Origin of the sequence: Myroides fluvii (assembly GCF_009792295.1) — a bacterium.
In the GTDB taxonomy this organism is placed as follows: Bacteria; Bacteroidota; Bacteroidia; order Flavobacteriales; family Flavobacteriaceae; genus Flavobacterium; species Flavobacterium fluvii_A.
This window is the reverse complement of record NZ_CP039934.1, coordinates 170,947-228,617: the sequence shown is the minus strand read 5'-3', so window position 1 is coordinate 228,617 and position 57,671 is coordinate 170,947. Positions and strand designations below refer to the sequence as shown.

Annotated in this window: 54 protein-coding genes, 1 tRNA gene and 2 pseudogenes (2 of these 57 only partly in view); 39 read left to right on the top strand and 18 right to left on the bottom strand. The window is 37.1% G+C overall.

Features of this window, described 5'->3' with window-relative positions:
• Positions 1–1,104: the 3' portion of an OmpA family protein gene (locus tag FBR08_RS01200; RefSeq protein WP_158960871.1), read on the top strand. It extends 816 nt beyond the left edge of the window; the window shows 1,104 of its 1,920 coding nt (coding positions 817–1,920); its start codon lies off the left edge, out of view; it ends in the stop codon at positions 1,102–1,104.
• 22 nt (positions 1,105–1,126) lie between these two features.
• Here FBR08_RS01200 and FBR08_RS01195 read toward each other — a convergent pair whose 3' ends face one another.
• The 3 genes from FBR08_RS01195 to FBR08_RS01185 all read right to left on the bottom strand — a co-directional run bounded on the left by FBR08_RS01195 (position 1,127) and on the right by FBR08_RS01185 (position 3,889).
• Positions 1,127–2,464, bottom strand: coding sequence for a serine hydrolase domain-containing protein (locus tag FBR08_RS01195; protein WP_158960868.1), 1,338 nt, complete (start codon positions 2,462–2,464; stop codon positions 1,127–1,129).
• 140 nt (positions 2,465–2,604) lie between these two features.
• Positions 2,605–3,219, bottom strand: a complete 615-nt coding sequence (locus FBR08_RS01190; RefSeq protein ID WP_158960866.1) for an outer membrane beta-barrel protein — start codon at positions 3,217–3,219, stop codon at positions 2,605–2,607.
• A 22-nt stretch (positions 3,220–3,241) separates the two neighbouring features.
• Positions 3,242–3,889, bottom strand: a complete 648-nt coding sequence (locus tag FBR08_RS01185; RefSeq protein WP_158960864.1) for a hypothetical protein — start codon at positions 3,887–3,889, stop codon at positions 3,242–3,244.
• A 914-nt stretch (positions 3,890–4,803) separates the two neighbouring features.
• Here FBR08_RS01185 and FBR08_RS01180 point away from each other — a divergent pair.
• Both FBR08_RS01180 and FBR08_RS01175 read left to right on the top strand, forming a co-directional pair.
• A complete protein-coding gene (locus FBR08_RS01180) occupies positions 4,804–6,867 on the top strand; it encodes a DUF7507 domain-containing protein (RefSeq protein ID WP_158960862.1) in 2,064 nt (687 codons plus the stop codon).
• A gap of 448 nt (positions 6,868–7,315) precedes the next feature.
• Positions 7,316–8,623 (top strand): hypothetical protein, encoded by a 1,308-nt coding sequence (locus FBR08_RS01175; RefSeq protein ID WP_158960860.1) that lies wholly within the window; start codon positions 7,316–7,318, stop codon positions 8,621–8,623.
• Positions 8,624–8,763: 140 nt separating this feature from the next.
• Here FBR08_RS01175 and FBR08_RS16835 read toward each other — a convergent pair.
• The 5 genes and pseudogenes from FBR08_RS16835 to FBR08_RS01150 all read right to left on the bottom strand — a co-directional run.
• Positions 8,764–9,033: pseudogene (locus FBR08_RS16835) on the bottom strand (Arm DNA-binding domain-containing protein); the annotation flags it as partial.
• A gap of 76 nt (positions 9,034–9,109) precedes the next feature.
• Positions 9,110–9,934, bottom strand: coding sequence for a DUF5694 domain-containing protein (locus tag FBR08_RS01165; protein WP_158960858.1), 825 nt, complete (start codon positions 9,932–9,934; stop codon positions 9,110–9,112).
• A 285-nt stretch (positions 9,935–10,219) separates the two neighbouring features.
• Positions 10,220–10,293: transfer RNA gene (locus FBR08_RS01160), tRNA-Ala, on the bottom strand.
• A gap of 14 nt (positions 10,294–10,307) precedes the next feature.
• Entirely contained in the window at positions 10,308–10,850 is a 543-nt protein-coding gene (locus tag FBR08_RS01155; protein ID WP_158960856.1) for an NADPH-dependent FMN reductase, read from the bottom strand.
• An 84-nt stretch (positions 10,851–10,934) separates the two neighbouring features.
• On the bottom strand, positions 10,935–11,732 hold the full coding sequence (locus tag FBR08_RS01150; protein WP_158960854.1) for an META domain-containing protein: 798 nt from the start codon (positions 11,730–11,732) through the stop codon (positions 10,935–10,937).
• 216 nt (positions 11,733–11,948) lie between these two features.
• Here FBR08_RS01150 and pyrR point away from each other — a divergent pair, with 216 nt between their 5' ends.
• The 7 genes from pyrR to FBR08_RS01115 all read left to right on the top strand — a co-directional run bounded on the left by pyrR (position 11,949) and on the right by FBR08_RS01115 (position 16,341).
• Entirely contained in the window at positions 11,949–12,497 is a 549-nt protein-coding gene (gene pyrR, locus FBR08_RS01145) for a bifunctional pyr operon transcriptional regulator/uracil phosphoribosyltransferase PyrR (RefSeq protein ID WP_158960852.1), read from the top strand.
• Positions 12,498–12,519: 22 nt separating this feature from the next.
• Entirely contained in the window at positions 12,520–13,446 is a 927-nt protein-coding gene (locus FBR08_RS01140) for an aspartate carbamoyltransferase catalytic subunit (protein WP_060873179.1), read from the top strand.
• A 31-nt stretch (positions 13,447–13,477) separates the two neighbouring features.
• Positions 13,478–13,819 (top strand): ribonuclease Z, encoded by a 342-nt coding sequence (locus FBR08_RS01135; protein WP_158960849.1) that lies wholly within the window; start codon positions 13,478–13,480, stop codon positions 13,817–13,819.
• Between the two features lie 94 nt (positions 13,820–13,913).
• On the top strand, positions 13,914–14,828 hold the full coding sequence (locus FBR08_RS01130) for a ribonuclease Z (protein WP_158960847.1): 915 nt from the start codon (positions 13,914–13,916) through the stop codon (positions 14,826–14,828).
• Positions 14,829–14,837: 9 nt separating this feature from the next.
• The gene (gene pdxH, locus FBR08_RS01125) at positions 14,838–15,485 is read left to right on the top strand and encodes a pyridoxamine 5'-phosphate oxidase (protein ID WP_158960844.1); all 648 of its coding nucleotides are present in this window, start codon (positions 14,838–14,840) and stop codon (positions 15,483–15,485) included.
• A gap of 2 nt (positions 15,486–15,487) precedes the next feature.
• Positions 15,488–15,769 (top strand): hypothetical protein, encoded by a 282-nt coding sequence (locus tag FBR08_RS01120; RefSeq protein WP_233266186.1) that lies wholly within the window; start codon positions 15,488–15,490, stop codon positions 15,767–15,769.
• 11 nt (positions 15,770–15,780) lie between these two features.
• Complete coding sequence (locus FBR08_RS01115) at positions 15,781–16,341, top strand: DNA mismatch repair protein MutS (RefSeq protein WP_158960842.1); 561 nt, start codon at positions 15,781–15,783, stop codon at positions 16,339–16,341.
• Positions 16,342–16,393: 52 nt separating this feature from the next.
• Here the strand turns inward: FBR08_RS01115 and FBR08_RS01110 are convergent, their stop codons facing one another.
• The gene (locus FBR08_RS01110) at positions 16,394–17,407 is read right to left on the bottom strand and encodes a hypothetical protein (RefSeq protein WP_158960839.1); all 1,014 of its coding nucleotides are present in this window, start codon (positions 17,405–17,407) and stop codon (positions 16,394–16,396) included.
• A gap of 132 nt (positions 17,408–17,539) precedes the next feature.
• Here FBR08_RS01110 and FBR08_RS01105 point away from each other — a divergent pair, with 132 nt between their 5' ends.
• The gene (locus FBR08_RS01105; protein ID WP_158960837.1) at positions 17,540–19,294 is read left to right on the top strand and encodes an MFS transporter; all 1,755 of its coding nucleotides are present in this window, start codon (positions 17,540–17,542) and stop codon (positions 19,292–19,294) included.
• The gene (locus tag FBR08_RS01100) at positions 19,281–19,457 is read left to right on the top strand and encodes a hypothetical protein (RefSeq protein WP_158960834.1); all 177 of its coding nucleotides are present in this window, start codon (positions 19,281–19,283) and stop codon (positions 19,455–19,457) included. The genes FBR08_RS01105 and FBR08_RS01100 overlap by 14 nt, the downstream gene beginning before the upstream one ends.
• Positions 19,458–19,561: 104 nt before the next feature.
• On the opposite strand, the gene FBR08_RS01095 is transcribed toward FBR08_RS01100, so the two are convergent.
• The 7 genes and pseudogenes from FBR08_RS01095 to FBR08_RS01070 all read right to left on the bottom strand — a co-directional run bounded on the left by FBR08_RS01095 (position 19,562) and on the right by FBR08_RS01070 (position 23,274).
• Positions 19,562–20,041: a GNAT family N-acetyltransferase gene (locus FBR08_RS01095; RefSeq protein WP_158960832.1), complete on the bottom strand. Its 480-nt coding sequence runs from the start codon at positions 20,039–20,041 to the stop codon at positions 19,562–19,564.
• A 36-nt stretch (positions 20,042–20,077) separates the two neighbouring features.
• On the bottom strand, positions 20,078–20,797 hold the full coding sequence (locus tag FBR08_RS01090) for an SDR family NAD(P)-dependent oxidoreductase (RefSeq protein WP_158960829.1): 720 nt from the start codon (positions 20,795–20,797) through the stop codon (positions 20,078–20,080).
• A 109-nt stretch (positions 20,798–20,906) separates the two neighbouring features.
• Positions 20,907–21,464 carry a DinB family protein gene (locus tag FBR08_RS01085; protein WP_158960827.1) on the bottom strand — a complete coding sequence of 186 codons (558 nt, stop codon included), beginning with the start codon at positions 21,462–21,464 and terminating at the stop codon, positions 20,907–20,909.
• Positions 21,465–21,517: 53 nt separating this feature from the next.
• Positions 21,518–21,613 (bottom strand): annotated as a pseudogene (locus FBR08_RS16830) (Crp/Fnr family transcriptional regulator); the annotation flags it as partial.
• A 186-nt stretch (positions 21,614–21,799) separates the two neighbouring features.
• Positions 21,800–21,946 carry a hypothetical protein gene (locus FBR08_RS16705; protein ID WP_199268618.1) on the bottom strand — a complete coding sequence of 49 codons (147 nt, stop codon included), beginning with the start codon at positions 21,944–21,946 and terminating at the stop codon, positions 21,800–21,802.
• Positions 21,936–22,517, bottom strand: coding sequence for a zeta toxin family protein (locus tag FBR08_RS01075; protein ID WP_158960825.1), 582 nt, complete (start codon positions 22,515–22,517; stop codon positions 21,936–21,938). The genes FBR08_RS16705 and FBR08_RS01075 overlap by 11 nt, the downstream gene beginning before the upstream one ends.
• Before the next feature lie 220 nt (positions 22,518–22,737).
• Positions 22,738–23,274: a Crp/Fnr family transcriptional regulator gene (locus tag FBR08_RS01070; protein WP_158960822.1), complete on the bottom strand. Its 537-nt coding sequence runs from the start codon at positions 23,272–23,274 to the stop codon at positions 22,738–22,740.
• A 203-nt stretch (positions 23,275–23,477) separates the two neighbouring features.
• On the opposite strand from FBR08_RS01070, the gene FBR08_RS01065 reads away from it, so the two are divergent.
• The 7 genes from FBR08_RS01065 to FBR08_RS01035 all read left to right on the top strand — a co-directional run bounded on the left by FBR08_RS01065 (position 23,478) and on the right by FBR08_RS01035 (position 30,762).
• On the top strand, positions 23,478–24,602 hold the full coding sequence (locus tag FBR08_RS01065; protein WP_158960820.1) for a cysteine desulfurase family protein: 1,125 nt from the start codon (positions 23,478–23,480) through the stop codon (positions 24,600–24,602).
• 149 nt (positions 24,603–24,751) lie between these two features.
• Entirely contained in the window at positions 24,752–25,924 is a 1,173-nt protein-coding gene (locus FBR08_RS01060; RefSeq protein WP_158960816.1) for an AIR synthase related protein, read from the top strand.
• Position 25,925: 1 nt separating this feature from the next.
• Positions 25,926–26,342, top strand: coding sequence for a Holliday junction resolvase RuvX (ruvX, locus tag FBR08_RS01055; RefSeq protein WP_158960813.1), 417 nt, complete (start codon positions 25,926–25,928; stop codon positions 26,340–26,342).
• A gap of 87 nt (positions 26,343–26,429) precedes the next feature.
• Positions 26,430–27,926, top strand: coding sequence for a malate:quinone oxidoreductase (locus FBR08_RS01050; protein WP_158960810.1), 1,497 nt, complete (start codon positions 26,430–26,432; stop codon positions 27,924–27,926).
• A gap of 258 nt (positions 27,927–28,184) precedes the next feature.
• Complete coding sequence (locus tag FBR08_RS01045) at positions 28,185–29,663, top strand: catalase (RefSeq protein ID WP_158960807.1); 1,479 nt, start codon at positions 28,185–28,187, stop codon at positions 29,661–29,663.
• 87 nt (positions 29,664–29,750) lie between these two features.
• Positions 29,751–30,155, top strand: a complete 405-nt coding sequence (locus tag FBR08_RS01040) for a hypothetical protein (RefSeq protein ID WP_158960804.1) — start codon at positions 29,751–29,753, stop codon at positions 30,153–30,155.
• The gene (locus FBR08_RS01035) at positions 30,145–30,762 is read left to right on the top strand and encodes a hypothetical protein (RefSeq protein ID WP_158960801.1); all 618 of its coding nucleotides are present in this window, start codon (positions 30,145–30,147) and stop codon (positions 30,760–30,762) included. Before FBR08_RS01040 ends, FBR08_RS01035 begins: the two co-directional genes overlap by 11 nt.
• A 31-nt stretch (positions 30,763–30,793) precedes the next feature.
• On the opposite strand, the gene FBR08_RS01030 is transcribed toward FBR08_RS01035, so the two are convergent.
• The gene (locus FBR08_RS01030) at positions 30,794–31,366 is read right to left on the bottom strand and encodes a Crp/Fnr family transcriptional regulator (protein ID WP_158960797.1); all 573 of its coding nucleotides are present in this window, start codon (positions 31,364–31,366) and stop codon (positions 30,794–30,796) included.
• A 561-nt stretch (positions 31,367–31,927) separates the two neighbouring features.
• Here FBR08_RS01030 and bioB point away from each other — a divergent pair.
• From bioB to FBR08_RS00935, 19 genes are all read left to right on the top strand, one after another.
• On the top strand, positions 31,928–32,911 hold the full coding sequence (gene bioB / locus FBR08_RS01025; RefSeq protein ID WP_158960795.1) for a biotin synthase BioB: 984 nt from the start codon (positions 31,928–31,930) through the stop codon (positions 32,909–32,911).
• A gap of 625 nt (positions 32,912–33,536) precedes the next feature.
• Positions 33,537–33,983, top strand: a complete 447-nt coding sequence (locus FBR08_RS01020) for a hypothetical protein (RefSeq protein ID WP_158960792.1) — start codon at positions 33,537–33,539, stop codon at positions 33,981–33,983.
• 64 nt (positions 33,984–34,047) lie between these two features.
• Entirely contained in the window at positions 34,048–34,695 is a 648-nt protein-coding gene (locus FBR08_RS01015) for an RDD family protein (protein WP_158960789.1), read from the top strand.
• Positions 34,696–34,869: 174 nt separating this feature from the next.
• Positions 34,870–36,000 (top strand): sensor histidine kinase, encoded by a 1,131-nt coding sequence (locus FBR08_RS01010; RefSeq protein WP_158960786.1) that lies wholly within the window; start codon positions 34,870–34,872, stop codon positions 35,998–36,000.
• 11 nt (positions 36,001–36,011) lie between these two features.
• Entirely contained in the window at positions 36,012–36,767 is a 756-nt protein-coding gene (locus FBR08_RS01005) for a LytR/AlgR family response regulator transcription factor (protein WP_158960783.1), read from the top strand.
• A 144-nt stretch (positions 36,768–36,911) separates the two neighbouring features.
• A complete protein-coding gene (locus FBR08_RS01000; protein ID WP_158960779.1) occupies positions 36,912–38,108 on the top strand; it encodes an efflux RND transporter periplasmic adaptor subunit in 1,197 nt (398 codons plus the stop codon).
• 63 nt (positions 38,109–38,171) lie between these two features.
• Positions 38,172–41,327, top strand: coding sequence for an efflux RND transporter permease subunit (locus FBR08_RS00995; RefSeq protein WP_158960776.1), 3,156 nt, complete (start codon positions 38,172–38,174; stop codon positions 41,325–41,327).
• A 13-nt stretch (positions 41,328–41,340) separates the two neighbouring features.
• Positions 41,341–42,732, top strand: coding sequence for an efflux transporter outer membrane subunit (locus FBR08_RS00990; protein WP_158960773.1), 1,392 nt, complete (start codon positions 41,341–41,343; stop codon positions 42,730–42,732).
• 170 nt (positions 42,733–42,902) lie between these two features.
• Entirely contained in the window at positions 42,903–44,036 is a 1,134-nt protein-coding gene (locus FBR08_RS00985) for an efflux RND transporter periplasmic adaptor subunit (RefSeq protein WP_158960770.1), read from the top strand.
• A 96-nt stretch (positions 44,037–44,132) separates the two neighbouring features.
• Positions 44,133–44,546: an HYC_CC_PP family protein gene (locus FBR08_RS00980; RefSeq protein ID WP_158960768.1), complete on the top strand. Its 414-nt coding sequence runs from the start codon at positions 44,133–44,135 to the stop codon at positions 44,544–44,546.
• Positions 44,547–44,626: 80 nt separating this feature from the next.
• Positions 44,627–46,015, top strand: coding sequence for a TolC family protein (locus tag FBR08_RS00975; protein ID WP_158960765.1), 1,389 nt, complete (start codon positions 44,627–44,629; stop codon positions 46,013–46,015).
• A gap of 6 nt (positions 46,016–46,021) precedes the next feature.
• Positions 46,022–49,180, top strand: a complete 3,159-nt coding sequence (locus tag FBR08_RS00970; protein ID WP_158960762.1) for an efflux RND transporter permease subunit — start codon at positions 46,022–46,024, stop codon at positions 49,178–49,180.
• A gap of 5 nt (positions 49,181–49,185) precedes the next feature.
• Entirely contained in the window at positions 49,186–50,277 is a 1,092-nt protein-coding gene (locus FBR08_RS00965; RefSeq protein WP_158960758.1) for an efflux RND transporter periplasmic adaptor subunit, read from the top strand.
• Between the two features lie 4 nt (positions 50,278–50,281).
• Entirely contained in the window at positions 50,282–50,740 is a 459-nt protein-coding gene (locus tag FBR08_RS00960) for a hypothetical protein (RefSeq protein WP_158960755.1), read from the top strand.
• Positions 50,741–50,793: 53 nt separating this feature from the next.
• Positions 50,794–51,369, top strand: a complete 576-nt coding sequence (locus tag FBR08_RS00955; RefSeq protein WP_158960752.1) for a helix-turn-helix domain-containing protein — start codon at positions 50,794–50,796, stop codon at positions 51,367–51,369.
• Between the two features lie 180 nt (positions 51,370–51,549).
• Positions 51,550–52,053 (top strand): DUF2938 domain-containing protein, encoded by a 504-nt coding sequence (locus FBR08_RS00950; RefSeq protein WP_158960748.1) that lies wholly within the window; start codon positions 51,550–51,552, stop codon positions 52,051–52,053.
• A 73-nt stretch (positions 52,054–52,126) separates the two neighbouring features.
• A complete protein-coding gene (locus FBR08_RS00945) occupies positions 52,127–53,086 on the top strand; it encodes a helix-turn-helix domain-containing protein (RefSeq protein WP_158960745.1) in 960 nt (319 codons plus the stop codon).
• A 293-nt stretch (positions 53,087–53,379) separates the two neighbouring features.
• A complete protein-coding gene (locus tag FBR08_RS00940; RefSeq protein ID WP_158960742.1) occupies positions 53,380–54,162 on the top strand; it encodes an N-acetyltransferase in 783 nt (260 codons plus the stop codon).
• 108 nt (positions 54,163–54,270) lie between these two features.
• On the top strand, positions 54,271–55,953 hold the full coding sequence (locus FBR08_RS00935; RefSeq protein ID WP_158960739.1) for an alpha/beta hydrolase-fold protein: 1,683 nt from the start codon (positions 54,271–54,273) through the stop codon (positions 55,951–55,953).
• A gap of 24 nt (positions 55,954–55,977) precedes the next feature.
• Here the strand turns inward: FBR08_RS00935 and FBR08_RS00930 are convergent, their stop codons facing one another.
• On the bottom strand, positions 55,978–56,454 hold the full coding sequence (locus FBR08_RS00930; protein ID WP_158960736.1) for an OsmC family protein: 477 nt from the start codon (positions 56,452–56,454) through the stop codon (positions 55,978–55,980).
• 171 nt (positions 56,455–56,625) lie between these two features.
• Between FBR08_RS00930 and FBR08_RS00925 the strand changes: the two genes are divergently transcribed.
• On the top strand, positions 56,626–57,671 hold the start of the coding sequence (locus FBR08_RS00925) for a YfhO family protein (RefSeq protein WP_158960734.1). 1,423 nt of this gene lie beyond the right edge of the window; 1,046 of the gene's 2,469 nt are visible here — the first part of the coding sequence; its start codon is at positions 56,626–56,628; the stop codon falls past the right edge of the window.

Here is a 57,671-nt window from a genome sequence, read left to right as displayed (position 1 = left end):
GAGCGCAAGGGGAAGAAATGGAGGAAAATTAAGGTATTGCCCTTTGTGCAAGAGGGATATACTTATGTGAATCCCTTTGTTACAGCGCAGGGAGATTACCTCTATTTTGCGTCCAATCAACCCGGTAGTCATGGAGGGTTGGACCTTTGGAGAGTGCCTATTTTAGAAGAGGGCAAAGCCTTTGGCGAAGTAGAAAATCTCGGAGACCGCATCAACACGGGATATGACGAAGACTATCCTTTTATCAGTGCGGATAAGATGCTTTATTTTACGTCGGATCGCTGGGGAGGATACGGCGGATTGGATATTTATTCCCTCAATTTAAACGATCCCCAAGCACAACCTCAGAACTTAGGCGAGGGAATTAATACGCCAAAAGATGATTTTAACCTGGTGTACAACAGTGAGCGTGAATATGGATTCCTTTCAACAAATCGCATTGAAAGACAGGATATTTATCGAGTTAAACCCCTTTGTGCAACTCCGGTGCGCGGGGTGGTTCACGATGGAGAAACAAGAGAAACGCTTGCTGGAGTTCAGCTTGTGTTTGTCGATTTGTCTCGTCAGGTGCTAGCAGAAGTAAAAACGGATAGGAGGGGAGAATTTACGGTGGAACTTCCTTGTGATAAGGCATATGTTGTAAAAATAGAAAAAGAAGGTTACTTCTATAAAGAAGAAGAGGGACGAAGCCAAAAACAAATCGGAGATCCTCAAACAATTATGTTGAAAAAGCAAGTGCAACCACAGATTCAAGACAATAAAATCGTTTTAAACGATATCCCTTTTGCATTTGATCAAGCGACGATTACGACGGTAGGTCAACGCGAATTGGATCGCTTGGTGCAGTTTATGCGGGAGCATCATACGATGAGAATCTCAATTGTAGCACATACCGATCAAGTAGGGAAAGAAAGGTACAATAAAAAGCTGTCAAAGGCTAGAGCCGATGCAACGGCACAGTATTTAGTAGACCAAGGTATTCAACCTGAACGCATAGAAAGCAAAGGCGTGGGAAGTAGTGAGCCCAAAGTAGCATGTAAACCTTGTTCGGAGGTGGAACACCAGCAAAATAGGCGTTCGGAGTTTATCATACTCCAGCGGTAGAATAGCAAAGGAATAGCTTCAACTATTCCCTTTCTATTTTATTCAATACAAAGTTCGCTTTTAATTGTTGAACAACCACTTGTTTATTGGCGGGATTAAAACTATAGGTAACTGTTCCTTCTGGTGATCGAAAGGTATTTTCGCCAATAGCATCTAAGAGTGCATAGCGGTTGCATCCCGAAGGTTTTAGGAACAGCTTGTTTTTTTCAATGACAAATTCAATGGTGAGGTCTAATTGCCCTTGGCGATACGTTCCTACAAAAGGTTGTAGTTGTTCCGCTGTAACCGGAATTGTTTCATACGACGGAAGGACATATTTTTTGTTATAGAGTATTGCCAGTAAGGCATCAAACAGTTGGTAATGCGAAAAAGCAGCTCCGTTGATGGCATAAACAAGGGTTAATTTTTCAGCTTCATTGTAGTAAAGCAAAGAGAAAGTACCGAATGTACCTCCTGTATGTCCAACAAAATTCTTTTTCTTGTAGAGGTAGTACATCATGCCTCTTCCGTATTTTTCCTTGTAAGGAACGGGTTTCATACTAGCTAAGCTCGTTTTCAAAATCAATTTATGAGCAAATAACGCTTGATTGAATCGCGCCAAATCGTCAAGAGAAGAAATGAGGTCATTCACGCCATTGGTGTTTTCAATCTGCATTTCATCCATCACCTCCCATTGATCAAACAATTGGTAGGATTGCACTGCATAAGGTAAAACATCACTAGCCGTATAGGTATGTTGAAGTTTTATTTTTTGAATGATGTGTTTTTTTACCGCTTCGTCATAGCTGAGGTTGCGCTTTTGTTCAACAATACGCGCAAGTAAATAATAACCCGTATTGGAAAAGAAAAAGTTTTTCTTTTTTGCACCATAATGTGGGGTTCCTTGTTGGGTGATGTTGTCGAGTAGGTCCTCTTGAGATTGATGCTCTTTCAGCCAATAAAAATCGTCTTCTTTACAAGTATAATCATCCAAACCACTGGTATGACTCAATAAATCGCTGATTTTTAGTGTAAATAAATTCGAAATAGCAAGTTCGGGAAAGTAAGATGCAATGCGATCGTCTAGTTTGAGTTTTCCTTCCTCTACTAATTGATAAATTAAAACAGCGGTAAACATTTTGGTGATCGATCCAATGCGATAGAGGTGCGGATTTTGATTCTTTTCTCCCACCAATTCATGTCCAAAATCACGTGCGTATACTGTTTTGTTATTTTTGTAAATCGCCACAGAACCAATTCCCCTTTGATGCAGGGTAATGCGTTGTATGTATTCATCTGCTTTGGCTGTATCAAATTTTTGTGCCCATGCTATGGAAGCAACAAACAAAAGAAGCAACGAAAAATACCCGTTTTTTTTCATAGGTGTGGAGACTTGTGAATAAACTCAAATATATAGATTTAATTGTAGACAACCTCGCTGCCATGACCAAGAATCAAATCAAAATAAAAAAAGCAGCCTCTTCATTTGAGACTGCTAGGGTATACAGCACGGGGTGTATTTTATCTAAAAGTATAGGCCAGACTCAAGAGAAGCCAGTTGCTCTTCCATTTGTCTGTAGCATTTTCCATGTCGTTGATATTGGTTAAACCAAGGTTATATCGGAGATTAAGATCTAAATTATCCGTTAGTTTGTATCCACCACCAGCAAATACACTAAAATCAAAATGTTTAATTCCCTTGGGAAAAAGGGTCATCCCCGTTTCTACCTCATTGTATGGGTTTTTACCTACCATCGTACTGCCTATGGTCGTACCAAGAAAAGTTTTAAATTTATCTCTAAAGGTATAGTGTACACTAATAGGTTCAATAAGCATGGTGTGTAAAACGACATTGGTGTCGTATTCTTTTATTTTTGCTCCAACATTAGCATAGCCCATTCCATATCGAATGCCCCAATGGTCATTGAATTCATAGGAATTGTATAGACCGATATAAAGTCCTGCTTTTTCACTGGCATCCATTCCGTTGATATTGGAAGCAATTCCGCCAACTTCAATGCCAAAATCACAAGCATAGCACCACCAACCATTGCCATAACCGTAACCGTATTGTGCTTGAGCAGAATAAAAAGATAGAAAAAAGAAAAGTAGTGTAAGGTGTAATTTAAATTTCATGTTTTAGTTTAGTTGTTATAATTTAATTGCCTGTTAAGCAATTTTCGTAGGTTTTAATAAGCACCTCAAGGCGATTGGATTTTTTTTCACTTTTTTGAGCTTCTGCAAAAAGTTCCATGATATTTTCACACTCTGGGAATAAAAGATCTTTAGCACCACCTAGTTTAGATTCGAAAGACTCATCAAAGTATGGATCCGTATTGACTAGGATATCTGAGTTTGCCTTACTTAAGTAAAAGCCCTGTGATATGGGATTGAAAATAATGAGGATGTATTCTTCGTTTTTCTTCTTTTTGACGTCGTACATCAGTCCTGCAGCAGAAACTATAATATTTTCGCGCACATCCGTTAACATAGACCATACATCAACATTTTGTCTTTTTCGGATTTCGCCATTTTTTTTGAAATGAGATACTTTTCCGCGTTTAAACGTTATTTTTTTTGTACCATCGTTGAGGTAAATATCCAGGTAGGATAAGGTACTAGCATCAATACTTTCGCTTTTGCCATTGATTTTCACTTTCAGCTTTTTTGCATCGACCTTGATTGGCATTTGGATTTCAAGATTAACCGCTCTATTGTCATTTTTATAATAAATAGTGCCTTTGTATGATTTTGCCGAAATCAACAAAGGGAAGAGCAGAAGTAAGGTGAGTAAGATGTTCTTCATTGTTCTTGTTTTTTAGCAAATATAGTTTTTTTAACATAAATAAATAATATAATTACTAATGTTGTTTATTTATCGGTATTATTGGTTTGTTGTTGTTAATTTATTTTTGTTTGAAATTATTATCTGTGTTTTTTGTATTTAAAACCGCTTTTCGTTGTGTTAATTTTAGTTAAGCAAACGGCTTTATTTAACCTTTATTTCTGAATTATAGGAAGAGAATGTCTTTTTCAACCTTAGTTAGTATGTTATTTTCTTGTTCGCAAGACGATCATTTGCGTACAGCTTCAATACAAAAAGAGTGGAATGCAATTGATTGCACAGTCATAATAGGTTGCATTCAGGATGAAATAAGAGGAAATATTCACCTAAAGCAGAGGGGGTGAAATTTGAAAATAAGTTTACTGTATAAAAAGGCGTTTAACGTCTGGTTTTTGTAATTAAAAAACATCTATTCCGTTTTTTTTTGTTTATAAATCAATTTTTAGTTTTTATTGCCCCTGTATTTATCTTTTACTTCGGGGACTCAAAATAGAACAAACGAGGGGGTATGAACCTGATTTAGAGTGTAAAAAAAATATTGAACAGAAAAGTGTGCTAAATTTTATTTCCAAATAAACTGCGTTTCTATTTTTTTACCTACTCCTTATTTTTATTGACTTGTTCTATTAAATTCTACATTTAAAATTTGTTCTTACTCGTTTGGAAGTGTAAAAAAAAAGACTTTCAACGGAAGTATTTGTTCTTGTATTTTAGGGTATGTACTTTGTTTTTTACTGGTTGATTATTACGAAAGTTTAAAAAAACTTTTAAAATTGGTGTAAATTATTATATTGGCACCCAATTTTCAATGATATTGTTTATTTGTTTAAATGTTTCAATTTCATTTTATGATAAATTAAACCAAATTTTAACTAATGAAAACAAAGATTTTATTTTTTGTAGGTGTATTCTATTTTAGTGGTTTGCCCAGTGTCGAGGCTAAGAGTAAAACACCTATTCTCGTGCATGCTGCACCAGTTTCAAAAACACAAAAAACAGAAAACAAAAAAGAGGTAAAAGTATTTTCAAATTTACAGGAGGAAGAGGAATGTTTTAATGATATAGAGGGAAAAGGATTTGGGTGGCTTTATGCAGAAGGTCGTGCACCTAGTAATCCCATTGTTGAGAACTTTCAGCAACCGGGTACAGATCGTGGTTTTGTATTAGATATTTATAAGTTAGATAATTCCTTTAATATGATTATTAATGGGGTTCGCCTACATACTGAGGAATTGGAATTTCAAATTTCGGGAACTACAGGACAAAATGTGCGCTTTAAAGCAGATGGAGCAAGATGGGAATTGAATGGTATTGTTGATATTTGGAAAATAAATAATACAGAAACGATTGATTTAATTACCAGAGAAAATAACCCTACTCCTGCTGTACGGGTATCCATTGACAAGAATGGGAATGTTAAACTTTCTGGAAAGCGTTCAACCACAGATGCTCTTGAAGAATTAGAAGTTTTTAATAGAGCGACAAATGCGGTAGTTCCCTTGACTATCGTTCCGTGGAATACAGGGGCTGACAATGTAATTCAAGTGACACAATCCGTTTCTGGACCCACGCAAATACAAGGATTTGGCTATGGGTTATCGGTTAGAGAATGTGAAAATATAGATTTATCTCTTGTTAAGGAGGTAAAGAAACAAGAAGAAGGAGAAGCTGTTTTTTTGTTGACGGTAAAAAATAATAGTGATAAATTCGATGATGATCAGGTAAAGGTGGAGGACTTGCTTCCTTCCGGATATGAATTTATTGCTTATACCGCTTCACAAGGAACCTATGATGAAGTTACGGGTATTTGGGAAGTAGGTACATTAACTACACAACAAACGGCGACAATAGAAATACGGGTAAAGATTAAATCGAAAGGGGAGTATATGAATGAAGCTTCAGTTTCGGGGTCTTATCCTGATCGAAATTTAGAAAATAATAATTCCAAGGCTATCGTTGCTTTAGGTAAATTGACATTTACTAAAAAATTCGTAGACAAGGATTATATTTTGGTTGGCGATTTAATCGAGTATACAATTGTAGTCAAAAATGTGGGGCAAACAATTGTAGAAGATATTGTCTTAGTCGATGAAAATGCAAATCAAGGGTCATTAATTCCTGCGGAAATAAAGAGGTTAAGCCCCGGAGAAGAAGTTGCTGTAAAGGCTTTGCACACCATTACGTTGGAGGATTTTAGAGCAAAAAAAGTAATAAATCAAGCCGCTTTAGTGGGACAGACAAGTAGCGGTACGCTTACTTTGGTATCAGATGATCCGACAACGGCAATGCGCAATGATCCAACGATTACACCTATAAAATATCAAGCTGATTTACACGCTGTTAAGGATGATTCCGCTTCCTATTATAAACCAGGTCAAACAACAACGTACCAAATTGTTGTGGAGAATAAAGGACCAGGGTCAGCTATAGATGTAAAAGTAGAAGATCCTATGCCAATGATAGACAAAAAAAAATGGACCAGTTCACTTGGAACTTCAGGAATCGGAGATTTAAATGAAGTGATTCCCTTTTTACAGGTTGGGGATAAAGTAACGTATACGGTGGAAATAGAAATTCCAGCATCGCATCGCGGAAAATTCATTAATACAGTTTATGTTGCTGCTGAAGATAATGAAGACCCCGTACTCCCATGTGAAACCTGTACGGATATCAATTATCAAGAAATGTTTATTCCGCGGGGTATTTCTCCAAATTTAGATGGAAAGAATGATGTGTTTGATTTAAGTGATTACGATATTGCTCAGGTGAAAATATTTAATAGACTAGGAATAGAAGTGTACAGTGCGAGTCCATATAAAAATGAATGGTATGGACAACATGCTTCCAGTAGTACTTTGCTTCCATCGGGTACGTATTTTTATATTATACACAATATTTTAGGAGATAAACATACAGGATGGATTCAACTGTTGTATTAAGTCCTGGATACAATTTCGCTGAGCCTTAGGTTGTGATTGTAAGGAGTAAAAACAAGTAAAAACAATAGATCATAAAACCAATTAAAAACGCAATCGCTTATGTTTAAGTTGATTGCGTTTTTTGTTGAATAAGGTGAAGCTAGTCATTATGGCTGTATGTCTTGGAAAGAATGAAGATTAAATTTTGAATTTAAGTCAAAAATAGCGTTCGTTATTTTAGTGTAAAATGTATTATTTTATATTTAAGCAACACTTGGGTTCTTGTCAAAGAAGAGAAAATAAAGGAGCATTTTTTTGGGGTAATCCATCAAAAAGGCGATGAGTAAGTTAATATAGCGACCACATAGGACAATACGCTATGTTTATCGCATTGTACGCCCTAGTCTGGGGTGTTTGTTAAAACGTACTCCTATAGAGTAAAAGACTTATCTTTGCTAAAAAATTGAAAATGAAAACGATACCGCTATTTTTGTTTGTTTATTTAAGTTTTACGGTTTCTTATTCCCAAACCACTGACTATTGTTTAGACCTAAAGAAACAATTACACCTAAATAGCAGCAGTGAGGGTGAATTTCTAAATCTAGTGAATAAAAATAAAAAGTATTGTCTGAATCAATGGAGTAAAGAGCTCCTCGATTCTATTATAGCTGTTCGATCCTATAATTTTGAACCACTTGTCATTATTCCCTATTATAGAGAAAAAACCGAATATGAGCGATTTATAGAAGGGTATACTTTTAAATCAGATGAACTGTATTCTTTTATAGACGAAAGAAAAGAACAATTAAAGGAATTGGGGTATTCAACTATTTCGTTTAATTATGATTATTATTATGCAGGAAAAGATGGCATTTACACCTTGTTTGATTCGGAATTGAAGCCGTTAATTACCGATTTGCAAGGGGTGAATTGGCTTTATTCGAAACTGTATTTTGATGTAGAAGAGATATCGCATTACGCCGTGATACGGAAAGAGGGAAAGACTGCTATTTTTGACCTAAAGGCCAGTAAAATAGTGGGAAATATATTTGCAGATAGGAACTATATGCCCATTATTGCCAATAAGAAAATTGTTTTCTTTCACTTAGACAAACAACTCGTAGATTTGGAAGGCAATTTGTTTATTGAGAATCAGAACAGTTCTAGAACAGTTCGCAATGTTGACGTATTTCCAGAAGTTCAACTTATTTTATATGAAGAAGTGCGAAATAAAATGTATTTGATAAACTTTAAAAAAGAAGTCGTTTCAAAAACTTATGACGGTATCTATCCGTATTTTTCTAACGGGCATGGTTTTGAGGCAATTAAGGATGGTAAAAAATACGTATTGAATCGCTTTGGAAAGGAAATCAAGCAGCTAGAAGTAGATGAAGAGTTAAAAGTTTATTTAGGAAAGTATTTTATCTATAAAAAAGGGGGATTGCAAGGGATTGTCGATGAAGATTTGAAACTAGTTGTTCCCTTGGTATATACAGCTATTAAATACGAAGAAATCACTGAGACTTTTTGGTGTAAAACAGAAAAAGGTAAAATTGTTGTTTTGGATTTTGATCTCAATCAAATGATGACCTTCCAAAAGGATAGCGCCGCGATTGTGTATGACAATAAGAGACGCGAAATCTATTACATCAATAAACAAGGAAAGCAATATGGTGTGGTTGATCTTTTAGGGCGCGCCAAAACACCAACATTTGATACGCTGGAAGAATTAAGGGCGAATACTGATTTTTTAGATGTAGTAGAGATGTTTAAGTAGTAAGGACCACGAACTAAGGGAGAAATTAATCCCACTCCTTTTCCCATTTTGCTGTTGGGATAGTGAAAAGCTTCTAATAGAAATTTATCTTTATTCTGTGTTTCTCCCAAATATTGCTTGTAGATAGCTTCAACATTAAATTTGCTCTGTTGCAATTGTAGAAATAAAAAAGCCTGATTCATTTTGTTCTGAATCAGGCTTAGCTGTGTATTGATAAAATTATTCTCCTCATTGGGAGGATGTGCTTTTTGCTTGGTATTTTGCCAGTGTTCTGGTTTAAGGAATAAACCTGTAGCAAATTGTTTCCTTTGTTCTTTATAGGTTAGCCTACAGGTAATCGAAGCTAAGCCTTGTTTATTCATTCTACTCCTAGAAATAATGAACAGTATATTTAGTTTATGTAGTTCCATAGTTTGTTGGGTTTAGGGTATAAAAAAACTACCTGATAGGGTAGTTTTAAATAAGTAAAAAATAAAGTTTAAAAAATCACTTGACAAGTGTTTTTAATTCAACGTTTTCTATGTTTTTATCATTTGAAATAAATTCAGAAAATCCTGCAGCATGTTGAGCACCTACAAGAACTAAAATACGTTCATCCGTTTTCTCCAGTTGCTTTTGTATCAAGGAATACATATAGAGATTGCGTTTATAGCGTTCAGATACAAAATAAGCTCCTGAAAAATCATCAATTGATCCTACTTTATTAAATAAGGAGATGTAACCTGTGTTTAATTGTTGCTCTAATTCTTTGGAATTAAAAAAGAAGAGCAAATCTTTAATAGAAGTAGTTGTTTGGAATGTATTTATTATTTTTTGACCATATTCACCAAAATCTTGTTGTATCTCTTGCATGAGATCTATTTGATTGTATTGCTGAATTGCATTCATTATTGTATCATTAGGCTCAGGAATAAGATAGTCAAAAGCATATAGTTTTTTGTGATTTAATTTGTTTGCAATTCTAAAACCTAATTGTTGAATTTCACTTTCTGTATACATTGTTTCGTTTTTTCCATATTTCTGTCTAACAAGTTCCAAAGAGTTGTCTTTTAAATATAGATTAAACAGTTCATTTAATTCTTTTTGTTTGGTATATTCCCATTCAACAAAAATCTTGGTAGGTTTATAAGCCGCAATTTGATCTGCTATTTCATCTAACTCCGTTTGTTTTTTATTTAGGTCAAATTCAACGCCAAATTGAGATGTAACTAAGTGAAAATGGAAGGTGCCGACGAGAAGTATTTTATTTTTTTGTTGTGAAAATGCTAGAATAGGAGAAATGCACAAAAGGAAGAGTAGAATTTTTTTCATTTTTTTAATTTAGTTTGATGTTGCCATATAAAAACTGTCCTATATAAGTGTACGTATTGTGTTTTTTGTTACAGTGGATTGGAAATTAAGTGAGGCAAGTGTAATTCTTTCTGATGGTTTATAATGATTTGCTATGCAACCTCTACTTAAAACATGCAACCTATTTTGCAACCTTTTAAACAAAAAAGAATAAGAGTGTAAATTACGCTAATAAAGGTAAGGGTTAGTATATCAGGGTATTATAAACAAAAAAAGCCACCTTACAGGTAGCTTTTTCTTAAAACGTGGAGAAGATGGGGCTCGAACCCACGACCTCTTGACTGCCAGTCAAGCACTCTAGCCAACTGAGCTACATCCCCGACCTTGTGCTTTTTTATCGATTATTGCTATCGATTAAAAGTTGTGCTAACATACTCATTTTTTTCTGATATACGTCAGATAATTCATTATTTATGTACAAATCCATATTGCTAATGGGAATGCTGTAAGGCAAAGACCAGGCTCTTAGTGCTTTAGCTACATTATCCAATCCCTGAATTCCCTGCATCGCTTGATTTCCTGCAGACCAACAAGTAAAGCCAATTACTTTGTTGGTTAAATACGCTGGGGTGTCGCGAGCGGTCAATTCTAACCAGTCCAAAGCATTTTTCATTACACCCGTCATCCCACCGTGATACAAAGGAGTTAACCAAACCATGACATCCGCAGAACGGAAGGCATCAATAAATCGGGTAACATCTTGAGGAGGGGTTTCCATGTGTTTTGCTTGGAATATAGGGATCTGATAATCAGATAAGTGTACTTGTTCTACCTCTAGGTTAGCCTTTATGAATTCGTCCGCATAGAATTGTGCAATACGTCGTGACGTTCTAAAAGATTCTTCATCCAAAGAACCATTAAAAATTAAAGCTTTCATAAAACTATTTCGTGTTTTTTTACGGCTCACAATTTACGATAAATATTCGTCACCTTGTATTGTAACAAGTGAAAATGCTCCAACTTATTCTGAAGTCATTTGCTTAGGAATGAAGCCAAACATGAAAAACAGCTTGTTGTCTTGATACAAATTAAGGGTTTGTTCTGCTACGTCAAAGGAAAAAGTTTCCCCTTCAAGCAGTTGAATAAAATCCTTCTCAACCACTTTTCGATTGGTAGAGGCACAGGTTTTCTTTGTCACTTCTAAATCGAAAAACTGTATTTTATTAAAGGTATTGCTAATGGCAACCTTACCCGTAAAATAACTACAACCCGTATAGCCAATAACTGTATTGTTTTGGAAGTCAAAAGTCAAATAAGGATGGTAAACTCGATTGCTGTTTCCCTGAAGTTGAATGAGTTTCCACGCGTGTTTCTCGATGTAATTGAGCAGAGGATTTTGCGGTTGCATGGAAAATGTAAACGTTTGCTTGTTTTCATTTACAATAGTCAAGGTTGCATCATCTGTGTTGACGCGAAGCTTTTGATTGCTCAAAGCCAGTAAAAAAGCCTGCTCAAAATCGTTGACGTTTTTGGTGCAGCGATTGTCATTGGTGATGATGGCATCCGTTGTAATTTGTGTATAGTGTTTTCTTTCTTTGATTTCTTTGATCGGTAAGGTGTAATTATTACATCCTCCAAATCCCTTAATCTCGTATTTTACCGTATTAATTTGCAACGTAGTTTGTCGTTGAATCGGGAGTGTATTTGTTGCTCGAGTTAAAATCCACGTGGTATTAAGCACAGAATCCTGAGGAATCTGAGCTTGTACAGACGGAATAAGAAGCAGTAAAAACAGGAGAGTAAGGTATATTTTATTCATAACAAGAATTCGATTTTAGGCTTTTAAAGATAGTGAATTAACTGTTGCGACGAAAGATAAAGTTTTACTTAATAGCCAGCGAACATTTTACCTGACACATAAAAGAAGGCTATACTTTTACAGCACCTGGATTTTATCTTTTAATTTATTGAGGATAAATTGGGTGAGAAGCATAATTAATTGTAATTTTACTCCCCAAACACAACTCTTTTTTATATGAATCCAAAAGTATTACTTACTTCAAAAGAGATTGATATTATTCTTCATCGTTTGGCCTGTCAGTTGGTGGAAAATCACTTGGATTTTTCCGATACGCTACTGATTGGTATTCAACCCCGTGGTAAATATTTAGCCAAGCGAATCAAAGCCATTTTGGAAACTGAATACAAGATTACAGATGTTCCGTTGGGATATTTGGATATCACGTTTTTCCGCGATGATTTTAGGAGAAATCAAAAGCCACTTGAAGCAAATCGAACTGAAATTGACTTTCTTGTTGAAGATAAGAAAGTAGTTTTTATTGATGATGTTTTATATACAGGACGTAGCATTCGAGCTGCTTTAACTGCCATTCAATCGTTTGGACGACCTGCGGAAATTGAATTATTGGTGTTAATAGACCGAAGATTTAGCCGTCATTTGCCTATTCAACCTGATTATAGAGGAAGACAAGTAGATGCCTTTGACCAAGAAGCTGTACGCGTGCATTGGTCTGAAGATGGCGCAAGCGATTGCATCTATTTGGAAGAATTTGACAATAATTAAAACGGAAAATCCAATTGAAGTAATGAAAGAATTAAGTGTAAATCACCTATTAGGAATAAAATATATAAACAAAGCGGATATTGATTTGATTTTTGAAACAGCAGATCATTTTAAAGAAGTAATCAATAGACCCATTAAAAAAGTACCTTCACTGCGCGATATTACCATTGCCAATATCTTTTTTGAAAATAGTACGCGAACAAAACTGTCTTTTGAATTAGCTCAAAAGCGTTTATCAGCGGATGTGATCAGTTTTTCTTCTGCTCAATCTTCCGTTAAAAAAGGAGAAACCTTAATCGATACCGTAAATAATATCTTAGCAATGAAAGTGGACATGGTAGTTATGCGTCATAGCAATCCAGGAGCCGCTTATTTTTTGTCTAAAAATGTAAAGGCGAGTATTGTAAATGCAGGTGATGGTGCACATGAACACCCTACACAAGCACTTTTGGATAGTTATTCTATTCGCGAAAGATTAGGGGATGTTGCAGGTAAAAAAGTGGTGATTGTCGGAGATATCTTGCACTCACGTGTTGCTTTATCCAATATTTTTGCCCTGCAAATGCAAGGGGCTGAAGTGCGCGTTTGCGGACCTAAAACGTTAATTCCCAAATATATTGAAAGCTTGGGAGTGAAGGTAGAGTCCAATTTGAGAAAAGCACTAGAGTGGTGTGATGTAGCCAATATGCTACGCGTGCAAAATGAGCGTTTGGACTTCAGTTACTTCCCCAATACCAGAGAGTACGCCCAACAGTTTGGTTTGACTAAAGAAATTCTAGATTCTCTAGATAAGGAGATTGTGGTTATGCACCCAGGACCAATTAATAGAGGAGTGGAAATTACTTCGGATGTGGCTGATTCACAGCAATCTGTTATTTTGGATCAAGTAGAAAATGGAGTAGCGATTCGCATGGCAGTTATTTATCTTTTGGCATCCAAGATTAAATAATCTATTTTAGTGGAATCAAAAAAAGCGCAAGATGAAAGTTATAGAAAAAGGACACACTAAAGTTATCCAAATTGGAACGGAAACGATAGTAGAGGTATTGCATAAAATAGAAGAACAGTATCAAAGTTTATTTAAAACGTTTAACCTAGTAATCGACGTATCAAGTTCACAAGAAGAGGTGACGGAAGAAATCCTAGAATCCATTGAGGCCTTGGCAGTTGAACATATGGAAGAAGCAAACAAATCTTTTGTTATCGTCACAACAGCAGTGAACTTTAACGATTTTGATGGAGATCTGATTGTTGTACCAACCAAACAAGAAGCTTTCGATTTAATTGAAATGGACGAAATTCAACGCGATTTAGAATTATAAAAATAGAAAAGGCTTAAGGTAATTAAGCCTTTTTCTTTTGTTGGCTTTGGGCTTTTTTGTAACTTACCTGCACGAATTATAAAATTTTGACCCATTGAAACTTACTATATTAGGTTGTTATGCAGCTACACCGAGAACCATGACCAATCCAACCTCTCAGGTTTTAGAGCTAAATGGACATATGTTCTTGATTGATGCAGGTGAAGGGACTCAAATTCAATTGAGAAAAAAGAAAATTAAGTTCCAGCGTATTAACCATATTTTTATTTCCCATTTACACGGCGATCACCTCTATGGTTTAATCGGTTTGATTTCTACTTATTCTTTGTTGAATAGACAAAGTGATTTGCACGTTTACGGACCCAAGGGAATTAAAGAGATTATCTTATTGCAATTGCGATTGAGTAACTCGTTTACGGGATATAATTTGTACTTCCACGAATTAGAAAGCAAAGAAAGCCAAGTTGTCTTTGAAGATGATCGCGTCATCGTACGCACTATTCCACTCGATCATCGGGTATATACCAATGGATATTTGTTTGAATCAAAACCTGGAGATCGAAAGTTGAGAATCGGTGCGATTGAAGATTTGGGAATTGATCGTTGTTACTATCAAAAAATCAAACAAGGAGGAGATATCACACTTGATGATGGTACGGTTGTGCGCAATCAAACGATTACGTATGATCCGGAACCAACAGAAAGTTATGCTTTTTGCTCAGATACCTATTATTCTGAGGCGGTTGTTCCCATTATCAAAGAAGTTGATGTATTGTACCATGAAAGTACTTTTTTAGAATCAGAAGCACATTATACCGAACGCACAAAGCACTGTACGGCTAAACAAGCCGCGACAATTGCAAAATTGGCGAATGTGAAAACGTTAGTCTTAGGACATTATTCTACTAGATACGACGATATTACTCTTTTTAAAACAGAAGCAGCAGAAGTTTTTGACGGAACGATACTAAATGCCGATGATGGTGTTATCTTTGATTTCTCTAAATAAACCAATACAATGAACGATTTAAGTAATTATAGAAAATCATATGACAAGCAAGTATTAATCGAGGCGGAGGTCAATCCCAATCCGATGATGCAATTTCGTCAGTGGTTTTGTGAGGTAGAGGATTTCGGCGGAGTGGAAGAAGTGAATGCCATGACCGTTTCTTCTATTGGGTTGGATGGATTTCCAAAAGCTAGAGTAGTTTTATTGAAATCCTATGATGAAAACGGCTTTGTTTTTTTTACGAATTACGATTCGGAGAAAGGCAGAGCAATAACAGCGAATCCTCATATTTGTTTGTCTTTTTTTTGGCCTTCCATGGAGCGTCAAGTCATCATCAAGGGAATTGCGAAAAAAGTAAGTGAGATTCAATCGAACAACTACTTCGATAGTCGCCCTTTAGGGAGTAGACTAGGAGCTATTGTCTCTAATCAAAGTGAAGTCATCGAATCTTATGATTGTTTAGTACAATCCTTGAAAGCATTAGAACAAACAGCAACTGAAGATAATGTTCAGCGCCCAAAAAACTGGGGAGGATTTTGTGTGGAGCCTGTGAGTATTGAATTCTGGCAAGGAAGACCCAATCGCTTACACGATCGCATTCGCTATACGCTCACTGCGGATCAGTTGGATTGGAAAGTGGAACGTTTAGCGCCTTAATCATGAAAAATAAAGTAAAAATAGTAAAAATCGCGCTTCCGCTTGCAGTGGTTGGCTTTATGATTTGGGCCTTGATGGAACAAGCCTCTAATCAACCTAGATTGTGGGTACAAGTAATTGGAGTAGCGGTATTCTTCTTAGCCATGGCTCGTCTCATGCAAAAAACACCGAGTAATGCGCCTAAAAAAGCACTGGTTGTTCGTTCTGAGACTCCTTCGAATGATAGCGTGGAAGAAGATAAAACAGAAGATTATTCGATAACCGTAGTAAATAAAAAACAGTAATTGGAAGTAAGATGTTAAGTAAAGGAGATTACGTACAAGTCTTAGACGAAGATGAAGAGGGAATCATATCCCAAATTCAAGGCGATCAAGTTACGATCGAAACAAAAGATGGTTTTGTATTAAATTACAAACCTTCAGAATTGCTTAAGATAGAAAAGGAACAAGAAGTAGATTTTAAATCTGCTAGTACTAAAGGCTCTATTCAAGAAGCATTGCAAAGTAAGGTAGAACCCAAAAAACGTTCGTTTGTCAAAGAAAAGAAATCGCGTAAAGATGAGTTTATTCTCGAGGTTGATTTACACATTGAAAAATTAACGAAGGATTATAAACGCATGGAGAAACACGATATGTTGACGTTACAGTTAGATACAGCCAGAGGTCAATTGGAGTTCGCCATTCGCAACCGCATTCCGCGTATTGTATTAATACACGGCGTAGGAGAAGGCGTGCTCAAAGCAGAGTTAGAATTTCTCTTTAGCCGATATGCTGAGGTTGTTGCAGAAGATGCAAACTATCAGAAATACGGCGTGGGAGCAACGCAAATTTACATCAAGCAAAATCCAAATCGATAGATAAAAAAAATCCAGGCAAACAAGCCTGGATTTTTTTATATCATGTATTGTATTATTCTTGAATAAAACTTCCAAAAGGAAGAATTGATTTTCCAAAGGTTAAGTTGTTGTAATTCGCTTTCGAAAATACCACATTGCGCAAGGTAATTTCGTGTAACAATTTAGGTTGAGCACCATCAGCAGGATTGGTCCAACGGGTGGTGATGACAATTTCTCCTGTTGTCGCTATCCAATTTTCTACCAAACGGTTGTTGTTCGCCGGTGTATTACCCGGAATATCGCCATCGTTTTCACAAACTTCATTCAAATTGATTCCTGCACGAGCATATTGTCTATAGGTCAAAGGTCTATCCGTAGACAGAGCAATAGTTTTAACTCCATTGTCTTGAGGGAAATCTTCCTCCTTGAGCTGAACTAACATAGCCTCCTTATCCGATAGTGTAACCCCTTGTGTAGTACAAAAATTAATGGTTTTAAAGGTGTTGTCATTGTTTAGGAATCTAAAACCTAAAGAGTTAGAGTTGTAGTTATTCGTTCCAAATGGCATGCGATCGTATTTGATATTTGTATCGCCATCTTTAAAATTGGCATTTAGAATCGTGAAGTTATATTGATACGTCAAGCTTACACTATGGTCGCCAATCAATTCGCCATCGTCATTGTTTTTGATCGACACCATGCGTTGAGTGCGTAGCGTAGCTCCTGGCGAAGCAGGTATTTCCTCTGTTACAACAGGTGTACTCGGAGCGGGAAAGGAGCAAATCGAATTGGATGCTACTGTGCCATTGTATTTTCTATACGCTAGTTGGGTGTTGGTTCCATCTATTTCAGCATCAACAATTTGAACACTTTCATCACGCATAATATTGTCCATATCTGCAACTAGGATAAAAGCTTCTGTATTTTTTAATTTGTAAAATACCTTAGCTCCATCGCCTGTATTAGAACAGCGATTCACAGTTGTTACAGTAGAAAAGTCAATATTATTATAGGTAAGCTTGCCATCGTTGCAAGAGCTTAATCCAAACAAACCTAGAACTGCTACTAGGGTATACACCTTCTTCATAAAGTAAATATATCGTTATCGAGAATACAAAAATACTTTTTTTATCTTAAGTAGTTACATTTAAGAACAGATATAGGTTATTTAATTATCTTTGATAACGTTAAAGATAACTTAAAATGTACGCTGCTTGCTATGAATTCACTGTCTACCAAAACAAATTATCCTGCTTTATATACTTTAGTAACTGTGTTTTTCTTCTGGGGATTTTTCGCCGCAGGAAATAGTATTTTTATTCCATTTTGTAAAGCTTTCTTTGATTTAGATCAGTTTCAATCCCAATTGATTGACTTTTCTTTTTATACCGCTTATTATTTTGGCGCTTTACTCCTTTTTTTGGTTAGTGCTTGGAAAAAGCGCGATATCGTAAGCAATTGGGGATATAAACGCTCCATTGTGTATGGCTTACTTTTTTCAACCGGTGGGGCTATAGCGATGATTTGGGCCGTGCAGATTAGTGTTTATGCCGCTTTATTGGTAGGATTGTTTATTGTTGCTTTGGGCTTTTCCTTGCAGCAAATTGCAGCCAATCCCTTTGCTATTTCTCTTGGAGATCCCAAAACAGGAACGAGTCGAGTGAGTTTAGGTGGTGGAATCAATTCACTCGGAACAACCATTGGACCGCTGTTAATGGCGTATGTTTTGTACGGAAGTACTAAAACATTAACTGATGATCAAATTCAACACCTGAGTTTGGATTCTATGACATTGCTCTATGGTGCTGTTGGTGGTTTATTCCTCTTAGCAGCTTTGTTGTTTTTCTTCTCTAAAAAAATACCAGATAGCAAGAGTAGTGCAGAAATTAAACCTGCAAAAAAAGCAATTGGGTTGTTGGTGAGTATGACCGTATTGTTAGTTGCTGTTTTTATTCCCGTTTTTAATACCTATAAAAGTGAAGCATATCTTCAAGTAACAAACCTTCAAAAACAACAACAAGAGTTAAAGATTACCGTAGAACAAGAAACAACAGGTACTACAAAGACTGTAGATGAAGGGGATGTGTATAAAATACAAGCGGAAATAAAACAACTATTAACGCCTTTAGAGAATAAGCGTATTTATCTTTTAGGTAGTGCTTTACTCATTATTGTTGGGAGTATCGCTTTTGCCTATGTTTCAAGCCAACGAAATAAAGAAGGTTGGGGAGCGATGCAGTACCCTCAATTACTCTTGGGAATGCTAGCTATTTTTGCTTATGTAGGGGTTGAGGTTGGCATTGGAAGTAACTTAGGTGAGCTTTTAAAATTGGAGGAATTTGGCTCTCTGCAAGCCGTTGAAATTGCCCCTTATGTGTCGATGTATTGGGGAAGCTTAATGATTGGACGTTGGGCTGGGGCTGTCAGTGTATTTCAATTGAGTAAGCGAAAGGAACTAATTGCCTTAATTGCTGTACCTTTTTTAGCCTATTTTGTAATTTTAGGAGCAAATTATTTTGCGGGAAATGAGGTCGAACATTTGTATTATTACAGCTTGTGTGTTGTTGTTCAAATTGTTTTTTCATTTTGGAGCAAAAATAAATCAGCGCGAACCATGGTGCTTTTTAGCTTATTTGGTTTATTGGCTATGATTGTCGGACTTCTATCTAGTGGAATGCTCGCTATTTATGCCTTTTTAGCTGGTGGATTGGCGTGTAGCGTGCTGTGGCCTGCAATTTTTAATATCGCAATTATGGGGTTAGGGAAATACACAGCTCAAGGTTCGTCTTTTTTGATTATGATGATTTTAGGTGGAGGAATATTGCCTCCAATTCAAGGTAAATTAGCCGATATTATCGGTATTCACGAGTCTTATATCGTCAATGCGGTTTGTTTTGGATACCTGTTAATCTTTGGTATTATCGCCAAGAAGGTATTGGCAAAACAGGGGATTGCCATTGATGATGTTGGGTAAAAAACAAATAAAAAAAGATGTTTTTTACAAGGGTAAATTAGCCGATATTATCGGTATTCACGAGTCTTATATGGTCAATGCGGTTTGTTTTGGATACCTGTTGATTTTTGGTGTTATCGCTAAGAAGGTATTGGCAAAACAGGGGATTGCCATTGTGAGATAGAAATAAAAAAACAGGTCCAAGAAGATGTAGTTCTTGGACCTGTTTTTTTATCTCACAGTACGATTGTAGCTTTATTTTGAATTTCGCTAGAACAATAGCGAGTGTTATATGAGGTTTTTAAACATACAGTGTTGAGGACCTTTAACCCCTTGATAGGTTCTGCCGGAATCGCAATATCCTGTTTTAATGTACAAGTGATAGGCGTTTGTGTTTTCGTAATTTACTCCAAAAACGAGTTCTTGAATATCGACATAGTGTTTGTGGATCAAGTCTGGTAGTTGTAGAAGTGCGGCTTTTGCAATTCCCCTTCCCTGAAATTGAGGCATGATCGATAATGCGCGTAATAAAATGGATTGTGTATTTGTGGTGTAGAGGAGTCGATCATCGGATACATCCAAAGAGAAAAATCCCACAGGCTCTTGTTGATACAAAATACAATACTGCGTGCGCAATTTGTTGCTCATGATTGTTGGGTTGGTTAGAATGTATTTAGGTGTTAAGGCGAAAGCAGCTTGTTGTTCATCTAAATCATAAGAGGTCAAGGCCTCAAAATAATTAGGGTGATAGGGAACGAGGGTAATCATCTGACTTGGGAATTAAAGATTAGCTATTTTTGGGGGTTAACGCAATTGAGGAATCGAAATAGGGTGTTCCTCGAATAGTTTTTTCGACATGGAATCGGGATATATATCTAGCAATCCCTGTTCAAAATCATTGCATATGTTTTGAGCTAGGGCTGTTAGTGTAATTTTTTCTGCTTGTACATCAGCAGACATGGCAGAATCTACATAGCCCGGATAAACGCCAATCAACTCAATCGCATCTGTTGCTAATTCAGGACGCAGCGATTGGGTCAGTAGATGTGCCGCTGTTTTGGAAGTACAATAGGTGGCAATGCCCTTGATAACTGTGGCACTACCAACAGAAAGAATATTGAGAATCTGACTTCGTTTTTGCTGTTGTAAGATTGGTAAAAAGTGATTGATCATATAAATGACGCCAATATAGTTTATCTGCATCTCTAATAAAGCCTTTTTTCCCGCTTGTTCTCCGATGAAATCAGATTTTAATTCTACCCCGGCATTGTTGATTAAAAGATTGACATCCTGACACTGTACAACCGCTTTTTGTATGGAATTCTCATCTGTTACATCCAATAAAACGGGGAATAGATGGGAAGGAAAGGTAGACGCGAGTTGAGTCAATCGGTCAAAAGCTATACCAGTAACGTAGATTTTACGCGCTTTTCGGTTCAGCATTTCTTGAATCAGTGCTGTTCCTATTTCACCATCCGCCCCTGTTAGTAAAATTACTTTATCGTCAAATGTTCTTGAATGCATCGTTGTGTTTTTTAGTTGGGTCTATGCTATCTCCTAGTTTTATAGGTATAAAAGCTAGGGCAAGATAAACATAAATCGAGAAAGGAGATGCGTGAAAGAAAGGAAAATATTACGCGAATTCCCTTTGATTATTGACGATGTTTTGCGCTTGTTTTAGATGTCTTAAATTGTGAAATACAACAATTTTAAAGGTGTCTCCTAAGCGTAACTTGATCCATTTACTGATGGAAATTGACGTCTTGGTTTTGTTTAAATCCACTGTTTTCGCTTGTTCTAATAGTGCAATAAGGCTGTTTTGTTGTTGGATGAAAATCGATAATACTTCTCGGTCTACTTTGCTAGTACTGGGGTTCATGGATTTAAAGGTTTTCATTTTGTTGAGCTTGGCTTTTGGCAACATGCTTTTGGCAAAATAATTGCCCAAATACCCACTTTTGAATACCTTGGAGGGAGTCGTGTAAGGAGACGTGTTTATTTTGATGGTGATTTCAGGAATATAAAAATAACCATATCGATTCAGGTGCTCCATGCATTCTAAGATACTCCAACTAGCAGGTTGAGGCCTAGTAGAGAGTAGTGAATCGGGAAGTGCTTGAAACGCTTGTGCTTCGCGTTTAATTTGATGAGTTAGCTCTAGTAAGTTTGAAAGTAGCTTCGTCGTTTCCATTTTATTTTTTTGACAAAATTCACCCTAATTTTCAAGATAAATATTGATTCAAGTCAAGATTTCTTTAATCTAGATAGTGTTTCGGGCGACATGCCTAAATAAGTAGCAATGTATTTGTTTGGAATCTCTTGAAACAAGTGAGGGTTTCGTTAATGAAATTGCCAAGCATTTATGCTGTTCTTTAAAAAAAACTTTTAATAGGAATATGGAGAATAGCTGTGATAAAGGAAAATCGTAGAATCCACAAAAAAATGGAAACTATTGGTTTCATGTAATAGGTGTTAGATTTATAATTGAATATCTAACATAGTTCGATCTAAAAGTAGTATCGACCATTAAGGCTTAATATGAATGATTTTATTGTCTTTTAAAATTACAATTTCACTATTTTTCTCTTTTTTGAATTGAATCATTTTTTTATATGCTTCTTCAAGTCCAAGTAAAATCTTTTCTTTTTTTAGGTTTCTTGCTTCAGTTGTCATAATATTGTTTTAGGTAGTTAAATTTTTTTTCATTGTGAATAATAATATCTTTTCCAATTACTTTTTCTGCGATAAGAATAGGTGAGCCTTCAGAGTTATCAAAAATAAGAACTTCATCTACAATCTCCATATAAATTTGAAATAGATTTTGAATACCATTTAAGTATCTTCTTTCTATAACTTTTTCCGGTATATTGTGACCGCCTTCACTAACTCTTATTTTTACTCTTTCTTTTGCAAGATCAAAATTTTGTAACCAAAAGAATAGTAATGTTGAATAGTAGCCTGATTTTCTGACGTTTATTATTTTATGCTTGTACGTTTTAGATGATAATGTTGTTTCAAATGCAAAGCTTTTTTGATTTTGAAATAAATCATTTATTCTTGTAAGCATAATTCTCCCAGCCTCTACAGCAACTTTTTCAGGTTGAAAAGGTGATAGCCCTTTCGCAATCTCATCTGCATTGACAAATTCTTTACAATCCAATATTTCAGGCAATATAGTAAACGATGCTGTAGTTTTACCAGCACCATTACATCCTGCAATAATGTATACGTTTTTATCATTCATAGTACAAAGATATACTATATTTAGTTACTTGATATTTATCTTGTTAGGATAATTATATTTCACTAAAATAGGTTATTTGCCATAGAAATGAAAAGCAGAGCATTTAGGTAAGATAATTAGTGTGTATTTTTCAGAATCAGTGTATGATCTAAGCTTTTATAAGTAGGATTACATGTTTTAAGAAAATCATTTTATTCACATTTAAAAATATTGATTCAAGTCAAGATTTCTTCAATCTAGAAAGCGTTTCGGGCGACATGCCTAAATAAGTAGCAATGTATTTGTTTGGAATCTCTTGAAACAAGTGAGGACTGCGTTGTAAAACACGAATATAGCGTTCTTTGGGGGATTTGATAAGTAAATCTTTCTCGCGTTCCAGTTGTTGTAGAATTAAATTTTGTAAAAGAGAGTCCCACAGACTTTGATGATTGCTATTACTTCGTATAAATTCAAGGTAACGCTCTTTATGAATGACTTTTATCGTTGTTTTTTTTAGGGCTTGTATATAAAAATCTGTTGGTGTATGGGTGATAAAACTATCCAAGGCAGCAATGAAATTATGTCGATATCCAAATCGAACGATGTGTTCGCAATCATCTAGTATGATAGAGATTTTTAAACTACCTGTTTCGATATAGTAAACATTCGTATCCATAGTACCCGCAAGTGTTAGGTATTCATTTCGGTTTAGGGTGATTGTTTTATCCCAACAGTTAACTTGTTCTAGGTTGCTATAAAGGGCGGTAATGAGGTCCATCTTGATGTGTTTTATGGCAGGAGAAGATACGGTTAAAATCGTAAAAATAAAAAGATATCTTGGAGAAGATGATAATTATGGAAGTGATTTTTAGCATTATCTTTTTTGTTTTTATTACATTTGTATTCGAATAAAATAAATGACTTAGAAAGACGTTATTTCGTGTAAATGAAGTGACGAATCTCGCTACAACTAATTAAATAATGAAACAAATATATCTGGATAATGCCGCAACTACTTCTGTCCGACCAGAGGTAATTGAAGAAATGGTGAACGTATTGAGAAATGATTTTGGCAATCCCTCATCAACTTATTCAATCGGACGGCATGCGAAAGCATTAATTGAAGGGGCAAGAAAAACCATTGCCAAGCAATTTAATGTCAATTCTTCAGAGATTATTTTTACTTCTTGTGGAACAGAGGGAAACAACTGGATTTTACAGTCTGCTGTTCGCGATTTGGGAGTAAAGCGAATTATTACCACACAACTCGAACATCATGCCGTTTTAAATACAGTCAAGCATTTGGCTCAAGTATATGGAATTGAAGTGGTCTGCTTAACGATTAATCCCAACAGTGAAATCGACTATGTGCAATTGGAAAACCTCTTACAAGAGGACACTAAAACACTGGTGAGTTTGATGCACGTCAACAATGAGGTGGGAACGGAATTAGATTTGGAACGAGTGGCTCAGTTGTGTGTAACACACGAGGCTTTGTTTCACTGTGATACTGTACAATCTGTAGGAAAGAAAAGAATTGATTTAAGTGCGTTACCCATTGATTTTATCGTGGCGAGTGCACATAAATTTCACGGACCTAAAGGCATTGGATTTGCTTTTATCCGCAAGAAAAATGTTTTGAAACCTGTTATTTACGGTGGAGAGCAAGAAAAAGGACTGCGTGCAGGTACGGAAGGAGTACACCAAGTTGTTGGGATGGCTAAGGCTTTAGACATGGCGTATGATTTGTTAGAAGAAGAAAGTGCCTACATTGCCAACATCAAAGCGTATTGTCAAACGCGTTTGAAGGAAGTATACCCAGAAGTTAAATTCAACGGAAATAGCACAGGATTCTACAATATTCTGAATGTACTTTTACCCATGACACAAGAAAAAGCAGCCATGATGTTGTTTCAATTGGACATGAAGGGGATTGCGGTATCAAGAGGTAGCGCATGTCAGTCGGGAAGTCAAAAACCTTCGCACGTTTTAGCACAGTTCTTAAACGAGGAGGATTTGAAAAAACCAAGCCTAAGATTGTCATTCAGCCATGAAAATACGAAAGAAGAGATCGATCGATTAATTGAGCTTCTTCAAGAAATTTAAGAAAAAGAATCTACTAATTCAACTTAGTAGATTTTTTTGTTTTCCAATTGTTTAAAAAATAAATAAAAAAGAGGTAAAAAAATGTTAATGTAAAAAGCTTTGTTTTACAATAACATTCGCATTAAATTTGCACAAACAACACACTATTTATGAGTTCAAGTAATAGATACGCGCTTCGCGGAGTTTCTGCTGAGAAAGAAGATGTTCACAATGCAATAAAGAACATAGATAAAGGATTGTTTCCTAAAGCATTCTGTAAAATTATTCCCGATCACTTAACAGGGGATGAGGAATATTGTTTGATTATGCATGCGGATGGAGCAGGAACAAAATCGTCATTAGCTTATATGTACTGGAAAGAAACAGGAGACATTTCTGTTTGGAAAGGCATTGCTCAAGATGCCTTGATTATGAATATTGACGATTTATTGTGTGTAGGTGCAACAGATAATATCTTGTTGTCTAGCACAATTGGACGTAATAAAAATCTAGTTCCAGGTGAAGTGATTTCGGCTATCATCAACGGAACAGAAGAACTAATTGAAGAATTAAAATCATTTGGTGTAACGATTCACTCTACAGGTGGAGAAACAGCGGATGTGGGAGATTTAGTACGTACAATTATCGTGGATTCTACGGTTACAGCGCGTATGAAACGCAGTGATGTAATTGACAATGCCAATATCCAAGCGGGCGATGTTATTGTCGGATTGGAATCTTTTGGACAAGCAACCTACGAGAAAGGGTATAATGGAGGAATGGGAAGCAACGGACTTACTTCTGCACGTCATGATGTATTTGATCATTCTTTAGCTGCTAAATATCCTGAAAGTTATGATTCGTCTGTTCCAGAAGAATTAGTATATTCTGGAAAAGTTCAGTTGACAGATGCTGTTGCCAATGCGCCTATCGACGCGGGTAAATTAGTACTATCGCCAACGAGAACCTACGCGCCAATCATCAAAGCGATTTTAGATCAATATAAAGCGGATGATGTACACGGTATGATTCACTGTAGTGGTGGAGCACAAACTAAAATTTTACACTTTGTAGATCACCTACATATTATCAAAGACAATTTATTTGAAGTACCTCCTTTGTTTCAATTGATACAAGAACAATCCAAAACAGATTGGAAAGAAATGTATCAGGTATTCAACTGTGGACACCGCATGGAATTATACGTAAATCCTGCTATTGCGGATGATATCATTGCATTGGCTCAGTCATTTAATGTAAGAGCACAAATTGTCGGACGTGTAGAAGCTTCAGCAGATAAGAAATTAACGATTCAATCCACATACGGGACATTTACTTACTAAAATGGGACGTTTACTAGCTATTGATTTTGGTCAAAAAAGAACCGGTATCGCTGTAACAGATGAGTTGCAAATTATTGCATCAGGCTTAACTACGGTGTCTACCAGTGAATTAATGTCTTTTTTGAAAGATTATTTTCAGAAGGAAAAAGTAGATCGAGTAATTATTGGTGAACCGAAGCGCTTGAATAATGAGCCCTCAGAGGTAACGCCAATTTTAAATGAGTTTATTGCTGCCTTTACTAAGACTTTTCCCACGATGCCTGTGGAGCGTATTGACGAGCGCTTTACCTCTAAAATGGCCTTTCAAACCATGATTGATAGTGGCTTAAGGAAAAAACAAAGACAGAACAAAGCTTTGATTGACGAAATCGCAGCCACCATCATTTTACAAGATTATATGGGACGCAATGCGATTTAATTCGTTCTTTTTTAAAAATTTAGCATGAAAAAACTGTTTTTCCTGTAGATAAAAATTAATTTTGCATATAAATAAATATTCGATATAATGTCAAGTATACAAAAATCTGAGGTTGATGTTGTTTTGGTAGGAGCTGGAATCATGAGCGCTACGCTTGGGATCTTACTAAAAGAATTAAATCCGAACCTAAAAATCGAAATCTTAGAGCGTTTAGATCGCGCTGCGGCTGAGAGTTCAGACGCAATGAATAATGCAGGTACAGGACACTCTGCATTTTGTGAATTAAACTATACACCAGAAAAAGCTGATGGTAGCATTGATGCAACAAAAGCAATTAGCATTGTTGAGCAATTTGAAGTGTCAAGGCAGTTCTGGTCATACTTGGTAAAAAAGAATGTATTAAAAGACCCTCGTAAATTTATCAATTCGGTACCGCATATGAGTTTCGTATGGGGAAAAGATAACGTAAGTTTCTTAGAGAAAAGATATAACGAGCTTCAAAAGTATCCCTTGTTTCACGGAATGGAGTTTTCCAAAGAAGAGGACCAAATTAAAACGTGGGCGCCTTTGTTAATGGAAGAAAGAAAACTAGACGATGTATATGCCGCTACGTATATGCCAATCGGAACAGATGTGAACTTTGGAGAATTAACAAGAGAGATTTTTGATCACTTGACAACGGAAGATGGCGTAAATGTGCACTTCAATAATCAAGTGACAGACATCAAGCGAAAAGGCGACAAATGGAGCATTACTGCAAAAGATGAGAAAACAGGAGAACAGCGAAAAGTAAAAGCAAAATTCGTATTCGTAGGTGCGGGTGGTGGAGCAATCTTATTGTTGCAAAAAGCAGATATTCCTGAAAGTAAAGGATATGGTGGTTTCCCAGTTGGTGGAGAATGGCTGGTGTGTAGCAATCCGAAGATTGTGCAAAAACACATGGCTAAAGTGTATGGAAAAGCATCAGTAGGTGCACCTCCTATGTCTGTGCCCCACTTAGATACACGCTTTATCGATGGCAAACACTCACTGTTGTTTGGCCCTTATGCAGGTTTCTCAACAAAATTTTTGAAAAGAGGATCCAATCTAGATTTATTTAAATCACTAGAGCTAAATAATATCGGCCCGATGCTAGGAGCGGGAATGCGCAACCTCGATTTGACAAAATACTTAATCGGACAAGTGTTACAATCGGATAAATCAAGATATGAAGCGCTGAGAGAATACTTCCCTGATGCACAAGAGGAAGATTGGAAAGTAGAACACGCCGGACAACGTGTACAGGTAATCAAAAGAGATAAAGACGGAAAGGGAATTTTACAATTCGGAACTGAAGTAGTGAATGCCGCTGATGGTTCTATTGCCGCTTTATTGGGCGCTTCTCCAGGAGCCTCAACAGCAACCGCTATTATGTTGAAATTACTAGCCAATTGCTTCCCTACTGAATTCAATTCACCAGAATGGAAAAGTAAATTCAAAGAGATGATTCCTTCTTATGGACTTAAATTGAATGAACACCCAGAAATGGTGGCAGATATTAGAGAAAACTGTTCTAAAGTTTTGAGGATTTTTCCAAATAACTAAAGAACAATATATAATACAAAAAGCATCTTTATTTTTATAAAGATGCTTTTTTTGTTTGTTGTTTGTTGACAGTTGATTCAACGAACACCAAACACTAAACAACACCTCACTCCCTAACTATCGTTTTTAATTATCGTTTTTTATTTTATAATAGATTTTATTTATTCTTTCATAATAGATAGATATCATAAGACCTAGGGTAAGGATTTGATAATTAGTATATTTGAAATACAAATGAACGAAATAAAGTACAAGACTATGGAAAACAAAAAATTGACAACCGCTTCGGGAAGACCTTACGTAGAACATGAAAATTCGATGACAGCAGGAGAAAGAGGACCTGTATTGTTACAAGATTACATCTTGCATGAGAAAATGGCGCATTTTAATCGTGAGCGCATTCCAGAGCGCGTGGTACACGCAAAAGGTTCAGGAGCTTATGGAACGTTTACCGTTACGAATGATATTACTCCTTATACGAAGGCTAAACTTTTTAGTGAAGTAGGGAAACAAACGAAAGTATTCTTGCGTTTCTCAACCGTAGGGGGAGAAAAGGGATCGGCAGATTCAGAGCGCGATCCACGTGGATTTGCTCTTCGATTTTATACAGAAGATGGAAACTGGGATGTAGTAGGAAACAACACGCCTGTTTTCTTTATTAAGGATGCGAAGAAGTTTAGCGACTTTATTCATACGCAAAAACGCCATCCGCAGACCAACTTAAAATCTGCAACGATGATGTGGGATTTCTGGTCGTTGAACCCGGAGAGTTTACACCAAGTGTTGATTTTAATGTCTGACAGAGGAACTCCTTATGGTTATAGACATATGAATGGATATGGAAGTCATACCTTCTCGATGATTAATGCAGAAAATGAGCGCGTATATGTGAAATTCCACTTCAAAACAGCCCAAGGAATTAAAAATCTAACAGGACCAGAAGCAGATCAAATGCGTACAGCAGATATGGATTATGCACAACGCGATTTGTTTGAGCATATTGAAAAAGGAGCATTTCCAAAGTGGAATTTGAAAATTCAAGTGATGACGGAAGCGGAGAGTCGTGTAGCAAAAGTAAATCCATTTGATGTAACTAAAGTATGGCCACACAAAGATTATCCATTAGTTGATGTAGGAGTGTTGGAGTTGAATGAAAACCCGCAGAATTACTTCCAAGACGTTGAACAAGCAGCTTTTGCACCTACACATATCGTTGATGGAATTGGATTTTCTCCAGATCGTATGTTGCAAGGACGTATTTTATCTTATCCCGATGCACAACGCTACCGCTTAGGCGCTAACTACGAGCAAATTCCAGTAAACCGCTGCCCGTTTGCAACGAATAACTACCAACGTGATGGAGCCATGCGCATCGACGGAAATGGAGGAAGTGAACCAAACTATTATCCAAACAGTTTTGACAACATCGTGGTGGATCAAAGTTACAAAGAACCAGCTTTAGACTTAGGAGAACACGTTGTTGCAGATCACTATGATCGAAATGGAGTAGGAGAAGATGATCACTTTACGCAACCAGGTAATTTATACCGCATTATGACTGAAGAAGCAAAAGCGAATACCGTAAGTAATATTGTAGGCGCAATGAGCGGTATCGATGGACCAAAACGCGAAGAAATTATCTTCCGTCAATTGTGCCATTGGTTTAGAGCCGATGCAGATTTGGGAATGCGAATTGCCAAAGGATTACAAGTGGATGTGAGTCAATTTATGAAATAAACTATATTATAGGGGTGTGAAAAAGGAAATACAGGTCTGTATTTCCTTTTTTATTATTATATTGTCTTAAATTTAAGTTAAAGCTCTATGAGGATATTCGTCTTGTGTTTTTTATTCGTTTGCGTTCTACTGTCCTGTGTAGATGAACGTTACTATGATGGAAAGGAGCGATATGTAGTCACAGGGATTATAGTCAACGATAACAAACCTCTTGCAAATGCTGAAGTGAATATTGTGAGTGTTGATTGGGTAGAGGGAAAAGAGATAGTAGATTTAAGGCGGGTGTATCCAAGAGATTATCACGTAGTAAATTCAATTTATACGGAGGCAGACGGATCGTTTAAGCTAGGTTTTCCTGGCGGGAAATACCTGTATTTACTCCTAGTTAATAACTACGAACAAGTAGTGGTAAATGGTGTAGATAACAAGGGAAACTACTTGTTTCATTTAGGTACAATTGACGTTGCTAAACCAATCTCCAATGAAGAATAGAAAGACTAAAGATACAATTGCGTGTTTTTTCCTACTTTTTTTAGTAGGGTGGAGTAGTTATGCACAAGAAACACAAGCGAAGAGTAAAGTGGTATGGTTTCGCAATACGAGTGTGGTTTTTTCGAATTCATTTTACATGGGAAACAACATGATTGCGGATGCACATCGAACACACAATATGGGATTTGAAGTTAAGCTGGGGATAATTCGATATCAGAATATAGGATTAAATTTATTTGCAGGATCTACTGGTTTGCGAGTTAAAAACAGGCAAATGATTGGCAAAGTCGATAATTCAACCCAATCTAAGGGTGGAGCAAGTCTTTACTATTTCTGGGAGGTAAGCCCTCAAAGTACATTGAAGCCAGAAATTGGAATTTATGATTCATCGTTTCGATCATCTTCTAGTAGTGAGAAAATTGAATCTATGTCAGGCCTTGGTTATTTGATTGGAACCGAATATCAATATGACATCACCAAGGGGTTTCGGGCGGTTGTAGGATTGCATTACCATTGGAATAAGTACAATGTTAGAACAGCTCCTCAATATAAAAATTATTTCAAACAAGCCCAGTATTTTCAACTATCTATTGGGGTGAACTTTTAGTAATAAGAGGATGACAATAAACTTATACTCTTTATTCTTCCCCATTTATTTTCTTTAAAGCGCGATTTAGCGTTCGCGTGGTAATTCCTAAATAAGAAGCCATATCCTCTTTAGAGATATTGACTTGATTTTTCTCTTGCAGGACTAATAGTTTTTCAAGCGCATGTTCTACCGTATACAACTGTTGAAAAGAAGCTCGCTCACTAGTGTGGTATACGCGTAAGGCTTCGACAGATAATAACACGTTGTTGAAGGTGATATCCGTTTTTAATAGATGATCAAAAATAGATAAGGGAATTACATAGGCCTCTACATAAGATAGGGCCTCTACGGAACACAAACACGGCATTTTTCCCAAATATTCAATTTCTCCCATAATTTCTCCTCGACTCAGAAATTCGGGAATGTATTCCTTTCCGTTTTCTTCCGTGATATAACATTTCGTTATTCCCTCTCGGATCACAATAATCTTGGTGATTTGTTCTCCTTGCGTGAGTATGATGTCTTTGGGACTGTATTGGATCAATTGTATTTTATCTGCTATAATGTCTTTATGGGCAATCGATTCAATATAGGATAAAAAATCAAGATTTATTCTTAACATATATTTATCATTAGAAGGACAAATGTCCTAGAGTAGATTCAAATTAATGTGGAATTTTGTTTTGTTCAAATGTAGAGAATTTAATCTTAGCGATGTGTTGTGTTAAGATAGATTTAAACATAATGAACAACAAATAAGCTAACAAAAATACAAGTTATTTTAAAAACAGAAGAAGTGTGTGTAAGTGATAAAAAAAATCTTCTGTTTTTAAAACTATAAAATATCGTGTTGACGTGTACTTGATACACGCGTAGCTTTGTGTTGATTTTCAAATGATAATTTGAAAAGTAAAAGTGTGGTTAGATTAAAAAAAGAAGTCCCTGATAAAGGGACTTCTTTTTTTTTTGCTTTTTTGTGTTTTTGTTTTTTGTGAAGTTGTAAGATTCATCGATTAAAGGAGAGTTTTTTTTACTTTTCACAACTTTGCAAAAAAACAAAAAAGCCACTTCACAGTCTCGCTTCTCTCTCAAAACTGGTCTAGTTGTTATCTTTAAACCGGATGACCTCAACCAGTGGCATCCATTCTATTTTTGCGGCTTAACTAATAAGACAAATAAGAAGATGGAAGAAAGTAAAGCGCCAATCCGAAATAATTGGACCTCAGACGAAATACAAGCCATTTATGATTCGCCGATGATGGAACTCGTATACCGTGCAGCAACAGTTCACCGACAATATTACAACCCACTGGAGGTTCAGGTAAGCACCTTGCTTTCCATAAAAACAGGAGGTTGCCCAGAAGATTGTTCGTATTGTGGGCAAGCTGCTCGTTATCATACCGATATTAAGGTGCAACGCTTATTGCCATTGGAAACGGTTTTGGCTCATGCAAAGAAGGCTAAATCCAATGGATCTTCTCGTTTCTGTATGGCCGCTGCTTGGCGGGAGGTTCGCGATAATCGCGATTTTGATAAAGTGATTGACATGGTAAAAGGGGTAAATGCAATGGATATGGAGGTTTGCTGTACCTTGGGAATGTTGACGGATGACCAGGCAAAGCGTTTGCAAGAAGCCGGACTATACGCCTACAATCACAATATTGATACTTCAGAAAGTCATTATAAAGACATTATTTCTACTCGTACCTATGATCAACGTTTAAATACCATTAATTCAGTTCGAAAGGCAGGAATTACAGTTTGTTCAGGAGGAATTATAGGTCTAGGTGAAACCGATCAAGATCGAATTGCGATGTTGTTGACGTTGGCTACCATGGATAAACATCCTGAATCCGTGCCAATTAATGCGTTAGCTCGTGTAAAAGGTACACCCATGGAGAATCTGCCTAAAACAGATGTATGGGAAATGGTGCGTATGATTGCCACAACTCGAATTGTAATGCCCGCAACAAGGGTTCGCTTAAGCGCAGGGCGATTAGAGATGAATGAAGCAGAGCAAGGATGGTGCTTTTTAGCTGGAGCAAACTCTATTTTTGCAGGAGAAGAACAAACATTACTCGTAACGCCGAACCCCTCTTTAAGTGAAGACCAACAATTGTTTCAAAAACTGGGGTTAAAACCCATGAATTTGACCCAAAAAAAGTAGTAGAAATAGGTATAGATATCCTGTGAATAAAAAAATAAGTAAAAAATGTCCTTTTTTTTGTACAAAAGGGACATTTTTTTATTAGTCGCATTTTGTGTTTTTTTAGTACAATATTGCAAGTATTAGTCAGATTGATTTACCGTAATTCTGAAGGTTTTCTTCTTGTGTTATCAAATGTTTATCGCTCCTTTTCTTTTTCAAGAAAGGAACCAAAAAAGATACAATATGTTAACAAAATGGTAAAATAGAGGCTTTTTTAAAGTTTTAAGGGGATAAGGGGTTGATTTTAAGCGAGCTGGAATCTGGAGGAATTGTTCTACCTTAAATAGCTGTAAAGTATCGTAAATACTGATGATATTTGTCATTTTTGCCTCTAAAATTATCCGATACTTTTGCAACTAGTTAATGATTAAGAAAGACGTCTTTTAAGAATTTAATTTATTGTTTTAACTTTTAATGTTTAGTATGAGTGTTTAATTGTATTAAAATTTAATTTATCTTATAAAAATTAGTAAAAAAATTATTTGTTAAGGTTTTTTTATTAAATTAGATACGATGAAATATTGAATTAGTTTAAAACAAAAATTAAAAGTAACTGTTGTTTAACCCCTTAATAGACTATGTTATGAAAAATGTTTTTAAATGGATGTTGGCTGTTGTAGTTTCAGTCAGTCTTGGATCGGTACTAATGAGTTGTAGTAGTGATGAGCGTAATAACGAAATGGAAATTAATTCTGTTAAATCGTTAAAGAATAGTAGTTTGGAAAAGAATTGGATTGCTGCTCATTTTGTTTTTGATGAATCGTGTAAAGGAGCCAAACGCTTGGCTTATCAACTATCATCTGTGCACATTGTGTTAAAAGAGAACACATTTAAAGCTGTAGATAAGTATAGCTTGAGTGAGGATGAAGGTTCTTGGAAATTAGAAGGTGATTTGATTTACATGTCAAGTGCAAGTTTTGGTGAGAATGTTCAATTTAAAATTAAAGAATTAAAAAACAATGAGTTAATCGTTGAGGTATTGAATCACGATGATTTAAAAGAAATTGAACTAGTTACTTTTGACAAATAAAATAATCGGAACATATGGTGAAGATAAAAAATGCTTTTGTATGTTTACATAAAGAAATAAAGCTATGAATACAGCGTTTTTTATCGTTCGCAACAGTCAAAAACAAGGACCTTATACGAAAAGCGAACTGATCGAAATTGGAATTGCCGTGCATACCTTGGTATGGTACGAAGGTTTGTCCAATTGGACAGAAGCAAGGTACATAGAGGAGTTGAAAGATATTTTTCAATTCAAACCGATGTACGTAGAGGCCGGAAATAGCACTTCAATGTATGAAGAGAAAGTGGGTAATGTTCTATATCATGCGGATAAGAATTACGTTACACTTTTTACTCCACAAGGTGAAATCTATTTTGAATATGCTAGTTTTGGAGAGCGATTAATCGCTTTGTTGTTAGACCGATTAATTTGTTTGTTTGCGAGTATTATTCCAATTGTAGGGCCTTGGTTGTACTATGCTTTATTGCATTCCAGTGACGAACAAGCAACACTTGGACAGCGTGCCATGAATATTAGATGCCTGAGTATGGAGGGCAATCGCATTGATTTTGGCCAAGCTACAGGACGATTTTTTATGTCAATTATCTCTTCTTTGATCTTTTTTATTGGTTATTTCTTATTCTTCGGAAATGATAAAAAACAAACCCTCCACGATAGCGTTGCTAAAACCATCGTTGTGAAAGAGATAGGCAGAAAATTGTATAATTTCTAAAAAAAAATAAAGAAGAAAAGCTAGCGCAATACGCTAGCTTTTTTTTTATCTATTTGTACTCAAATGGAAATCTAAGATACAGTTGTACATTTGTACGATTCAACGCATAATTATTCCTGTTGGGTTATTAATCTCTGCGTTTCAGTAAAAAGACACTTACTTTTGGCAACAAATATGGAAAGAAGTATAGAAAAAAATAGTATTGACCAATCGCTATTTACAAAGCATTATCGGCTAGTTGTCATACCAGCTGTTTTTGTATTGTATCTATTTTCTCACTTTTTGTTAAACCCATACGATCCCGAATGGTATACTACCGTGGATGTAGAAGGCTTTTGGCAGACTGGAATTATGATTCTGGTTTATTGTACTTTGATTAGTGAAATTAGTTTGCGATTAAGCCATGTTTTGAATAAGATATTGCCTTGGACAAAATACGCTACTTGGCGCGTAGTGGTTCAATTGGTGTTGTTGATTCTCTTTATTTTTATTGTTTACTGTATCCTCAATGTCGCTTATCTGTTTTGCTTACCTGATGAACCAGGAGAGATTTTGGATTTGGAAGCTAAAATTGACATTTGGCAATCCTTGTTGATTAGCATTAATACGGGTATTTTTATTAGTGTCATTCACACGGGATATTTCTTAATTAAGAACTGGAAAAATTCAATGATGGATGCCGCTGAATTAAAACTTAAAGCGGAGCAATTGGAGCGCATTGCGAGTCAGGCTGAATTGGAAACGCTAAAAATGCAATTGGATCCTCATTTTTTGTTCAATAACTTTAGTACGTTATCTGAATTGGTTATAGAAGATCAGCAAGTCGCTATTAAGTTTATCGATAATCTGGCTTTAGTTTATCGCTATATGCTTTCGAATGCCAGAAAAAATACAATCAGCCTAAAGGAAGAAATTAGCTTTGTAGAATCTTATTTTTATTTGATTAAAGAGCGAATGGGACGCAAAGTAGAGTTGAAGATTGAGATTCCAGAAGTCGTGCAAAATACACAAGCAGTAGCACCTATCGCCTTGCAATTATTAGTTGAAAATGCAGTGAAACACAACACAGCTTCCAAAGAGCATCCGTTGACTATTCACATAAAAGTAGTGGATCAATATGTAGTTGTTCGCAATAATTTACAAAAATTGATGGTAGAATTGCCTTCTTCTAAGGTAGGGTTAGATAATATTGTAGATCGCTATCGTTTGTTGAGTAAATTAGACGTAGAAATAACAAGTACTACAGAATCATTTATCGTAAAATTGCCCTTATTAGCGAGTAGGGAACGAAAACATACAAATTAAAAATTTGGAATATGAATGTATTGATTGTTGAAGATGAAGAAAGAAATGCAAATAAACTCATGCGTCTCTTGCATCAAATAGACCCCACTATAGCAGTATTAGCTGTGGTTGAAGGAATACAGTCGGCAGTAAGTTGGCTGCAAACACATGATGATCCAGATCTAATCTTTATGGATATTCGCCTTGAAGATGGACTTTGTTTCGAAATATTTGAGCAAGTTCAAGTGGATATCCCTGTTATCTTTACCACGTCTTATGATGAATATGCCCTAAAAGCGTTTAAGGTGAATAGTATTGACTACCTGATGAAACCCGTTCAGGAAGAAGACTTAATCCAAGCATTAACTAAATATGAAAGCTTGAATTCCGCGGGATTAAGTGATTCCATCAAACATATTTTAGGTAGTTTAAACAAAAAAGAAGTGGTGTATCGTTCTCGTTTTTTAATACCGTATAAAGATGGATTTAAAACCGTTAAAGTAGAAGAAATAGCGTATATCTATTCTGAATTGAAGATTACCCATTTGGTATTGAAAGACAAAAGTGTAATTATAGTTGGTCAAACGATGGAGGAAGTAGAAGAGGAAGTAGATCCACAATCTTTTTTTAGGGCCAATAGACAGCATATTTTGCACATTGACAGTATCCACAATATCCAAAATTACTATAATGGAAAACTTAAGGTTACTTTAATCCAAGACCCTCAAAGGGAAATTATCATAAGCCGAGAAAAGGCTCCTATATTTAAAAATTGGTTGAACTCATAAGGCTACTTCGGTAGCTTTTTTTATTGACTCCCGACAGATTAGTTCAGGGTTTCGACGTTTCAGTACCTAATTTTTACACTTCAAAATAAAAAAAAAGAGATGAGGTATCAATTTTTTCATTTTTGTTGTGTAATATGAAATTTTATGAATAGAATTTTTAGAAACCTTAGGGTATTGTCTTATGTAGGGCTAACAGTATTTGCTCTAGTTACTGCAGTAGGATGTAAGCAAACGGCAAATGATCAAGCGGCAATGGCTGGTAATGTAGAAGTCAAAACAGAGGTTGTAGAACGTGGAGATGCAGAAGTTGTACATAGCTATACCGCTTCTTTACAAGGAAAGGTTAATGTTGAAGTCCGTGCACAAGCTTCAGGTTACATCAATAAAATTGTAGTTAAAGAAGGAAGTTATGTCAAAAAAGGACAAGCCTTATTTTTTATTGATCCACAACCTTATCAGATTAAATTACAAAATGCAGAAGCGACAGTAAAGGCAGCAGCTGCAGCATTGGTTCATGCGCAATTAGAGCAAGATAAAGTAAAATCACTAGTTGAAAATAAATTTGTATCTCCCATACAATTGCAAACGGCAAATGCGGCTTTAGATAGTGCAAAAGCGTTAGTGGCACAGGCAAAAGCAGCCGTTGCAGAAGCAAGATTGAATTTGAGTTACTGTACGGTTGTAGCTCCAGTTGATGGATTTTTAGGAAGAATACCAAAATTAGTAGGAAACTTAGTTACGGCAGGTGAGGCTGAGCCTTTGACAACGATGTCCGATATTTCACAGATTTACGCCTATTTTTCCGTAACAGAGTCGGATTACTTTGATCTGATTAAAGGAAGCAAGGGCGAACAAGAGGTGTTGCCAATGGATATTGAATTGAAGTTGAGCAATGGTGATACTTACCCATTGAAAGGAAAAGTGGATATGATTAATGGTGAATTCGACAAGGCAACTAATGCGTTAAGCGTGCGTGCGGTATTTGAGAATCCCGAAAAATTATTGAGAAACGGAGGAACAGGTATTGTGCGTTTAGTCGCTAATAAAAGGGATGTCTTACAAATTCCCATTGCTGCGACTAGGGACTTACAGAATAAGGTTTTTGCCTATGTACTTGGAAAAGAGAATCAAGTAGAACAGAGACAATTGCAAATAGTAGGTAAAAATCTGCATACGTATTTTGTTCAAGGAGGTGTTGAAAGTGGAGAAACCATTGTTACAACAGGGTTAGATAAGATTGCAGATGGCGATAAAGTACAACCGCTAGCCCCTTCATCGAACAAGCAAATTAGCGCTGTAAAAAGCGAGGAGCAAGCAACGCGAGACGCCTCTGTTTTATAACGCTATTTCTTACCACAAAAAACAAACAACAAACAACAAAATTCAATTTAACAAGGTAATTTCATGCTAAAGAAAATAATTCACAGGCCTGTATTGGCTACCGTGATTTCTGTTATATTGGTAATTCTAGGTCTTGTTGGACTGAAAGAATTACCTGTGCAGCAGTTCCCTGATATTGCACCACCTAGTGTGGCTGTTCATGCATCATATCCAGGAGGGAACGCTGAAACTGTACTCAAGTCAGTGGTTACTCCTCTAGAAGAGGTAATCAATGGAGTAGAGCGAATGACTCACATCGAATCTACTGCGAGTAATGACGGTACAGCGACTATTACAGTCTTTTTTGAGTTGGGAACTGATCCTGACCAAGCCGCTGTAAACGTACAAAATAGAGTTGCGCAAGTGCAGGGAATTCTCCCAGAAGAAGTAATTCGCGCAGGGGTGAATACCCAAAAGGAGCAACGAGGCATGATTATGGTTATTGATTTAATCAGTGATGATGCGACGCTTTATGACGAAACGTTCGTTCAAAATTACGCTCGAATTAACGTTGTACGAGCATTGAAACGCATCAAAGGAGTAGGAAACGTACAGCTTTTTGGAGAGAAAGATTACGCCATGCGCGTGTGGTTAGATCCCCATAAATTAGCGAACCGCGGGTTAACTCCCTCGGATGTAGAGCGCGCCATTCAAAATCAAAGTTTGGAAGTTGCTGCCGGTAATCTAGGACAAAATGCCGGTGGGGCGGTTCAATATACACTGACCTATCCCGGAAAATACAATACACCTGAACAGTTTGAACAAATTGTTGTTCAGGCAGATAGCAACGGAAATGTGTTGTACTTAAAAGATATTGCGCGAATTGAATTTGGTGCAGTAGCCTATGATGAGGAGAATAAGGTAAATGGAAATGAAGCCGTATCTATGGCTGTTTTCCAAACGAATGGATCCAATGCCAATGATATTCAAACACAAATATATGCCGTATTAGAGGAGTTAAAACCTCAATTGCCAAAAGGATTAAACTACAACGTGACCTTTGCGAGTAAAACGCAATTAGATGAATCAATTAATCAAGTAAAAACCACGTTAATAGAAGCCTTCTTATTGGTGTTTCTAATTGTGTATTTGTTCTTACAGGACTTTAGATCGACGTTGATTCCTGCTATTGCAGTGCCAGTTTCCTTGATTGGAACCTTGTTCTTCCTTAATATGTTGGGATTCTCCATTAATATGTTGACGCTCTTTGCCTTGGTGCTAGCCATAGGAATTGTGGTGGATGATGCCATTGTAGTAGTGGAGGCGGTCCATGCCACCATGATGATTGATGGATTAAATGCCAAAGAAGCGACGTCTAAAGCAATGAGTGAAATCACAGGGGCTATTATTTCGATTACCTTGGTGATGTCGGCGGTATTCTTGCCCGTTGGATTTATGACAGGACCTGTCGGGGTGTTCTATCAACAGTTTGCTTTTACTTTGGCTATCGCTATTCTAATTTCAGCAGTAAATGCCTTGACCTTGAGTCCGGCTTTATGTGCCTTGTTGTTAAAGAATCACTATACAGAGGAGCATGGAGAAACAAGTAAAAAAGGCTTTCTGAAGCGTTTCTTCTCTAGTTTTAACAATGGGTTTAACGCTTTGACGAATCGTTATGTAGGTGGAATTCGCTTCTTGCTGAAAAGAAAAGTATTAGGAGCTTCTTTGATCTTGGGATCAATTGTAGCGATGGTGTTGTTGATGAATGTAACACCCAAAGGATTCATTCCCAATGAAGATCAGGGGTTTGCCATGTTTGCTCTATCACTTCCTCCAGGGTCATCGATTGATCGCACAACAAAAGTGTTAAAAGAAGGAGATGATATTATGCGCAAGCATCCAGCGATTAAATCAGTAACGACAATTTCTGGTTTTAATATATTAGGTAATGCTGCCAGTCCAGCATACGGAATGGGATTTATTGCCTTTAAAGAACGCGAAGAACGAGGAGAGGTAACCGATATAAACGAAATTTTAGCAGATATAAACGGACAATTATCCACAATTAAAGAAGGAGATTTCTTTGTATTTGCCAACCCAACGGTTCCTGGATTTGGAGATTTTGACGGACTAGAAATGGTTGTTCAAGATCGAAAAGGAGGATCAATTAATGAATTCGCCGAGGTAGTGACTCAGTTTAATGCGGATTTAAGTGCCTCGGATGAAGTAGTACAAGCGTTTACTATGTTTAAGGCCGATTTCCCGATGTACAAGATTGTGGTTGATCCAGTGAAAGCGAAAATGCATGGGGTAGAAATAAGCGAGATGATGGCTGCGGTTCAGTTGTTTTACGGTAGTGCACAAGTGAATGACTTTAACCGCTTCGGAAAACAGTTCAAAGTGTTTGTACAAGGTGATGCACCGTTTAGAGCCAATGAAGATTCTTTTAAGACGTTATATGTTCATACCCAATCAGGAGAAATGATTCCTATCAGCTCTTTAGCTAAACTAGAAAAAGTATATGGACCCCAAGCCATCAGCAGGCATAACTTATTCAATGCTATTACAGTAAATGGCATTATTAGCCCTGGTGTTAGTACGGGAGATGCCATGGCTAAAGTAGAGCAGATCGCATCAGAGAAATTACCTACGGGATACGGAATTGAATGGCTGGGATTGAGTAAAGAAGAAAAACAATCCGGTAATCAAATGATTTTCATTTTTGGATTGTCTATTTTATTCGTGTATTTCATCTTGGCCGCACAATATGAAAGCTACATCCTGCCTTTAGTAGTCTTATTCTCTTTACCAGTGGGAATTATTGGAGTCTTTGTCGCCATTGGCGCCGTGGGAATTGCCAACAACATTTACGTACAAGTGGGACTCATCATGCTCGTCGGTTTATTGGCTAAGAATGCCATCTTGATTGTCGAATTTGCTGTACAACGCAGAAATGCAGGTTTATCTATTGTAGAAGCAGCATTAGAAGCATCGCGTTTGCGTTTGCGCCCAATTTTGATGACTTCCTTCGCTTTCGTTGCGGGATTAATTCCGTTGATGTTTGTGCAAGGATCTTCAGCTCAAGGAAACCATTCGATTAGTATTGGTACCGCTGGTGGAATGTTCTTCGGTGTAGTACTAGGGGTATTTGTTATTCCAATTTTGTATGTATTCTTCCAATATTTACAAGAGAAAATTTCAGGCGCACCCGCAACAACGGAACAATCAACGGAAGTTTAAAAAGAAATTTGACATGAAGAAATACCTATATATCATACCGGTTGCTTTACTCTTTACTGCTTGTAAGGTAGGAAAAGACTATGAGCGCCCATCCTTGGATAGTCCAACCCAGTTTTATGCAAATGCACAGACCGATAGTATAGCCAATACACTAGCGCAATTATCTTGGCAAAACTTTTTTGGTCAAGCAGAATTAGCACATTACGTACAAATAGCCTTAGATCAAAATACAGATTTGCAATTGGCAATCAAGAATATTGATCAAGTAAACTTGTTGTATAAACAGTCTAAAATGGCGTTGTTGCCTAATCTGACGATGCAAGTTGCAGGAACACATACGGAATGGTCTAAGAATAGTGAGATTGGCTTATCAGGAGCACCTCGTATAAGTAAAGATTACACGGCGCGTTTGGATTTGTCATGGGAGTTGGATGTTTGGGGGAAAATCAGGCGAGAAAAGGAAGCCGCTTTAGCTTCTTATTTGCAAACACAAGAAGTAAAAAGAGCGATTGAGAATCGATTAGTGGCAGAAGTGGCAACCGCTTATATCAATTTATTGATGTTAGATGAACAGTTGCACATTGCAGAAGAGGGATTAGTATTGCGTGAAAAGACATTTGCCTTGACTCAAAAAATGTATGAAATTGGAAATGAGTCAAGTATTGCTGTACAACAAGCAGAGGCACAATGGTTAGAAGCGCAAGAATTATTGCCTCAGCTAGAACAGGAAATTGCATTACAAGAAAGTGCGTTGGGCGTTTTGCTCAACCATTTTCCCCAAAAAATTCACCGCACAGCCTCAATTAATGCCCTTCAGTTTTCTACGGATCTAAATACGGGAGTACCAGCAGCGTTTTTAAGTCAACGCCCAGATATTCAAATTGCAGAATTAGAATTGAGAAAAGCCAATGCAAAGGCAGGAGCAGCTCAAGGAGAGATGTATCCAAGCTTAACTATCTCTGCTCAAGGTGGATGGAATGCCATCGAAGCCTCTCAATGGTTTAATACGCCTGCTTCTTTGTTTGGAACAGTAATTGGAGGATTGGTACAGCCTATCTTTCAGCAGAAAAAATTGAGAACAGCCTATGAAATTGCCGTAATCGAAAGAGAAAAAGCGGCAATTAGTTTTAAAAATGCTGTGGTAGTAGGATATGCCGATGTACACGATGCTTTAGTTAAAATTGACAAGATGCAAGAGAGGGAACAGGTTGTACAACAACGCGTACACCTTTTAAATACCTCTTTGGATCATATTCAAGTGATGTTTGGCTTGGATAAAGCCTCCTATTTAGAAGTTGTGAATGCGCAAGCATTGGCTTTACAGAGCAACTTGAATTATGCAGAATTGAAACGCGATTACTTAGCGTCAAAAATAGATTTATACCGCGCTTTAGGCGGACATTAATCGCAAGTGTTGTAATGATTACAAAAGCTGATTTCTTCCCTTAGAAGAAATCAGCTTTTGTTTTTATCGTACTTTCTGACTGGGTTGGAATAAAATGAAAAACCATTGAGAAAAGCGCTTTAAAATCGGTTGATAGTTCGTTATATTTGTATCCCTTATTGAAGTAAATTATGAAGAATACAAAAGTTAGAGCGCAACAAATTATAATGACCATTGGTTGTCTTGTTTTTTTGGTTTGGGTAGGTATTCGCGGGATGAATAATCGCTCATCAGAAACAAATGAAACCCAGGTAAAAGAAGAACAGTTGCCTCTTGCTTCAGAAGGAGTGCGAATAGAAGGAGTAACAGAAGAGGTAATCGTTGTTAATCAAACGTATCACACACAAGTGGCTGCATTGCCATCCGTTGCCATTCGAACAGACAAAAAAGGAGAATTAATTCAACTAAAAGTGGATGTGAATAGCCGCATTGAAGAAGGTCAGGATGTTGCGGTGATACGCATCGCTCAAGGAGATACTTTAGGTCTTGGGAAAGCCATGCGAAAAGCAAAAGAATCCAAACAGTTTGTCAAAGAACAATTGGATCAATTATTGGCGATTGATCGTGGAGAGGATGGATCTGAGGCAAAAGAAAAATACGACAAACAATATGCATTATACAATTTAGCTAAAAAAGAAGCCGCTGAATATGAAGAACAAGTCAACAAAGTTTCTTCTTCCGCTCAGGTAACCTATGTTGAAAAGACAATTAAAGCCAATAGTGCAGGAGTTGTAAAGCAAATTTTAGTCGGTGCAGGAAGAACGATAGATGAGAATCAGCCTTTGTTTACGCTACAGCAAGGACAGGCAAAATCCATTCAGATTGCAGTAAGCAGTGAAAACTATTTATTATTGCGCAATCAATTGCAGCAAACGCGAGCAAAGATTGTATTTCAGGATCAGTCTTCCCTACAATTGCCAGCCTCCGCGTTGGAGTCTCTAACCCAACAATCCATTAATGAAGAGGGGAAAATAGTAATGACTTTGAATGTTTCGTCAATTTCTAATGTTCAAGACATCCGAAATCTAGTGCTGACTATTTTAAATCTTCCAACCAAAGTAATAAAGGAAGAAGCGCTTTTCATGCGAGATGAAACAACGTATATCTGGACCGTAAATGCAGCAAATAAAATAGAAGCAACGCCTGTTGTCGTTGTGAAAAGAGCAGATGGGAAAGCGTATGTACAAAAGGGAAATACCGATTGGAATCGCGTATTGGTCGGTGATTTAAAAAAGGTAAAAGAAGGAGATACGTTCGCAAATTAACGGGGAAGTTGGTTGTCTAAACTGCGAAATTATACAACATATTTCAAAAGTTATGTAATGTTCTTTTAGGTGGGAGTTTATACCTTCGCCTTACATATGAAGAGAATATTAGTCATACTATTTAGTGTTATGTACTTGTTTTTGGCCTCTGGCTTCAGTACATATCAGCACATCTGCAAAGGATTTGTGCAACAAACGAGTATGGCTTTTGCTCAAAGTAGCGAAGAAAATTGTGCTTTTTGTAGCTTAAAAGGAAAAACGGTAAAAGAACCTAAAAAGAATTGCTGCCAAGACAAAGTTGAAGTTGTAAAAGTAAAGTCGGAAGTACAGAATTCAACGTTTAAGGTCCTCCAAGTTTCGTTTTTTCTAGATGCTATTTTGCATCGTTATTTTGGTGCAGTTTACGAATTTACTACTGCGCCAAAAGAGGTACTAATTCCCTATCTATATTATCTAGATTTAATAGAGGAAGTCCCCTTATACATCCTGCATTGCGTGTATAGAATTTGATTATAACAATACACTTTATACGTGTCTGCCTATAGGGTAGATGCTACTGAGTTATTGTATAATTAAACGCGTGATTTGAAATGAAATTCAATACAATAGCGTGTGTTGTTTTGTGGAGTGCAGCAACTGCTGTATCTGCCCAAACACTTACTTTGGAACAGGCCATTGAGCAGGTTACCCAGCGCTATCCTTTAATAAAAAGTAAAGAAGCCAAACTACAAGCTTCCATTTACAATACCCAAAATCAAAAGGGAAATTATTTCCCAGATTTAACTTTCGGTGCTCAACAGAGTTACGGAACAATTAATGCCCAAAACGGACCTTTATACGCTTATGGTGGATTGGGATCTGCGGCCACTTCTATGCCTTTGGAAGAACAGAATTGGAATGCCGCTTTTGGATCTCTTTATTTTGCCAACGTCAATTGGAACATCTTCTCTTTTGGTAAAACCCGTCAAGGGGTGGCCCTGATGAAAGACCAACAAGGGGTGGCTCAACAAGATTTAGCCCAAGAAATATTTAAACAACAAATCAAAGCTAGTGCAACTTATTTTAATTTATTGGGGGCACAGCGCATAGTGGAAGTACAGCAGCGAAATCTAGATCGCGCAAAGGTGTTTTACACCGTTACCGCAGCAAAAGTAAAAAGCGGATTGATTGCTCAAGTTGATGAACGCTTAGCGCAAGCTGAGGTGGCTTTTGCGGAAACAACATACATTAAAGCGTACGACAAAGAATTGGAATGGGACAAACAACTTTCTGATTTATTGGATATCGAACGCCAATCGTACGAATTAGATTCGCTGTTTTACACCCACAAACCGCTCATTTTTGAGCGAGAATTCACCCTAGAGAACCATCCGATTCTCCAATGGCAAGAACACAAAGTAAAGCAAAGTAAGACGATGGAGAAACTTGTACATCGCACTAGTTTGCCTCAATTGAATGCTTTTGGAATAATACAAGGACGCGGTTCTGGTTTTGATTGGAACTATGTACAAGACAATACGGCATTTACTAAAAACTACAGTAATGGCGTAGGTATTGACCGTAGTAATTATTTGGTAGGCTTGCAATTGACGTGGAATATCTCCCATTTCTTCCGCACCACATCCAAAGTGAAAGAGCAAGAGAAACTATCTGAAAGCTTGCGAGAAGAATATGCTAAAATGGATCGCGAGCTAGCAAATCAAGTGCTCTTAACAAAAGAACACTATCAAAATGCAACCACTATTTTGACGCATAGTACGATTGAAGTACACGCAGCCACTGTTGCTTTTGATCAACAAAAGGCACTGTATGATAATGGGTTAAGTGATTTAGTAGCTTTTACCCAAGCTTTATACACGCTACAACGCGCAGAAATTGCCTTTGAAGTAGCTCAAAATAACCTTTGGCAGGCGCTCTTAATGCAGGCTGCTGCTCAAGGAGATATTCAACTATTAGTCAACGCTATTCCCCAAAAATAATAGAATATGAATTTAATTCGCTTTGCTTTGCGCAAACCGATATCTATTATGGTATTGGTTATAGGTTTGTTGTTCTTTGGACTCAAATCATCCAAAGAAATTCAGGTGGATATTTTACCTGAAATGAATTTACCCGTGGTGTATATTGCCCATTCCTTTAATGGATATACACCCCAACAAATGGAAGGTTATTTTACCAAGATGTATGTTAATATGATGCTTTTTGCCAATGGGATTAAAAGTATCGATACAAAAAACACACAGGGATTAACCTTAATGAAAATTGAATTTTACGAAGGAACTGATATGGGAGAGGCGATTGCTTCTATTTCTGCACTGTCGAATCGCTCCGTAATTTTCTTGCCTCCAGGGGCACCACCACCTTTTATTATTCGCTTTGATGCCTCTTCTCAACCTGTGGGACAGCTGGTGTTTCGCTCAGAAACAAAAACGAATAACGAGTTACAGGATATTGCCAACTTCGTGGCCCGTCCATTCTTGATCAAAATTCCAGGAATGACAACGGCCCCTCCTTTTGGTGGTTCACCGCGTACGATTGAGATTAATATTGATCCGAATAAACTGCATACGCATCAGATGAGCCCCGAGCAAATCGTAGAAGCAATAAGCAGACAAAACGTAACCATGCCATCGGGGAATGTTTACGTTGGCGATAAAAACTATTTGACACCGACCAACAATACGCTCAAGACGGTAGAAGAGTTTGGTCGTATTCCTTTGTTTAAAGGACAAGTAGACAACGTTTATCTACGCGATGTGGCTACGGTAAAAGATGGCGCTGATATTACAACAGGCTATGCTTTAGTTGATGGAAATCGATCGGTTTATATCAATATTGCAAAATCCGGAAAAGCCTCTACGTATGATGTTGTAGAGCAATTGAAAAAGTCGATTCCGCATATTCAGAATAACCTACCCGAAGATGTGAAGATTTCGTATGAATTTGACCAATCCGTCAATGTAATCAACGCAGTAAAGAGTTTAATTGTTGAAGGAGTTTTGGGTGCTTTATTAACCGGATTAATGGTTTTATTATTTCTACGTGATCCTAGAGGGGCGTTGATTGTAATCCTAACAATTCCCATTGCCATTATTTCATCGGTGTTGTTCTTGAAATTATTCGGACAAACCATTAATATCATGACCTTGTCTGGATTGGCTTTGGCTATTGGTATTTTGGTCGATGAAAGTACGGTAACCATTGAAAATATTCACCAGCACTTTGCCCTCGGCAAGAGCAAGGTACAGGCTATTTGGGATGCGTGTAAGGAAATTGCCTTCCCGAAGCTATTGATTTTATTCAGCATCTTGGCCGTGTTTGCACCTGCCTTTATGATGACGGGTATTCCAGGGGCTTTGTTTATGCCTTTAGCCATGGCTATTGGATTTGCAATGACCGTTTCTTTCTTGTTGTCTCAGACTTTTGTGCCCATTATGGCCAACTGGATCATGAAGTACGATCCCGAGAAACATAAGATCCCGGAAGAAGCCAAAGGATTTGATAAGTTCAAGAATCGCGTTGTAGCCGGAATTGAGAAGGTGATGCCAGGCAAGAAAATCATAGCAACGGGAGCTGTTGTATTTGCTTTATTAGCGGTTGCTTTTATGTATCAAAACATCGGAAAAGACGTTTTGCCCGCAGTCAATTCAAGTCAAGTGCAACTGCGTATTACTGCACCCGAAGGTACGCGTATTGAACATACGGAAATGAAGGTGAAAAAGTTATTGGCTGAGGTAGAAGACTTATTTGGCAAAGAGAAAATTGCTATTTCATCTGCTTTCGTGGGGCAACACCCTTCTTCGTTTGCAGTGAGTCCAATCTACTTATATAATGCAGGTCCACATGAAGCCTCGATGCAAATTGCTTTTAAAGATTTTAGCGGAAATACGGATGAATTAAAGGATCAGATTCGCCAACGCATCAAAGAAAAATTGCCAGAATTAAAATTGACGTTTGAGCCAATTGAGTTAACGGAAAAGATTTTAAGCCAGGGAACCAACACGCCAATTGAGATTCGCATTTCAGGGATGATGCGCAAGATGAATATGATGACGGCGAATAAATTATTGGCGAAGCTGAATGAAATCGACTATATGCGCGATCAAAAGATGCCGATTTCGATGAATTATCCTGCCTATGAAATCAACATTGATCGTGTACGCGCTGCTCAGTTGGGGTTGGATGCGATGGATATTGCTAAGTCATTAGTAGCAACAACGGCGTCTTCGCGTTACACCAACCGCAATATGTGGGTAGGAGGTATGATGGGAATTGCCTATGATGTTCAGGTTCAAATGCCTCAAAATCAATTAACGAGTAAGGAAGAATTAGAAAATATTCCGTTGAGTAAAAATGCCGATCGCCCGGTATTAAGTGATGTAGCAACCATTACTGAGACCAAAGCCTTAGCAGAGAGCTATAACGAGGGGACCATGGGGTATGTAACGGTGATTGCCAATGTGCATCAAACGGATTTGAATCGAGCGAAAGAAGATGTAGAGCAAGCTATTGCTGAGTTGGGAGAATTGCCAAAAGGAGTAAACGTGGAACTAATGGGAATGGCACCTGTGTTGGATGATACCATGCAAAGTTTAGCAGGAGGATTATTAGTTGCCATTGTGGTTATTTTCTTGATGTTAACCGCTAATTTCCAATCGTTTAAAGTGTCTTTTGTGATTTTGACAACCGTGCCTTTTGTTATGTTGGGATCTCTGCTGTTGCTAAAAGCAACAGGGTCAACGGTTAATTTACAGTCCTATATGGGAATCATCATGTCCGTGGGAGTATCCATTGCCAATGCCGTGCTCTTGATTAACAACGCTGAGACGTTGCGCAAAACAGGATGGACTTCTACAGCAGCGGCTATTGAAGCGACCAAACTGCGTATTCGACCAATTGCCATGACCACGCTAGCGATGATCGCCGGTATGTTGCCGATGGCTATCGGACATGGAGAAGGAAGTGAGCAAGTAGCCCCATTAGGAAGAGCTGTAATTGGAGGACTTTTAGCTTCGACCATTTCTGTACTGGTAATCTTGCCCATGGTATTTGCTTGGGTCATGAATAAAGTAAACCGAGAATCTCCATCTTTAGATCCTGAAGATACAGAAAGCATTCACTATATACCGACTGAAAATAAATAAGAATCATGAAAAGAATATATATAACCCTAGTTAGTTTAGTTGTATTAACGGCCTGTGCAGATAAAAAAACGCCTGATACAGCAGAGAAAAAAGGCGAGGCAGGGATGATGATGCCCGGAATGAATAGCAAAGAAACAATAGCTATTGAGAAGAGCAATCCTGTAGTTCCCTTACAATTACCAGGTGAATTAAGAGCGGATCAGCGCACGGAATTATTTGCCAAAGTAAACAGTTATGTTACTGATTTACGCGTAGATATTGGAGACCCTGTAAAGAAAGGTCAAGTGTTACTGGTTTTAGAAGCCCCTGAGATTCAGGCACAAGTTTCGAATGCACAAGCAAAGTGGAAAGGCCAAGAAGCTGTTTATATTTCCACCAAGGCAACCTATGATCGTACCCTGAAAGCCAATGAAACTCCAGGAGCCATTGCACCAGATTACGTAGAGCAGATTACAGCAAAAATGCTAGCGGATAAAGCGCAATTAGCAGCTGCGAAATCAGCTTATGAAGAAATGCAAAACATCGATCAGTATTTGGTAATCCGCGCACCTTTTGATGGTGTTATCACAGACAGACAGGTTGATAAAGGTGCTTATGTAGGACCAATGAGTAAAATGCCCTTGTTGATTGTAGAAGATACCAATACGCTGCGTTTAAATCTATCCATATCAGAAGCAAATACCCCTTTTATCAAAGAAGGAGATACGGTAAAATTTAAAGTGAGAACCCTCCCGCAAAAAGAATTTACTGGCGTAATTACGCGAAAAGCCGGAAGCTTGGATTTAAGACTTCGCTCAGAACAAATTCAAGCTGATATCAACAACAAAGAACAGCTATTGAAACCCAATATGATTGCGGATGTAACCTTGCAATTGAAAAGGGAAGAAGCAAGCTTCTTTGTGCCTAAATCGGCCTTAGTGGAAAGCAACTTAGGTATTTATGTCATTGAAGTTAGAGGGGGCGTGGCTTATCACGTGAACGTGATAAAAGGAAGAGCTATGCCGATGATGGTTGAAATCTTTGGTGATTTAACCGAAGGAACACCAATCCTCAAAATGGCAACAGAAGAAATTATGCATGAACAAAAAATGAATTAAGAAAATGAAAGCAATTAAAATTACAGTAGTTCTGGCGTTAAGTGTATTCGCCATTGCTTGTGGAGAAAAACAAAAAGAAGGAAATCAACAAGCAGAAGCCGCATTAGAACAGGTGAAGGAAGAGATGAATCAAAATAGGGGAGAGCCTGTTGCTCCTTCAGCAAAATACAAAAAAGGAGCTGTCGTTCCCAAAGAATTAGTGTGTATGGTTAATGATGCATTCATGGGAAAAGAACAACTAAAAGTAGAACATGAGGGTAAGGTGTATTATGGCTGTTGCGCGATGTGTCAATCTCGTATCCCAGAGGATGAGACAGTACGCCTAGCTAAAGATCCTTTCACTTTAGAAACAGTAGATAAAGCTGAAGCTTATATTGTCATGATAGGAGACAATGGTGAGGTTGCTTATTTTAAAAATGAAGCGAATTACCAACAATTTGTAGCAGAGGCTCAGGTTAATTAATTTGTTTCATAGGGAAGTAGTTCGTACTTCTACTTCCCTATATTTTTTGAAGTATGGATCACCATTTAATTTTATATGTAAAAAACATGGTTTGTCCGAGGTGCGTAACCTTGGTTGAACAAGAATTACTGAAGGTACACGTAAGAGCAAAAGTTGTTCGCTTGGGAGAAATTGAATTAGTTACCCCTTTAGATCAACAAGTAAAAGAACAAATAAAAGAGCGATTGCGTCAGGTGGGATTTGAAGTTTTACAAGATGCCAACCAAATTATTGTCGAACAAGTGAAAACCAAAATTATTGAATATGTTCAGCACAAGCATATTTCCCATTTGAATTTATCCGATTATTTAGCTTCAACCTCTTCGCTGAACTATGCGCGAATTGCGCGATTATTTGTAGCACAAACCGCATTGACCATTGAGAAATACTATATTTTACAGCGAATTGAAAAAGTGAAAGAATTGATTTCCTATTGTGAATTATCCCTAGATGAAATTGCCCAGCAATTGCATTATAAAGATGCAAGTCACATGAGCAAGCAGTTTAAAAAAATAGTCGGAATTGCACCTTCAATTTATCGAAAGAATAAACGGTTTGAACGAAAGTTTTTAGATCATATTATTACTTAATTACTTAATTACTGAATGCTATGCAGGTACCTTGTATAGCTTGCTAGTTTGTTGACGAAAAAGAGGACCTTGGACAGTCCTCTTTTTTATTTGCTGTGATTTGTCCTGTTTTTACTCCCATTCGGATCCATCCTATCCCCCTGTCATGTCCTAGTTTTGTATTAAATAAAAAAGATTAGGATGAATACAATACTACACGTTATCGTTTTTTCAATTTTTATCGGCGTAAGTGCAACTATTTTTATGGATTTATACGCCCTTGTACTCAAAAAAGTATTTCAGATACCCTCCCTTAATTATGCCTTTTTAGGAAGGTGGATTGGCCATTTTAGACAAGGTGTTTTTCGCCATGCCAACATTATGCAAGCCACTCCTGTTGCAGGTGAAAGAGCGATTGGATGGGTAGCCCATTACCTGATTGGTATTACCTTTGCCTTTGTACTCTTGCTTATTTGGGGAGTGGAATGGGGGTATGAACCGAGTTTGATTCCCGCTTTGTCAGTTGGAATTCTCACCACCGTAGCTCCATTTTTTATGATGCAACCAGCCTTTGGTTTTGGCATAGCAGCCTCTAAAACGCCCCAGCCAAAAACAGCGCGCATACGCAGTTTACTGACGCATACGATATACGGAATCGGATTGTATCTTGGCGGTGTTCTACTGCAGGTCATACTTGGGTATTAATCAGAAAAATCAAAGAAGAAGGGGAGAAGAAGTCAAAAGTTGTTACTATCTTTAAATGAAACAAAGGCAAAGCATGAAAACTGAAGCTAATATCAAGGAAATACAAACACTAGAAGATTTTAAATCCCTGTATTTTTCAGATCAAGAAGGCAATATCATTTGTGAAGAATGTTGTACCCTCGCTTATCAAGCGGGAGTAGGTTTTTTAGAAATATTTACCCTTGAAAATCTGTCCCAATTGCCCACTTTTACCGAAGGAAAACAAACGCGTAAGCAGTTTTATACGATGATACTCATCACCCAAGGACAAGTAGAAGAAGTGATTGGTTATACCAAGTATGTGTTTGCAGCAGGCGCTATGTATTTTATCGGAGAAAATCAACTGCATCATATTCAGCGTTGGAGTGAAGAGGTAAAGGGATTTATGTGTTTGTTTGATTCGGATTATTTCCTCTTGTGCTTAAAACATCAAATTAAGCTCAATAACTTTCCTTTCTTTCAATTTGGACAAAAACCTTTTGTCAATTTGTCTGAGCGAGAAGTAGTGATGATGAAACACTTGTTTTGGAAATTGAACAATGAAAAATGTCAAAAGCAAACGTTTAATGACGATTTACTCGTTCGGATGTTTTTGAATATCATTTTATTAGAAGCAGAACGCATATACAACCACAAAAAAGTAGAAACGCCTTTTGTGCTGTCACGTAAAGAACAATTGGTTGCGCGTTTCCAACTTTTAGTAAATCAAAAAATAATAGATTTGAAGCAAGTGAACGAATATGCCGCTTTATTGCACGTTCACCCGCATTATCTCAATGATGTTGTCAAGGAAATGACCAACCATCCCGCAAGTTATTACATTCAAAAACAGCTCCTAGATGAAATCAAATCCCGATTAATCCAAACCAATGATACTATAGCGATTATAGCTGGTAATTTGAACTTTACGGAGGAATCTTATCTCGGTCGATTTTTTAAGAAACACGTAGGCATTACTCCAATTCAATATCGAAAAAAGCACAAGCAACATTAGCTAAAAAAGGAGAAAAAATAATCTAGTTTTTCTCCTTCTTTAGCTGTGATATGTAGGGGGTAACAAGAGAAAAGTGCAGGTGTTAAAGCAAGTTAAGGATTTGCTTTTTAGGGGATTAAGAAGGGAGTTCTTGTTTGACGTTACGTTTAAGCACAAAGCAGTTGTTTTGTACCTTTTTTAGTAAGCTAGAGTTGATTTTGCCATTTAATTCTTGTGTTGCATGGTATATTTGATGTACTTTTAATAGGAATTAAACTCGCTTATATTAGCAGTTCTAACCAACGTTTAACGGAATGGAGAAATTTATTGTATTAGACCAGGCAAATGTGAATCAAGAGCATATTTGTTGTGCTATTTCGGATAAGAAATGCAGGGAGGGCTATCAATTAAAAAAGGATTGGCTCAAAAGAGAAATGGACAACGGCTACGTATTTAGACGTTTAGATGCGAGAGCGAAAGTGTTTATGGAATATGGGCCTGCAGCTATGGGGTGGGTTCCTATAACAGCACCCGATTATCTTCTGATTAATTGTTTTTGGGTCTCTGGACAATACAAAGGGAATGGCTATGCCAAGCAGTTGTTGCAACTGGCAATTGATGATGCCAAGGAAAGAGGGTATAAAGGATTAGTTACCGTAGTGGGAACCCAAAAATTTCACTTTATGAGTGATACCAAGTGGTTGTTGAAACACGGATTTACAACGGTAGAACAAACGAGTTCTGGTTTCAGTTTATTAGTTTTAAAATTTGAAGGAGAGGCAAAAGACCCTCAATTTAATGCTTGTGTACAAACGGGGAATTGCAAAGAAACAACGGATGTAACGGTCTATTACTCCAATCGTTGTCCCTTTTCAGAATTACACGTTCAGCATATTTTGAAGGAAACAGTAAAAAAACGCAATTTATCCCTCACTATTATTAAATTGGAAAGTAGAGAACAAGCACAACAAGCACCCAGTCCAGCAACTATTTTTAGTTTATTCTATCAAGGAAAGTTTATAACAACTGATTTAAGTATTTGTTTAGATAGTCGCTTTGATAAAATAGTAGAAAAGATAGTAAGAGAATGGAAATGAATGGAAATGAATGGGAGACTGTTGATTTAGGGTTAGGAAGTTCAGCAGCATCAACTCTAAAATACTCGTTTTTTAGTATATTTAAAGATTATGAAAAATAAGCATAGCATGAAACAGTGTGTTATTTGGATGGCTCTTATTTGTGGTACTGTTGGAATGGCACAAGAGACTTATTCCCATTGGGTAGCTCGTGCAGAAGCTAGACTTGAGCTAGAAGAGGAATCAAGCCAAAAAGAAGCCTTGTTATATTACCAAAAAGCATTTACCCAATTTCCGGATAGCATAGCAGTCGAAGATGTATACGAAGGTGTTATTCTGGCTGCATCTCTTCAAGAAAAAGACTTGGCTTTTAGTTATTTAAATCAACTCTTAGGGGATAAAAAAGACGGCAATGGATTTCCAGGTTGGAGAAATATCACCCACCAAGATGCCATAGAGGAGTGCAAGAATCTTTTGGATGACCCGCGTTGGCAGGTTGTTGTGAAGGCAGCTACAAAACAAAAAGAACAAGTTGAACTTGCTTTAAAAAGAGAAGAAGAGGCTTTTTTTCAAACGAAGTTACAGGTACTGTATGCACCTGAGAATGGAAAAGAGGTATATGAACAACTTAAGAATGAACTTGTGTTTCTGCCCAAAGCGCAACGCGATTATTCCTTGAGTTTTCAATTAAACGACTCAACTAAGACGTCCTATTTCATTCACTTACCCAAAAATTACAATCCCACGAAATCGTATCCCCTGTTGTTCTTTTTACACGGAGCTGTTCGATACAGTTCTTTACTCGATTTTCAAACAGCGGAATTGAATCTGGGAGGTTGGAATCGCTACTACACCAAATACGCCGATCAACACGATGTGATTCTCGTGTTTCCCCGTGCAAATAAACAGTACAATTGGATGACTTCAGACGAGGGATTCTTTATGATTCCAACGATATTGAAGCGCATAAAAAGTGCAATTAATATTGATGATGATAAAGTATTTCTAGCGGGGCACTCCAATGGTGCAACGGGAGTTTTTTCCTATTTGATGAAGAATGCAACACCTTTTGCAGGCTTTTACGGATTTAATACGCATCCTAAAGTATTTACGGGAGGTACGTTTGTAGCGAATATAAAAAATCGAAATTTTATCAATTTCTCAACGGATCAGGATTACTATTATCCACCCAATGCCAATGATGATTTTACAGCCCTGATGAACCAAATAAAGGCCGATTATAAAGAAGTGCGCTATGCGGGATTTCCCCATTGGTTTCCTGAGTTTGACGAATCGGAACCCGCTTATCAAATTCTATTTGCCGATTTGATGCAGCGAAAACGAGAAACGTTTCCTTCTTCCTTGACTTGGGAGTTTGATGATGAGGCCAATGGCAGCATGGATTGGTTACAAGATATTAAATTAGATACGTTAGCACCCAAAGCCAATTGGCAATCCTCCTCGAATTTTAAAATCACAAAATGGTTGGAGTATGGAGAAGATGACGATGATACCCTGAAAGAAGTAGTGGTTGATGAAGATGCTTTTGATTTTCCACGGGCCTCAGGTAAAATTGTAGCGGAGTATAAAAACAATGTATATCGCATCAAAACGTCTCGTATTAAGTCTTTTGCCCTTGCTATTTCTCCAGAGATGATCGATGTAAAGAAAAAGGTGAAGGTCTATGTCAACGACCAATTGTACTACAACAGTAAAGTTACGTATGATGGCGTCTTTACCCTTAAAAACTTTGTGAAAAACAAGGATCGAAAAAGATTGTGGATTAATTTAATTCCAATTGAACTAAAATAGGAAGGAGGCCATGGCCTCCTTTTTTTATGCTTTGTTTTTTACGACTATCGTTGGTTGATGGTGAACAGGAAAATTAACCGAATTTGCAATAAAGCAACATTCATTCGCCTTTTTGTGTAAAGCTAAGGCTTGTGCCACCATGTCTTGACTTTGAACCGTTACGGTAGGATGTAGCGTTACTTCGATAAAGCGCCCTTTGCCATCTTGTTCTTCGATCATTGTTCCCGTAGCTGTATCTGTATAGGCTTCAACAATAATTTGATTGACCGAACAAAAGTGTAAATACCACAACATATGGCAGGAGGCAAGAGAAGAAAGAAATAAATCTTCGGGATTGTGTTTGGTGGTATCCCCTCGAAATGCCGGATCAGAAGAACCAGCTAACTGCGGTTTACCCTCAATTTGAATCGTATGACTGCGTTCGTAATGCGTATAATGATCCGTTCCGCTACCTTGATTACCCGTCCAATCGATTGTAGCGCGGTAGTGATGTTCTTTCATGTGTGTACTTGTTTAGTGCTGATTTAAAGTGGGTTTGCTTTTATCAAGAAAAAGTCAAGATAAATATAGGAAAATGTTCGATGTAAGTCGAGATGAAAAATAATATGTCAGAGGAGTTAACAGGAGATAGGTTCGAATATTTTATATTTGATGTATTATTTATATAAAATTATGAAAAAAGCCTACGGATATATCCCTCATGTTTTAGCGTTTTTTGGTTTTATTTTGATTGCCTTGCTGTATTTTTCTCCTGTGATGGAGGTCAAAACGATCTATCAATCAGATATAGCGCAATATATAGGCATGTCGAGTACGCAGAAAGATTTTAGTTTAGAAGAAGGCGTGGAGTTGTATTGGACAGATAATTCTTTTTTGGGCATGCCCACCTATCAATTGGGAGCGGATTATCCCTATAATTACATCAAAGAACTAGATCGTACGATTCGATTTTTACCTCGACCAGCGGATTATTTATTCTTGTATTTGCTTTGCTTTTATGTCCTATTGCTTACGTTGAGGGTCAAACCGCTAAAAGCTTTTTTTGGGGCCTTAGCTTTTGGGTTTTCAACGTATTTGATTATTATTTTTGGAGCTGGACACAATGCCAAAGCACATGCTATTGCGTATATGCCTTTGGTTATAGCCGGAATTATACTTGTTTTTCGAAAGCGCTATTTCTTAGGTGGTGTACTCACTACCTTAGCTGTTGCACTAGAAATACAAGCCAATCACTTTCAAATGACGTATTATTTGTTGTTTGTCCTTTTCTTTTTAGGGCTGTATTACGCAATTAAAATTGCAAAAGAACAAGATTATAAGCATTTAGCTCGATCAATAGGTATACTTGTTGTAGCTGCTGTATTAGCTTTAGGAACTAATGCGACGAGTCTGTTGGCAACCGCTGAGTTTTCTTCGTTTACCATTCGCCATAAAAGTGAATTAACTTTTAACCCAGACGGTTCAACCAACAATACACAATCAGCCATGAACTATGACTATATTACGGAATATAGCTATGGTATTGGCGAAAGCTTAAATCTTATTTTTCCAAGATTATTCGGAGGAGGGATGGCTGAAGATGTGGGAGAAGATTCAGTTTTATATCAATATGCCATTAATCAAGGGGCTCTGCCAAGTGATGCAAGAGATTTTGTATCCAAAGTACCTTTGTATTGGGGAGATCAACCTATCGTAGAAGCCCCGGCCTATATCGGAGC

Coding starts and splice junctions, on each gene's coding strand:
- FBR08_RS01195 (WP_158960868.1), bottom strand. CDS start 2,464: ATGAAAAAAAACGGGTATTTTTCGTTGCTTCTTTTGTTTGTTGCTTCC.
- FBR08_RS01190 (WP_158960866.1), bottom strand. CDS start 3,219: ATGAAATTTAAATTACACCTTACACTACTTTTCTTTTTTCTATCTTTT.
- FBR08_RS01185 (WP_158960864.1), bottom strand. CDS start 3,889: ATGAAGAACATCTTACTCACCTTACTTCTGCTCTTCCCTTTGTTGATT.
- FBR08_RS01180 (WP_158960862.1), top strand. CDS start 4,804: ATGAAAACAAAGATTTTATTTTTTGTAGGTGTATTCTATTTTAGTGGT.
- FBR08_RS01175 (WP_158960860.1), top strand. CDS start 7,316: ATGAAAACGATACCGCTATTTTTGTTTGTTTATTTAAGTTTTACGGTT.
- FBR08_RS01165 (WP_158960858.1), bottom strand. CDS start 9,934: ATGAAAAAAATTCTACTCTTCCTTTTGTGCATTTCTCCTATTCTAGCA.
- FBR08_RS01155 (WP_158960856.1), bottom strand. CDS start 10,850: ATGAAAGCTTTAATTTTTAATGGTTCTTTGGATGAAGAATCTTTTAGA.
- FBR08_RS01150 (WP_158960854.1), bottom strand. CDS start 11,732: ATGAATAAAATATACCTTACTCTCCTGTTTTTACTGCTTCTTATTCCG.
- pyrR (WP_158960852.1), top strand. CDS start 11,949: ATGAATCCAAAAGTATTACTTACTTCAAAAGAGATTGATATTATTCTT.
- FBR08_RS01140 (WP_060873179.1), top strand. CDS start 12,520: ATGAAAGAATTAAGTGTAAATCACCTATTAGGAATAAAATATATAAAC.
- FBR08_RS01135 (WP_158960849.1), top strand. CDS start 13,478: ATGAAAGTTATAGAAAAAGGACACACTAAAGTTATCCAAATTGGAACG.
- pdxH (WP_158960844.1), top strand. CDS start 14,838: ATGAACGATTTAAGTAATTATAGAAAATCATATGACAAGCAAGTATTA.
- FBR08_RS01120 (WP_233266186.1), top strand. CDS start 15,488: ATGAAAAATAAAGTAAAAATAGTAAAAATCGCGCTTCCGCTTGCAGTG.
- FBR08_RS01115 (WP_158960842.1), top strand. CDS start 15,781: ATGTTAAGTAAAGGAGATTACGTACAAGTCTTAGACGAAGATGAAGAG.
- FBR08_RS01110 (WP_158960839.1), bottom strand. CDS start 17,407: ATGAAGAAGGTGTATACCCTAGTAGCAGTTCTAGGTTTGTTTGGATTA.
- FBR08_RS01105 (WP_158960837.1), top strand. CDS start 17,540: ATGAATTCACTGTCTACCAAAACAAATTATCCTGCTTTATATACTTTA.
- FBR08_RS01100 (WP_158960834.1), top strand. CDS start 19,281: ATGATGTTGGGTAAAAAACAAATAAAAAAAGATGTTTTTTACAAGGGT.
- FBR08_RS01095 (WP_158960832.1), bottom strand. CDS start 20,041: ATGATTACCCTCGTTCCCTATCACCCTAATTATTTTGAGGCCTTGACC.
- FBR08_RS01090 (WP_158960829.1), bottom strand. CDS start 20,797: ATGCATTCAAGAACATTTGACGATAAAGTAATTTTACTAACAGGGGCG.
- FBR08_RS01085 (WP_158960827.1), bottom strand. CDS start 21,464: ATGGAAACGACGAAGCTACTTTCAAACTTACTAGAGCTAACTCATCAA.
- FBR08_RS16705 (WP_199268618.1), bottom strand. CDS start 21,946: ATGACAACTGAAGCAAGAAACCTAAAAAAAGAAAAGATTTTACTTGGA.
- FBR08_RS01075 (WP_158960825.1), bottom strand. CDS start 22,517: ATGAATGATAAAAACGTATACATTATTGCAGGATGTAATGGTGCTGGT.
- FBR08_RS01070 (WP_158960822.1), bottom strand. CDS start 23,274: ATGGACCTCATTACCGCCCTTTATAGCAACCTAGAACAAGTTAACTGT.
- FBR08_RS01065 (WP_158960820.1), top strand. CDS start 23,478: ATGAAACAAATATATCTGGATAATGCCGCAACTACTTCTGTCCGACCA.
- FBR08_RS01060 (WP_158960816.1), top strand. CDS start 24,752: ATGAGTTCAAGTAATAGATACGCGCTTCGCGGAGTTTCTGCTGAGAAA.
- ruvX (WP_158960813.1), top strand. CDS start 25,926: ATGGGACGTTTACTAGCTATTGATTTTGGTCAAAAAAGAACCGGTATC.
- FBR08_RS01050 (WP_158960810.1), top strand. CDS start 26,430: ATGTCAAGTATACAAAAATCTGAGGTTGATGTTGTTTTGGTAGGAGCT.
- FBR08_RS01045 (WP_158960807.1), top strand. CDS start 28,185: ATGGAAAACAAAAAATTGACAACCGCTTCGGGAAGACCTTACGTAGAA.
- FBR08_RS01040 (WP_158960804.1), top strand. CDS start 29,751: ATGAGGATATTCGTCTTGTGTTTTTTATTCGTTTGCGTTCTACTGTCC.
- FBR08_RS01035 (WP_158960801.1), top strand. CDS start 30,145: ATGAAGAATAGAAAGACTAAAGATACAATTGCGTGTTTTTTCCTACTT.
- FBR08_RS01030 (WP_158960797.1), bottom strand. CDS start 31,366: ATGTTAAGAATAAATCTTGATTTTTTATCCTATATTGAATCGATTGCC.
- bioB (WP_158960795.1), top strand. CDS start 31,928: ATGGAAGAAAGTAAAGCGCCAATCCGAAATAATTGGACCTCAGACGAA.
- FBR08_RS01020 (WP_158960792.1), top strand. CDS start 33,537: ATGAAAAATGTTTTTAAATGGATGTTGGCTGTTGTAGTTTCAGTCAGT.
- FBR08_RS01015 (WP_158960789.1), top strand. CDS start 34,048: ATGAATACAGCGTTTTTTATCGTTCGCAACAGTCAAAAACAAGGACCT.
- FBR08_RS01010 (WP_158960786.1), top strand. CDS start 34,870: ATGGAAAGAAGTATAGAAAAAAATAGTATTGACCAATCGCTATTTACA.
- FBR08_RS01005 (WP_158960783.1), top strand. CDS start 36,012: ATGAATGTATTGATTGTTGAAGATGAAGAAAGAAATGCAAATAAACTC.
- FBR08_RS01000 (WP_158960779.1), top strand. CDS start 36,912: ATGAATAGAATTTTTAGAAACCTTAGGGTATTGTCTTATGTAGGGCTA.
- FBR08_RS00995 (WP_158960776.1), top strand. CDS start 38,172: ATGCTAAAGAAAATAATTCACAGGCCTGTATTGGCTACCGTGATTTCT.
- FBR08_RS00990 (WP_158960773.1), top strand. CDS start 41,341: ATGAAGAAATACCTATATATCATACCGGTTGCTTTACTCTTTACTGCT.
- FBR08_RS00985 (WP_158960770.1), top strand. CDS start 42,903: ATGAAGAATACAAAAGTTAGAGCGCAACAAATTATAATGACCATTGGT.
- FBR08_RS00980 (WP_158960768.1), top strand. CDS start 44,133: ATGAAGAGAATATTAGTCATACTATTTAGTGTTATGTACTTGTTTTTG.
- FBR08_RS00975 (WP_158960765.1), top strand. CDS start 44,627: ATGAAATTCAATACAATAGCGTGTGTTGTTTTGTGGAGTGCAGCAACT.
- FBR08_RS00970 (WP_158960762.1), top strand. CDS start 46,022: ATGAATTTAATTCGCTTTGCTTTGCGCAAACCGATATCTATTATGGTA.
- FBR08_RS00965 (WP_158960758.1), top strand. CDS start 49,186: ATGAAAAGAATATATATAACCCTAGTTAGTTTAGTTGTATTAACGGCC.
- FBR08_RS00960 (WP_158960755.1), top strand. CDS start 50,282: ATGAAAGCAATTAAAATTACAGTAGTTCTGGCGTTAAGTGTATTCGCC.
- FBR08_RS00955 (WP_158960752.1), top strand. CDS start 50,794: ATGGATCACCATTTAATTTTATATGTAAAAAACATGGTTTGTCCGAGG.
- FBR08_RS00950 (WP_158960748.1), top strand. CDS start 51,550: ATGAATACAATACTACACGTTATCGTTTTTTCAATTTTTATCGGCGTA.
- FBR08_RS00945 (WP_158960745.1), top strand. CDS start 52,127: ATGAAAACTGAAGCTAATATCAAGGAAATACAAACACTAGAAGATTTT.
- FBR08_RS00940 (WP_158960742.1), top strand. CDS start 53,380: ATGGAGAAATTTATTGTATTAGACCAGGCAAATGTGAATCAAGAGCAT.
- FBR08_RS00935 (WP_158960739.1), top strand. CDS start 54,271: ATGAAACAGTGTGTTATTTGGATGGCTCTTATTTGTGGTACTGTTGGA.
- FBR08_RS00930 (WP_158960736.1), bottom strand. CDS start 56,454: ATGAAAGAACATCACTACCGCGCTACAATCGATTGGACGGGTAATCAA.